This is a genomic window from Planomonospora parontospora (assembly GCA_014647935.1).
Lineage (GTDB): Bacteria > Actinomycetota > Actinomycetes > Streptosporangiales > Streptosporangiaceae > Planomonospora > Planomonospora parontospora.
Map to the genome: position 1 here is coordinate 1 of BMQD01000033.1, position 44095 is coordinate 44095.

Consider the following 44095-nt stretch of genomic DNA (forward strand, 5'->3'; position numbering starts at 1 on the left):
GGCGATGCGTTCGGAGACCCGGGACAGGTGTGCGGAGGAGTCGGCCAGCGCGTCGCTGTGGGCGACGACGGTGGAGACGGTGGTGCGCAGGGACTCGGTGGTGTCGTCCAGCGCGCGGCCGAGGCGGCCGAGCTCGTCGCGGCGGGTCATGCCCAGGCGGACGGTCAGGTCGCCGCGGGCCACCCGGGCCAGGGCGTCCATCACGACGGTCAGCGGGCGCACCACCGAGCGGGTCACCCGGACGCTGAGCACCGCGGCCAGCAGCAGCGCGGCCGCCAGCGTGCCCCACAGCACCTTCTGACTGGTGCCGTCGATCTGCGCGGCCTCCTTCTCCAGCGCGGCGATGCGGTCGCTGAGCGACTTCTGCAGGGTCTGGGTGATCTCGAGGCCGGTGGCCCACGCGTCGCTGGCGGGACCGCCGTTGATGTTCTCCATGGCGGCGGTGCGGCTCTCGACCGTGTCCTGGGCGAGCAGCGCCATGACCTTGTCGTCCTCGACGAAGAACTGGTCCCAGGCGGGCTCCAGCTTGTCGAACTGCGCCCGCTCGGCCGGGGTCAGGTACTCGACCCGGGTGTTCTCCAGGGTCTCGTACAGGGACTTCTTGGCGTAGAGCTCCCCCTCGCGGTTCATCGAGTCGGCCGCGGTGGCGGCCTTGCCGCCCATGGCGGTGCCGGCGTCGGCGGCCACGAGGCCCTGCCAGCCGGTGAGGTCGGCGACGTGGTAGGCGAAGGTCTGGATGTCGTCCTCGACCTGCTCCAGCCGGTCCATCCGCACGGTGAGGTCGGCCTGGCGGTGCAGCGCCCACTGGCCGACGCCGACGGAGAGGGCGATGAGCAGCGAGACCAGGGTGAACGACAGGCCGAGTCGCCTGCCGACCCCCAGATTGTCCACACGCGACATGGCGGGTTCTTCCTCACGATCGAATGGATGCCGCGCTCCGGCGGCGATGGGATGACCGGCGGGTTCCGGCGGGCTCCGGAAGTCCGCCGCGGGTCCGCCACCCGGCTGGGCTCAGCCGTCCTGGGGCAGTTCGAACCAGACCACGCGCCCCGGGCCGCCGTCGCCGGACTGGCCCCAGCGGGTGGCGCACAGCTCCACGATGGCCAGGCCGCGCCCGCCGGGGAGCTGCTCGGCCTCGGGGTCGAGCGGGCGCACCCGGGGAGGCAGCGCGCTCCCGCCGTCGGCGACCTCCACCCGCAGGAAGGCGCCGCGCAGGTAGACGCTGACCTCGAAGAAGCCGTCGGCGCCGCTGCGGGTGTGCTGGACGGCGTTGGTGGCGAGCTCGGAGGTCATCAGGACGGCCTGCTCCGTGGCGGCGCGGCCGGCGGCCGCCAGCGCCACGAACCGGCGGGCCTGCCGTATCTGGTCGGGCAGGCCCGCGAAGCGGCGGCGCATCAGGAGCGTCATGGCGCAGGAGCCGTCCGGGCGGGGGTCCGCGACGGCGGTGGGGGCGGTGTCGCCGGGCGGCCGCGCGGCCCGGGCGGAATCGTTGTTCTCAGGCATGGTCGTCACGCGGTCAGATGAGCGCGATGTCCTGTTCCACGGAGGTCGCCGTCAGATACAGCTCGAACCACGTCTCGTCGTCCACCGAGGCGGGGATCCACGAGGAGCGCACCTGGTGGCGCTCCTCCTCGTACTGCAGCGCGAACACGCGCAGCTCGCGTATCCAGCGAGGATCGACCTTCTGGACGATCACATCGAAGTCCGGCATCGCCGTGTCTCCTCAATCCGTTGAGAAATCTCTTCGCCAATCCCTTGGCGCCGGCTCTCCCGCCTCCCGTACGGGATGGGTCACCACTCCGACATTCGGCAGGAGACGAAGCGACTGAAGTTGCCGGTCGGGTGCTTTTCGGGAGCGATCTCCACCGGGCCGCCCATCACCACGTAATGAATTCGGTTGGTAACATTCCGACATGAGGTGTCCGGACAGGGGGGTCCGGTTCGCACCTCGTGCCGGGCGGCCGCGTGCGACCGCCCGGACAGGGGGCAGAGATCGGGTGGTGGACGCTGGTGCAGCCTCGCGTGCTTGTGATCGAGGACGAGGAGGACGTCCGCGATCTCCTGCAACGTCACCTCAACGGCCTGGGGTGCCAGGTCCGGACCGCCGAGAGCGGTGAGATCGGCCTGCTCCTGGCCGTCAGCGATCCTCCGGATCTGGTCGTCCTCGACATCCGCCTTCCCGGAGTCGACGGCAGGGAGGTGGCCCGGACCCTGCAGAGCGACCCGCGCACCCGCGACTGCAGGATCGTCGTCACGTCGGTCCTCGACGCCGAGGACCTCCTCGACATCAACGCCGACGCCGTACTCCCCAAGCCGTTCCGGCGCGCAGACGTCAAGAAAGCCGTGGACTCACTATGGGAGGTGAACTGACGCGATGGCCACCATTCTCATCGCCGAGGACGACGCCGACATCCGCGACCTCGTCGTTTTCAAGCTGGAGCAGAGCGGCCACACCGTCATCCCGGTGGGTGACGGCCGGTCCGCGCTGCGGATGGCCCACGAGCAGGACCCCGACATCGTCCTGCTGGACGTCATGATGCCCGGCATGTCGGGCATCGACGTCTGCCGCGAACTGCGCAGGGACGCGCAGACGGCGGAGCTGCCGATCATCCTCCTGACCGCCCGCGCCCAGGAGAGCGACGTGGAGAACGGGCTGACCGCCGGCGCCGACGACTACATCGTCAAACCGTTCAGCCCGCGCGTGCTGGCCGAGCGGGTCCAGTCCGTCCTGACCAGGACGCGGGCTTGAGCACGGCCGACCTGGTCTCCGTCACACTGGCGCTGCTGCTGTACGCGGTGAGCATGCTCGGGGCGGTGATCGTCACCGGCCGGATCGTGCGCCGCCGCCGGGACCGGCGCGACGCGCGGCTGGCCGCCGAGGCCCGCCCGCACCTGCTGGAGCTCACCGGCGGCGACGCCGACATCGACGAGCCGCTGCGGCGGCTGGCCGCGCTGGACCGGCGCCGCTGGAAGGCGGTCCAGCCCAGCGCGACCTCGCTGCTCGGCAAGGTCAGCGGCCACGCCCACGCGGCGCTGGTGCGCCTGTTCGAGGAGCGCGGCATCGCCCGCGACGCCCTGCGCGACCTGACCCGGCGCGGCGCGGTACGGCGGGCCGCCGCCGCGCACGTGCTGGGCCTCATGCACCACGCCGAGGCCGTCCCCGCCCTGGTCCGCCTGCTGTCGGACCGCAACCCCGAGGTGCGGGCCGTCGCCGCACGGGCCCTGGGGCAGGTCGGCGCGCCCGAGGCGGCGGGGCCGCTCCTGGAGTGCCTGTCCGGCGGCGGCCGGGTCCCCTTCGACCTGGTCGCCCAGTCGCTGATCCGGATCGGGCCGGCCGCCCGGCCGGCGCTGGACCGGGCGCTCTCGCACTCCGATCCGGCGGTCCGCGCCATCGCCGCGGAGGTGCTCGGCCTCATCGGCTCCGTCGGCTCGGTCGCGGCGCTGGTCCGCGTCCTGTCCGTGGACCCGTCCGTCGACGTGCGGACGCGGGCCGCGCGCTCGCTCGGCCGGCTGGGCACCCCGGCGTGCCTGGCCGCCCTCACCGACGCCACCGGGCTGGCCCACCCGCAGGCGGTACGGGCGGAGGCGGCGGGCGCGCTGGGCGACATCGGCGCCGCCGGCGCGGTGCCGGCGCTGCGCGCGCTGCTGCCCGACTACCACTACCGGGTCGCGCACAACGCCGCCATGTCCCTGACCCGCCTCGGCCCGCCGGCCGAGGCGGCGCTGCGCGAGGTCGCCGACGGGACGCTGGGCGTGCGGGCCGCCGGCCACGCCCGGGAGGCCCTGGCCGTACTCGCCCTCGCCGAGGGGCGCCTGCCGAGGCCGGCTCCGGCGACATGAGCGCGGCTGCGCTCGCCGCCTCGGGCGCAGCGGACGTGCCCGCCGTCCTGGACGCGCTCGCGGGCGGCGTGCGGTGGCTGCTGGCCGCCTGCAGCGGCGCGGTGATGGTCTACTTCGTCTGCGTCAACACCAGCTACCTGGTGCTCATCGCGCTGGCGGCCTGGGACTCCGTCCACTACCACCGGCGCCTCGCCTTCACCGGCTACGACGACATCTACGCCAACCCGCTCAACCCGGCCATCACCGTGATCATGCCCGCGTACAACGAGGAGGCGGGCATCGTGGAGGCCGTGCGCGCGATGCTCTCGCTGCGCTACCCGAACTTCGAGATCGTCGTGGTCGACGACGGCTCCCGCGACGGCACGTTCGAGCGGCTGCGCGAGGAGTACGACCTGGTCGAGGTGGAGCGGGTGCTGCCCGACGACATCCCGACGCGCGGCCGGGTGCTGTCCACCCACGTCCCCGCCACCGGCTCGACGTCCCTGCTGGTGGTCCGCAAGGCCAACAGCGGCCGGGCCGACGCGCTCAACGTGGGCATCAACTTCGCCCAGCACCCGCTGGTCTGCATGGTCGACGCCGACTCCCTGCTGGATCCCGGGTCCCTGCTCTCGGTGGCCAAGCCCTTCGCCGACGACCCGCTGCGCGTCGTCGCCACCGGCGGGGTGATCCGGATCGCCAACGGCTGCGAGGTGGTCGCCGGGCGGGTCACCAAGGTGCGCATGCCGCGCTCCTGGCTGGTCCGCATCCAGGTGATCGAGTACCTGCGGGCCTTCCTGCTGGGCCGCACCGGCTGGTCGCGGCTCGGCGGCCTGCTGATCATCTCCGGGGCGTTCGGCCTGTTCCGGCGCGACGTCGTCGTCGAGATCGGCGGGCTGGACCCCGACTCGATCGGCGAGGACGCCGAGCTCGTCACGCGGCTGCACCGGTACATGAGGGACCGCGGCCGCGACTACCGGATCGTGTTCGTCTCCGAGCCGGTCTCCTGGACCGAGGCGCCGTCCTCGCTCGCGGTGCTGGCCCGGCAGCGGCGCCGCTGGTCGCGCGGGCTGGCCGAGCTGGCGTGGAAGCACCGGAGGATGTTCGGCAACCCCCGCTACGGCCGGATCGGGCTGCTGGCCCTGCCGTACTACGTGGTCTTCGAGCTCTGCGCGCCGCTGGTGAGCCTGAGCGGCCTGGTCCTGGTCCCGCTCGGCGTGCTGGTCGGCGCCGTGGACATCCCCTTCGCCGTCGTCGTCATGCTCGCCTCGTACGGCTACTCGCTGCTGGTCGCCTTCGTGGCGCTGGCCGTGGAGGAGTACGCCTTCCACCGCTACACCCGCTGGCGGGACCTGGGCGCCGCCGCGCTGGCCGCGCTGGCCGAGAACCTCGGATACCGCCAGTTCAACGCCTGGTGGGGGGTGCAGGGGATCTTTGCGGCGCTGCGCCGTACACAGCAGGTGTGGGGGGTAATGACGCGGGAGGGGTTCTCCGCCCAGGGCGGGCCCGCGGGAGGAAGAAAGCGATGAAGTGGCTGAACCGCAGTGTGGGGACCGCCCTGCGCCACACCTTCGCGGTGCTCGTCTCCCTGGTCCTGCTGTCCGGGATCGTCGCGGCGGTCGAGTCGCAGCGGCACGGCGCCGCCCTGGACCGGCTCGTCGAGTACAACGTCCCGCTCCGGCTGAACAACTTCAAGCTCCGCTCGACCATGGGCGACGCCACCCGGGGGCTGCGCAACTACCTGCTCTTCGAGCAGCCCAAGACCACCTACCTGCAGGCCAGGAATTCCTACCAGCCGTTCCTGGACGCCCTGGTCACGCAGGCCGACCAGTCCGAGGAGCGCAGGCTGGTCGGCGACCTGGAGCGCAAGGTCGTCGACTGGTTCTCCTACGCGTCCCAGGCCGAGCGGCTGCGGCCGGGCGATCCGGAGGTCCCGGAGTACGCCGAGGGCAGCCGGGTGCGCTACGAGGCGATCCTGAGGGCCGGCGACGCGCTGGAGACCCACCTGGGGCGCCGGACCGAGGCCCTGTACGAGGAGAGCATGCGCGAGCGCCTCTGGGGCCTGGCCGGGGTGGTCGTCTTCGCGCTCGCCGCCGTGGTGCTGGCCCTGCTCGTCGCCGTGCGCACCTACCGGGCGCTGGTGCCGCCGCTGGGCGCCATGGGCGAGACCCTCCGGCGGCTGACCGCCGGGGAGCACGAGACCCGGGTGCCCGACGTGGGGGGGCCGACCGAGATCCGCCAGCTGGGCTCGGCCATCAACCTGCTCGCCGAGGAGAGCGACCGGCTGCGCCGCGCGGAGCGGGAGCGCGCCCGCCTGGCCGAGGTGGCCTACGAGACCGCCGCCCGCATCCGCCAGACCCTCGACGCCGACGCGGTGGTCCGCGAGGCGGCGTCGCTGCTGGGCGCCCGGCTCCCCGCCGACCAGGTGTTCATCCAGCTCGTCCGGGACGGCACGATCGGCCCCGCCGAGCTGGAGTGGGCGGGCGGCCGGCTCGTCGACCAGGGCACCGCGCTGCTGCCCGTCCCCTCCGAGCAGGCCGAGCGGCTCTACCTGCAGGGCGCGGCCTCCAGCGGGTCCACCCTGGACCCGCCCTCCTACGTGCCCGAGACGGCCGTCCGGGCGCTGCGGCTGCTCGGCGACCGGCAGTACCTCTTCGTGCCCTTCGGCGCGGGCGGTCAGCTGCTCGGCACGATCCTGCTCACCCGGGACAACTCCCGCGGGCCGTGGCAGACCGAGGAGATCGAGGCGGTCAAGAGCGTCGGGACCGACCTGGGGCGCGGCCTGGACCAGGCCCGTCTGTACGGCCGCGAGCGGGAGCTGGTGGAGGAGCTGCGCGCGCTGGACGCGGCCAAGACCGACTTCATGTCCACCGTCTCGCACGAGCTGCGCTCGCCGCTGACCAGCATCGCCGGCTACCTGGAGATCCTGCGAGACGAGGACGCCGGGGACATCAACCCCGCCCAGGACCGCATGCTCGACGCCATCGAGCGCAACACCACCCGGCTGCGGCTGCTCATCGAGGACCTGCTGACCCTGTCGCGCATCGAGTCGGGCGCCTTCCGCACCGTCAAGCAGCGCACGGACCTGTGCGCCGTCGTGGAGGGCGCGGTCACCTCCATGCGGCCCGCCGCGGCCAAGGCCGCGGTCGAGCTGGAAATGGACTGCCCCACCGGCTCGCTCATGATCGACGGGGACCCGAACCAGCTCGACCGCGCCATGGTCAACCTGCTGTCCAACGCCGTCAAGTTCACCCGGGCGGGCGGGCGGGTGGAGGTGCTGGTCACCCTGGAGGACGGCTACGGGGTGGTGCGGGTCTCCGACACCGGCATCGGCATCCCGGCGGACGAGATGCAGCGGCTGTCCACCCGCTTCTTCCGCGCCTCCAACGCCACCGAGCTGTCGATCCCCGGCACGGGGCTGGGGCTGTCCATCGTGCGCAGCATCGTCGCCAACCACTCGGGCACCTTCGACCTGCAGTCGCGGGAGGGGGAGGGCACCACGGTGACGATGCGGATCCAGACGTGCACCGCCAAACTCGCCGCCGAGGGCGACGGGAGCGGCGACGGGAGCGGCGGGGCCGGGGCCGGGGCCGGTGGGGCCTCCGGTGAGCCCGCCGAGGCGGGCGAGGGGGCCTGACAGCCTTCCCGCGTACGGCGGGCTGGCCGTCCTGCGCGGACACCGGCGCACCGCCTCGCGTGTACGGCGGGCGGCCTGCCGTACGGGCGGTCAGCGCACGCCGTACAGCCTGCGCATGGCTCGGTGGTCGCCCGCGCCCAGGGTCCGCACCGAGGAGCACGCGGGGATCGTCGAGGCCATGACCTGGGTGCCGTGCTTCGACGGCGACACGTGGGTGAGCCCGAACGCGTGGCCCCACTCGTGGGTCAGCACCGAGGCCAGGTCGAAGGAGGAGGTGCAGCGGCTCGGCCGGCTGGTGTGCCATCGGTACCTGGTGTTGATCACGATGTCGGAGGAGACGACCTGGCCGGAACGCGTCCACGTGCAGGTGACCGCGAGCGCGGTGGAGCCGAGCCGCTTCCAGGCGACGACGCTGTGGCCGTCCTCCGTCCCGCATGACGTGCGCGAGGAGGTGGAGACGGCGGCCGTCCGCTTCGTGGCGCCGAGGTACTTCTGGCCCGCCTTGAACGGGGCGGGCAGGCCGCACTGGTTGCTCGCGCCGACCAGGGAGCGGGCCGCCGAGGCGATCGCCGACAGGGCCGTGCGGGAGACCGCGGAGGGCGCGCCGGAGGAGTTGTAGTACCAGCCGGCGGTCCCCTTGACGCGCCATCCGGCCAGGGCGTACGCGGTGTCGCGGCACTGGGCGCGGGAAGTGGAGGCGGCGGCCCGCGACGCCTTGGCCGCGCTCGGGACGCCGCCGCCCGGGACCGCCTCGTCGGCCGTCTCCGCGGTAGACCCGCCGGTCGCCTCGGCGGCCGGTCGCCCGGCGTACAGCACGTCCATGGTCACCTGGAGCCCGTCGAGCCCGTCGAGCCCGTCCGGCTCGTCGCCGGGCGCGTCCTCCGGCGCGGTCCCGGCGGCCGGAGCCTCCGTCGCCGCCGGCCCGGTTCCGGGCGCGGGCGCCGCCGCGCGGGGGCGCAACTCGGCCACGGTGGACAGCACCGACACCACGAGCACGACGAAGGCTGTGGCCAGGGCGAACACCGCCGGCATCACCTGGCCGGGGCGACCTCTCACCTGGGGACTCCTGACGCGTTCGGCCCGCCGCGCGGGGGAAGGCCGCCGGTCGGGACGGGAACGGCCGGTACGGCGCTCCTCGCCGAACGATCGACAGGAAGAGGTCAAATATGAGCAGAACGCACGATTTTTGGGTTTCCGACCCCTGTCTGCGACCGGGTGGGACGGACGTCAACGACTGAAATGCCATTGATCGCCATAATGTGGCAACCTGGTTACCTTGAACATGGCAAGGCGGTTGCCTAGAGTGGTGAAGCGCAATGACCTCCTCAACCGAATGGCGCGCCTGGCGAAGAAGTTCGGCTTCGAGTTCTCCAAGACGCCTGATGTGAACGGCGCCGCCCACGACAAGTGGTATGTCGGAGGTGAGGCGGTCATCGTGCCGCGGCATAACGAGATCAACGAGCTGACCGCCAGGAGCGTCCTCCGCTCCTGGGAGGAGATGCTCGATGAGGCGGCGAAGCCGGAGGGGGAGGGCGAGTGAACGCATACCGCGTTACCGCGCAGAGGTCCGGCGGCTGGTGGGCGCTGACCGTCGAGGGGCCCGGCCTCCACCGTCCGGCTTACACCCAGGCCCGCCGCCTGGACAGGGCTGAACACATGGTCCGCGACCTGCTGGCTCTGCACTTGGACGTGGAGGCCGGAGATGTGGGCGATATCGAGATAACTCCCGACGACGAGTCGCTGGCCGACGAGCTGATCAGCACGCGTCAGGTCCGCCGTGACGCCGACCGCCTGCGGGACGAGGCGACCGTGCGCACCCGTTCCACGGCCCGGCGTCTCAGAGAGCGCGGATACGCCCACAGGGAGATCGGCGCCCTGCTCGGAGTGAGTCACCAGGCGGTGGGGAAGCTGCTCGACGAGCGCCCGAAGCGGCACGTCGATGCCTGACGAGCCGGTCCGCCGCTGACCTCATTCGTCCCGCCACGGTCCGTCCCGGCGTGTCCGGGCCCGCCCGGCCCGGACACGGTCGGGTCAGCGGCGGACCGAGAGGGTGTCCTTGCCGTTCTGGTGCTGAGCCGGGGGGCGGTAGCGGTAGCCGACGCCGCGGACCGCCTCGATGGACGAGTTGGAGGTGTCGGGGTTGAGGCGGCGGCGCAGGCGCAGGATGGCGAACTTCACCCGCTCCGGGCTGAGCCCCGTGGGGTCGTCCCAGACCAGGGAGAGCAGCTGGGAGGAGCTCAGCACGTTGCCGGCGTGCCGTACGAGGGTGTTGAGCAGGCGGAACTCGGTCGGGGTCAGGTGGATCTCCTGGTTCTCGACGAAGACCGTCCGGGTCGCCGGCTCCACCCGGATGACCCCGTCGTCGTAGACGTCCTCGGCCCAGGAGGCCGTGCCGGCGCGGCGCAGCAGCGCCTCGACGCGGGCGGTGAGCTCGGCCCGGGAGAACGGCTTGACCAGGTAGTCGTCGGCCCCGGCGCGCAGGCCCCGCACCTTCTCCCGCTCCTGGCCGCGGCCGGTGAGGATCAGGATCGGCAGGTCGCTGATGTCCCGGACCCGCTCCAGGACCTGCCAGCCGTCCATGATGGGCAGGCCGATGTCGAGGATCAGGGCGTCCGGCTTGTGCTGGTGCAGCAGGCGCAGGCCGCTGCGGCCGTCCGTCGCGGGGATCACCTCGTGCCCGCCGTGGCCCAGGAGCACCTGGATGGCGGTGAGCGTGTCGGCGTCGTCCTCGACGACCAGGAGGCGGCTCATCGTTCCTCCCGCCGGTCGCGGACGGGCTCCCATGGAAGTTCCACTCTCACCTCTGACCGTCTCGTCCCGTTCTCGATGAGCTGCAGCGTGCCGCCGTGCATGCCGGCGATCGCGCGGGCCATGCCGAGCCTCGGCCACGCCTTCTCCCCCGCCGGGTCCTCGCCCCGGCCGGCCTGGTCGGTGAGGCTCGCCTCCCCGTCCGCGGCGACGCAGCCGATCTCGACCCGCCATCCGTCGACCGTGGGCCGGAGCTCGACCTCGACCGCGTCCCCGGGGCCCGCCCGGGTGATCGCCGCCGTCAGCAGGATGTCGAGCATGCGGCGGACGCGGACGGTGTTGCAGCTCAGCGCCGGGCCCGGCCGGGCGTGGTAGCGCAGGGAGACGCCGGCGTGCAGGGCGCCGGGGCGGAACTGGGCGACGATGTCGCGGACCATCTCCATCGGGTCGATCCGCTCGGGCCGCAGCTCCGGCTCGGTCGTGGCGGGGTCGGCCAGCAGCGGCAGGTCGTTGAGGAGCTCCGACAGCCGCATGGCGTTGCGTTCGATGACCTTCACGAACTCGCTCTGGTCGCCGGTGAGCGGCCCGGTCTCGGGGTCGGCGAGCAGGCCCGCGTAGGCGAGGATCGGCGTGATCGGGGTGGCCAGGTCGTGGACGACGGTGGAGATGAACTCCGTCTTCGCGGCGGCGAGCGTCGCCGCGTCGGAGGGGCCGCCGGAGCGGGTCTCGGCGTCCCGGCGCCAGGAGGCGTCCAGCGTGGCGGCCAGGCAGGAGAGCGCCTCGGGGACGCCGTGGTCCTCGAACCCCGCCGCCAGCGTCACGGCGAGCATCCGGCCGGGCCCCGCGGGCCACAGGCGCTCCCCGTCCGCCGGCGGGGTGGCGTCGGCCGGCCGCAGCTCGGCGCTCAGCACACCGGGCACGCTCCGGATCCCGGCGAGCAGCGTGGCGTCCGCGTTCGCCCCGCCGGCGTCGTCGGAACCGCGCAGCCGCTCGTCGAGGAGACCGAGGATCGCCCGGGTGGTGTCCACGGCGGCCACGTCGTCCACGTCGTCCACGTCGTCCACGGTGCCGGACGCGTCGTCCGCCGGGTGCGAAGCCGCGTGATCGAGACGACCACCGCTGTTCAGCATGCTGCCCCCCACGTGTCCCCCCTCGGCAGTCGGGCCCTCCCCAAGAGCCCAGGGATTCGTCACTAATAGCAATTCATCCCAAACAGAACGTTATCAACCCTGCTCGGCTGGTCGCGACGGAGGTTTGATCCGGACGGGGCGGGCGGTCCGGCACCGTCGGCAACGGACCTGCACCCGGCGCGCACCCGAAGGCGCATCCCGCGTCTCCGACCGTCGGTCCTATGTTGGAGCCGACCTCGCGACGCAGGCTGAGCCGAGCGCTCATCACCGGTGCCGCAGCACTGTCATGCCTGGTCACGGGTGTCGGGCCGCTCAGCGGCACGGCTCACGCCGCCCCCTCCGGGTTGCCGCCGGCCCCCGTCAGGCCCGCCGTGACCGAGATCGGCTTCCTCTCCGCCGAGACCGCCCCGGCCGCCGCCACCCCCGCGCCCGCCGCGACGCCGACCGGGTCCGCCGCTCCCGCCGGCACCCTCATGGTCGAGGCGCGCACCGGCGGCCCCGCGCTCGCCGTACGGAGCGAACCCTCCGCCGCCGCCTCCTCGCTGCGCGGCATCGCCGACGGCGCCCGCTTCCCCGTCGAGTGCCGCGTCCCCGGGGAGTGGACCCGCGGCACGGTCAGGACCACCGGCTCGTGGCTGCGCGTGGACGGGGGCGGCTACGTCCCCGACGCCCACGTCGTGCGCCCCGCGCCCGTCGGCCGGTGCGCGCCGGCGCTCCCGGCCGCCGGGGTCCCCGTACCGGCCCCGGTCCCCGCCGCGGCCCCCGCCCAGGCCGCGGTCCCTGCGCCCTCCCCCGCCATGGCCCCCTCCCCGTCCCCCGCTCCGGTCCCCTCCCCGTCCCCCGCTCCCGCCCCGGTCGCGGCGGCTCCCGCCGCCGGCGCCGCCCCCGCTCCGGCCGTCGTCCCCGGCACCCCGGCGGAGTTCATCCGCCAGGTCGGTCCCGCCGCCCGGCAGAGCATGCGGGCGACCGGCGTGCCCGCCTCGGTGACCCTGGCCCAGGCGATCCTGGAGTCGGGCTGGGGCCGCAGCAAGCTGTCCACCAGGGACCGCAACTACTTCGGCATCAAGTGCTTCGGCGGCCCCGCCGGCCGCGCGGAGGGCTGCCGCGACTACCCGACCACCGAGTGCGGATCCGGCGGCTGCGGGAAGACCACGGCGTCCTTCCGGACGTACCGCACGGCGGCGGACTCGTTCGCCGACCACGGCGACTTCCTCGCCTCCAACAGCCGCTACCGGGCCGCGTTCGCCCACTCGCGGAACCCCGACCGGTTCGCCCAGGAGATCGCGAAGGCCGGTTACGCCACCGACCCGGCCTACCCCGGCAAGCTGATCGGCCTCATGGGCGCCCACGACCTGTACCGCTACGACCGCTGACCGGTCTCGCGCGCGCCTACGACCTGTACCGCTACGACCGCTGACCGGCCTCGTGCGCGCCCCCGGCCCGCACCGCCACGATCGCCGGCCGGCCGGCCGGTCCACCGCCCCGCGACCGGACCGCACCGCCGCAGCCGCCCGCCGCCCCGCCCCAGGAGAAGACGATGCAGCCAGACGCCTCCCCCACGAGGCACGTCACCCGCGGCCGGAGGACGGCCCGGCCGCCCCTGTGGCTGCTCTTCCTCGTGGGAGGCCTCCTGGTGAGCGCGGTGAGCGTTCTGCTGCCCGGTGAGGCCGACGACGTGGCCGTCCGGTCGGTCGTCTCGGCCGCCGCGGTGATCGCGATGGTCGCCGGGACGCGCCTGCGCCGCCCGGCCGCTCCGGCGGCGTGGCGGCTGCTGGCCGCGGGACTGGCCGCCTGGGTGGGCGCGGACCTGCTGTGGACCGGCTGGTTCCTGACGATCGGCGGCGTCGGCCACCTGGCCCCGATCTGGCTGGAGGTGGCCTACCTCCTGTCGTATCCGCTGTTCTTCGCCGGGCTGGGCAGGCTGCCGGGTAACGCGATCCGCTCCAGGGACGGCGGCGTGACGCTCGACGCCATGGTGATCCTGCTGGGGCTGGCCTTCGTGTACTGGACGGTGGCCTTCAACCCCTACGGGGGCATCCACGACCCGTCGGACCGGAACATCCTCATGGCGGCCACCTACCCGGCCGCCGACCTGTTCGTGCAGTTCATGGTCATGCGGCTCTGGTTCACCCACGGCCTGCGCAACCGGTCCTACGCGATGCTCGCCCTGGGCTTCGCCGGGATGTTCGCCAACGACGTGCTGTACGCCCTCGACCTGCAGGCCGGCCAGGGCTGGGACTACGACCTCCTGGGGAACGGGGGGTGGCTGCTCTGGTTCGTCCTCATGGGCACGGCGGCGCTGCACCCGTCCGCGGCCGACGGGCGCCGGACCGCCTCCGACGGCCACCTGACGGTCGCACGGGGCGTCGCCTTCCTGGTGATGGCCTGCGCGGGGCCCTTCTCCCTCGTCGTCACCGTCCCGGCCGGCGCGCCGATGGACCCCCTCGACTTCGCGGCGCCGCTGGTCATCTTCGCCGCCCTGATGGGATTCCTGATCATCCGGCTGATCACCAACGCGCGCGCGGCGCAGCGGCGCGCGATCCTGCTGGACAAGCAGGCCGCGGAGCTGTCGCGCGCGCTGGAGGAGCAGAACGCGCTGCAGGAGCTGATCAGCCACCGGGCGATGCACGACCCGTTGACCGGGCTGGCCAACCGGGCGCTGTTCAACGACCGGCTGGAGCAGGCCACCGCGCGCCGCGCCCCGTCGGCCCGGCACGCCCTGCTGCTGCTGGACCTGGACGGGTTCAAGCACGTCAACGACGGTTACGGTCACCCGGTCGGCGACCAGTTGCTCGTCCAGGCCGGGCGCCGCCTGCGGGAGACCCTCCGGGAGGCCGACACGCTCGCCCGGCTGGGCGGCGACGAGTTCGCCGTCCTGCTGGAGGACGTCACCGCGGCCGAGGCCGGGGAGATCGCCGAGCGCGTCGTCGACGTCGTCGCGGAGGCCTACCGGGTGGGCGAATACGCCCTGCACGTGACCACCAGCGTCGGCCTGTACATGATCGCAGAGTCGGTCCCGGCCGCCGACGTGCTGCGCGACGCCGACCTGGCGCTGTACGCCGCCAAGGCGGCCGGCAAGAACCAGATCAGCGTGTTCCACCCGGGCCTGCGCGTGGAGCGGCTCGACCGGGCCCGCATCGCCGAGGGGCTGCGCCGGGCGCTCGAGCAGGACGCCTTCTCCGTCGACTACCAGCCGGTGGTGAACCTCGAGACCGGCGGCGTCCACGCCGTGGAGGCGCTGCTGCGCTGGCGGACCCCCGAGGGGGTCGTGCCGCCGGACGCGTTCATCCCGACCGCCGAGGAGACCGGCCTGATCGTGCCGATCGGGGTGCAGGTGCTCCGCCGCGCCTGCTTCGACGCCCGCCGCTGGCACGAGCGGTACGGCATCGCCGTCAACGTCAACGTCTCGGCGGTCCAGCTGCGCCGGCCTGACTTCGTCGCCACGGTGCTGGACGCCCTGGCCGACAGCGGGCTGCCCGGCGAGGCGCTCATCCTGGAGATCACCGAGACGGCGCTGCTGGACACCGGGATGCAGCGGAGCGACCAGGCCGTCGAGTACCTGTTCCAGCTGCGCGGCCACGGCGTGCGGGTCGCCATCGACGACTTCGGCACCGGCTACTCCTCCCTGGCCTACCTGCACCGCCTCCCGGTCGACGTGGTCAAGATCGACGGCGCCTTCACCACGCTCACCTCCGGCACCGACGCCGCCTCCCGCCAGCGGCACGCCTTCACCCGGGCGATCCTGGGCCTGTGCGAGAGCCTGGACCTGCCCGCCGTGGCGGAGAAGGTGGAGACCGCCGAGCAGGAGGAGTTCCTGCGCGACATGCGCTGCCCGCTGGGCCAGGGCTACCTGTTCAGCAAGCCCGTGCCGGCGGCCACGCTGGACCGGTTCCTGGCCGGCGGCACCGGGGCCGACACCGAGGGCTCCGGAAGCTCCGAGGGCGCCGGGAGCGCCGCGGACCCGGTCGGCGGCGGGCGCCTCGCCGGCTGACCGCCCGCCGTACGCCTTACACCGCCTGCCGTACGGCGGGCGTAAGACGATCCCCTCGAGGAGCTCAGATCACCCGCGCGCGTACCGATGGGGGAAGGGCCTCTCTCCGGAACGCCCCGCCCGGCACCCCCGGCTCCGCCCGTCCCACCGTCGCACGCCAGGAGAAGACGATGCAGCCAGACGCCTCCTCCCCGAGGCGCGTCACGCGCCACCGGCGGGGACGGGGACTCCTCCGTCCCCCCTCCTGGCTGCTCTTCGCCCTGCTCGGCTGCCTGGCGGTCGCGGTCGTGGTCGTCACGCCGGGCTGGGTGGGCGAGCTGCTGTGGGAGGCCGTCCCGCTCGCCGCGGTCGCGGCGATGGTCGCCGGGATCCGGCGGCACCGCCCGCCCGCGGCCCCGGCCTGGTGGCTGATGACGGCGGGGGTGGGGGTCTGGGCGGCGGCCGACCTGCTGTGGACCGGCTGGTACGTGGCCGCCGGCGACGCCGGCGCGGTCCCCCGCTGGGTCGACCTGCTCTACGTGCCGATGTACCCGCTGATCGCGCTCGGCCTGGGCCGGTTGCAGCGCGGCCCGGTCCGGGCCGGGAACGGCGGGGTGACGCTGGACGCGGTGGTCATCGTGGTGGGGATCGCGTTCCTGTACTGGACGCTGATCTTCAATCCGTACCTCGGTGTCGGGAGCCTGCGCGAGGCCGACCACCTGACGGCCCTGCTCTACCTGGGCCTGGACATGGTCGTCGTCTTCATGGGGGCCCGGCTCTGGTTCCGCTACGGCAACCAGAGCGTCTCCTACGTGCTGCTCAGCCAGGGGTTCACCGCCCTGCTCGTCGCCGACGCGGTGTACACCACGACGCTGGTGGGCGACGGGAACCCCGGCATCTCGCTCCTGGACGGCTCCGGCGCCGAGGTCGTGGGGAGCGCGGCCTGGCTGCTCTGGCTCGTCCTCATGGGCACGGCCGCGCTGCACCCGTCGATGACCGGCGCCCAGGACGCCCTGCCCAGCAACGCCCTCACCGTCATGCGGGGCGGCGTCTTCCTGAGCATCGCCTGCGCGGGACCGGTCTCCTTCCTCATCGGCCTCGGGCCCGGCCCGGTGACGCTGACCCGCGCCGACATCGCGGTCCCGCTGGCGCTGCTGACCTGCCTGTCCGCCTTCCTGATCATCCGGCTGGTCGTGGGCACCAGCGCAGCGCAGCGGCGCGCGATCCTGCTGGACGAGCAGGCCGCGGAGCTGTCGCGCGCGGCGGCGGAGCAGAGCGCGCTGCAGGAGCTGATCAGCCACCGGGCGATGCACGACCCGCTGACCGGGCTGGCCAACCGGGCGCTGTTCAACGACCGGCTGGAGCAGGCCACCGCCCGGCGCTCGGCGTCGGCCCGGCACGCCCTGCTGCTGCTGGACCTGGACGGGTTCCAGCACGTCAACGACGGTTACGGTCACCCGGTCGGCGACCAGTTGCTCGTCCAGGCCGGGCGCCGGCTCCGGGAGATCGTGCGGGAGGCCGACACGCTCGCCCGGCTGGGCGGCGACGAGTTCGCCGTCCTGCTGGAGGACGTCACCGCGGCCGAGGCCGGGGAGATCGCCGAGCGCGTGGTGGAGGCGGTCGCCGAGGTCTTCACCGTGGGCGGGTACGCCCTGCACGTGACCACCAGCGTCGGCCTGTACATGATCGCCGAGTCCGCCGACGCGCAGGAGGCCCTGCGTGACGCCGACCTGGCGCTGTACGCCGCCAAGGCGGCCGGCAAGAACCAGATCAGCGTGTTCCACCCGGGCCTGCGCGTGGAGCGGCTCGACCGGGCCCGCATCGCCGAGGGGCTGCGCCGGGCCCTGGAGGAGGACGAGTTCGTCCTGAACTACCAGCCGGTCGTGGATCTGCGGACCGGTGAGGTGCACGCCGTGGAGGCGCTGCTGCGCTGGCACTCCCCCGAGGGGGTCGTGCCGCCGGACGCGTTCATCCCGACCGCCGAGGAGACCGGCCTGATCGTGCCGATCGGGGTGCAGGTGCTCCGCCGCGCCTGCTTCGACGCCCGCCGCTGGCACGAGCGGTACGGCATCGCCGTCAACGTCAACGTCTCCGGGCACCAGCTGCACCGCCCCGGGTTCGTCGCCACGGTGCTGGACGCCCTGGCCGACAGCGGGCTGCCCGGCGAGGCGCTCATCCTGGAGATCACCGAGACGGCGCTGCTGGCCACCGGCCAGCAGGAGACCGCCCGGGTGATCGAATTCCTGTCGGAGCTGCGCACCTACGGCGTGCGGGTCGCCATCGACGACTTCGGCACCGGCTACTCCTCCCTGGCCTACCTGCAGCACCTCCCGGTCGACGTGGTCAAGATCGACGGTGCCTTCACCGGGTACGAGGCCGGCACCGACACCGCCTCCCGCCAGCGGCACGCCCTGACCCGGGCGATCATCGGCCTGTGCGAGAGCCTGGACCTGCCCGCCGTGGCGGAGAAGGTGGAGACCGCCGAGCAGGAGGAGTTCCTGCGCGACATGCGCTGCCCGCTGGGCCAGGGCTACCTGTTCAGCAAGCCCCTGCCGGCGCACGACCTGGACCGCCTCCTGGCCGGCGGCACCGGCCTCGACCGGCCCGGCCGCGTCGGCGGCCTGCTGGCCGGTTGAGGAGCCGCACGACCGACCGGCCGACGGGGCGCGCGCCCGGCCGGTCGAGGAGCCGCGTACCCGGCCGGCTGACGCGCCGTATCCCGGTCGGCTGACGGGCCGCGTCCCCGCCGGGACGCGGCCCGTCAATGGTTGACGCCGCAACCTTTCAGCTACTCAGGGTCCGTCCCCGCCTGCCGATCGGCTCTGCGGAGGACGGACCGCTCCGGATCCGGGGCGCGGTGCCGTACGGCACCGCGCCACCGCGCCCAGGGCCGCCCCGCCCCATCACGGCGGGGCGCGTGCGACGAGCCCTCTCTCCGCGAGGATCCGACCGAGGAAGCGTCACCGTGCCCCGAACCCCAGAAATGCTGCGTGCCCTGCGGCACCGGAACTACCGCCTGTGGGCGGGTGCGGACTTCCTGTCGGTCGCCGGGACCTGGATGCAGGTGCTGGGCGTCAACTGGCTGCTGCTGTCCATCACGGGTTCGGCCACCAGCCTGGGGTTCGGCCTCTTCCTGCAGTCGCTGCCCACCGTGCTGCTCGCCTTCGCCGGAGGCTCCCTGGCCGACCGCCTGCCCGCGCGGCCGCTGCTGCTGACCACCCAGGCCCTGCACGGGCTGCTCGCCGCGGTGCTGGCCGGGATCGCCCTCGGCGGCGCGGACGGCGTGTGGCCCGTCTACGCGGTCGCGCTCCTCGGGGGCGTGGTCTCCGCCCTGGACGGCCCCGCCCTGGGGCGCTTCGGCGCGGAGGTGGTCGGCCCCGACGACCTGCCCAACGCCCTGGCCCTGGGCTCGGTGATCAGCTCCGGCGGGCGCATCCTCGGCATGGGCGCCGCCGGCGTCCTCATCCCCGTCGTCGGCACCGGCGCCCTCTTCGCGCTCAACGCGCTGAGCTTCGCGGTGGTGATGGCGGCGATCGCCGCCATGCGCCGCGGTGAGCTGCACCCCCTGCCGCGCGCCGAGGCGCAGGAGGCCGGGATCGCAGCCGGGCTGCGCTACATCGGGGGCACCCGGTGGCTGCTCGTCCTGCTCGGCATGGCCTTCGTGCTGGGCGCCCTGGGCCGCAACTACCAGGTCACCATGGCCGCGATGAGCAACGGCCCGCTGGGCGCGGGCGCCGCCGGGTACGGGATCCTGTCGGTGGTCTTCGCCGCCGGCGCCGTCGTCGGCGGCCTGTACGCGGCGTCGCGGCCGCGGCTGACGTTCCCGATCCTGTTCGCCGCCGCGGGCCTCACCAGCGTGGGGCAGGCGTTCAGCGGCGTCATGCCGGGCCTGCTCTCCTTCGCGGTCGTGCTGCTGCCGATCGCGGCCGGCGCGGTGGTCCTCGACACCACGGTCAGCACCCGCGCGCAGCTCGGCACCGCCGCGCAGATGCGGGGCCGCGTGCTGGCCGCGCAGTCGATGGTCGGGGCGGCCTCCGGCGCGGTCGGCGGCCCGCTGCTGGGGATGCTCAGCGACACCGCGGGCCCGCGGGCGGCCCTCGTCCTGGCGGGCGTGGTCACCTCGGTGGTGACGGTCCTCGCCGCCGTGGCGCTGGCCCGTGCGCTCGGCCACCGGGGGATCCCGGCGGCGGCCCGTGCGCTCGGTCGCCGGGGGATCCCGGCGGCGCCGGCCCGCGTGCTCGAGGGCCGGGGGGCGGCGGAGGCGCCGGCTCCCGGACGCCGGGGAGCACCGCGGCCGCCGCAGGACCTTCAGGGCGGGCCGCCCGAGGGCAGGACGACGGTGAAGCACGCGCCCTCCCCCGTGTCGGTGTAGCGCACGTCCCCGCCGTGCGCGCGGGCCAGCTCGCGGGTGATCCACAGGCCGAGACCGACCGACTGCGGGTCGTCGCCGGTGGCGCCGAACCGGGAGAACAGCGCGTCCCGCCGCTGCGGGGGAACCCCGGAGCCGTGGTCGCGCACGTGGACGAGGACCGTTCCCCCGGCCCGCTCGGCGCTCACCACCACCGGCGGTGCGCCGTGGCGGACCGCGTTGGCGAGCAGGTTGAGCAGGACCTGCTCCAGCCGCTGCGGGTCGGCCGGCACGGTCAGGTCCTCGCCGACGTCCACCTCGACCGGCCTGCCGAGGTCGTCCACGACCTCCTGGACCGTCTCGCGCAGCGGGATCCGCCGCAGGTCGAGCCGGAGGCCCCCCTCGGAGTCGACCCGGTCGGCGTCCAGCAGCCCGTCGGCCAGCCGCCGGATCCTGGCCGCCTGCCGCAGCGCCACGGCGACGAGCGCCCGCCGTTCCTCCGGCGGCAGATCGCCGGTCTCGTCGCGGACGGACTCCAGGGCGAACCGCACCGAGGTCAGCGGGGAGCGGACGTCGTGGGCCAGGGTCGAGGTCAGGGCGGCGCGCCACTGCTCGGCCCGCCGCAACCGGTCGTTGGCCCGGCGCTGGTGCGCGGCCTGCCGGGAGATGATCGCGCCCACCGCCACGACCGCCGGGATGAGCAGCACGGTGCTGTAGACCGCCGCGGGCCCGCTGTCGGCGGCGAGCAGCGGCATCAGGTAGGACAGGGTCGCCGGGACCGCCAGCGCCAGCACGGCCCGGACCGGCAGGTGCAGCCCCGCCCAGGCGAACAGCAGCATCAGGAAGGGCCCCGTCCCGGCGACGAACCCGGCGAACGTCCAGGTGGCCCAGGCCTGGATCACCAGCGCGGGCACGCAGAGCACGGACGGCGAGCGGGGCCCGAACCGGGCCCAGGGCAGGAACCAGGCGAGCGCCGCGCAGACCAGGTCGGCGGCGGCGATCGTGAGCAGCGTGGTCGCCCTGGAGGAGGTGCCGGTCCGGGCGAACAGCCCCGTCACGGCCAGCACCAGGACCAGGGTCCCGGCCAGCGCGTACAGCAGGGCGGCCTGGCGCGCGGCGACCTCGGGCCCCTCGCCCCACAGGGACCCCCACAGGGACCTCGCCCGCATCGCAACGCCCCCGCCTCGCGCCCCGGCCACCTCGGATGATAACTATTCGTAGTATCTCGCTACCAGAACGTCACCGAAGAGGAGGTGGCCCCGGAGCGGCCGTATCCGGTGCCGAGGAAGCACGGTGAATCCTCAGCCCATTGCCCCGCCTGTCGATAGGAGACCCGACGGGCGGGCGGTGAGACGTGTCCCGCTTCTTACACAGGAGGCCTCGCGTGGTATCGGTTCTCGTGGTCGACGACTCGGTCGTCGTCCGGCGCCTGATCGTCGACGCGCTGAGCGCGGATCCCGGCATCCAGGTGGTGGGCACCGCACCCAACGGCAAGGTCGCCCTCTCCAAGATCGACATGTTGAAGCCGGACATCGTCACGCTCGACATCGAGATGCCGGTCATGGACGGACTGACCACGATCAAGGAGATCCGGAAGGTCCACCCCCGGCTCCCGGTCATCATGTTCAGCACGCTGACCTCGGTCGGGGCGTCGGCCACCCTGGAGGCCCTGGCATCGGGCGCCAGCGACTACGTGACGAAGCCGGCCAACGTCGGCAGCGTCTCGGAGTCCATCAAGAGCGTGCGCGAGCAGATCATTCCGCGCATCCACGCCCTCTGCAGGACGGGCACGCCGCGCGGAGCGGTCAGACCGGCTCCGCGCCTCGCGCCGCCGCCTCCCCGCACCGCGGCCGGCGCCGGTGCCGGCACGCCCGACATCGTCGCCGTGGGCTGCTCCACCGGCGGGCCCGACGCCCTGGCGAAGGTGGTCAACGCGCTTCCCGCGACGTTCCCCGTGCCGGTCGTCGTGGTGCAGCACATGCCGCAGGTCTTCACCAAGATGTTCGCCGAGCGGCTCGACCGCTCCTCCCCGCTGAAGGTCGTCGAGGCCCAAGGCGAGATGACGCTCACGCCGGGGACGGTCTACATCGCCCCGGGCGACTACCACCTCGAGGTGGCGCGGCGCGGCGCCGGGGTCGTCACCCACCTGCAGCAGGGGCCACCGGAGAACTTCTGCCGCCCGGCCGTGGACGTCCTGTTCCGCTCCGTCGCCAAGGCGTACGGAGGCTCGACCCTGGGCCTGATCCTGACGGGCATGGGCCAGGACGGCAAGCGCGGCAGCGAGGCCCTGGTCTCCAAGGGCGCGGAGATCGTCGCCCAGGACGAGGCGACCTCGGTCGTCTGGGGGATGCCCGGCGCGGTGGCCGGAGCAGGCCTGGCCCATTCGATCCTTCCCCTGCACGAGATTTCCCAGCATCTAATCAGTCGTGTGGCCGGCGGCCGCATGGCCAGGTCCCGAGGATGACCCGATGGCTCTGACCCAACATGAGTTCGCCTTCGTGAGCGGGCTCGTCCGGCGCGAGGCGGCGATCGTCCTCGAATCGGGCAAGGAATACCTGGTGGAGGCGCGGCTGCTGCCGCTCGCCAGGCGGACGGGCACCGTCTCGGTGTCGGAGTTCGTCGCGCGGGCGCAGCGCGAGCGCGTGCTCGCCGACCAGATCGTCGACGCCCTGACCACCAACGAGACCTCGTGGCTGCGCGACCGCGAGCCGTTCACCGCGTTCACCGACAGCGTGGTCCCGGACCTGGCGGAGCGGCGCGGTCCCCAGCACAAGCTGCGGATCTGGTCGGCCGCCTGCTCCAGCGGGCAGGAGCCGTACAGCCTGGCCATGCTGCTGGAGGAGTCCGTACGGGCCGGCAAGTACGAGATCATCGCGACGGACATCTCCACGGAGATGATCGAGCGGGCCAAGGCCGGCCGCTACAGCCAGCTGGAGGTCAACCGCGGGCTGCCCGTGCCCATGCTGGTGCGGTACTTCGACCGGGTCGGCACGGAGTGGCAGGTGGCCGAGGCGCTGCGCCGCAACATCTCCTTCCAGAAGGTGAACCTGGCGGCGCCGCTGCCGCAGATGGCCCCCTTCGACGTGGTGTTCCTGCGCAACGTCCTGATCTACTTCGACCTCGAGACCAAGCGCTCGGTGCTGCGGCGGATCCGCAGCCTGATGCGCCCGGACGGCTGGCTGTTCCTCGGCGCCGCCGAAACCACCATCGGCATCGACGACGGGTTCGAACGCGTCGTCGCCGGACGCGCGTCGGCCTACCGGCCGCGCGCCGCCACGACTGCGCCGGTCGGCGCGACAAGGAAGGGGTGATCATCGTGCCCACGGCAATGATCATCGATGACAGCCGGGCGATGAGGCTCATTCTGCGTCGCATCGTCACGCAGCTGGGCTTCGAGGTACACGAGGCCGGAAACGGAAAGGAAGCACTTGATCTGCTGGAGACGGTGGATCCGATGCCGCAGGTGGCGCTCATCGACTGGAACATGCCGGTGATGAACGGACTGGAGTTCGTCACGGCGGTCCGCTCGCAGGAGCGGTACCGGCAGATGACGCTGATGATGGTGACCACGGAGAGCGAGCACGGGCAGATCGTCCGGGCGCTCGCGGCCGGGGCGCACGAGTACGTCATCAAGCCGTTCACGCCTGAGGCCATCGCCGAGAAGCTGGCCCTGCTGGGCCTCGTACCGAGTGGAATCGTGTAATGAGCGCTCCGACCACCGACGACCTGCACGCCATCACCGAGCAGGTCTGGCTGTCCTATCTCGACCCCGAGGGGGTCAATCCCTTCCTCCCGTCGCCCGACGCCCCGCCGTCACCCCACGTGATCGCGGCCGTCTCGGTGACGGGCGCCTGGGAGGGGCACGTCGTCATGACCTTCTCCGAGCGGGCCGCCGAGCTGTCCAGCGCGGCCCTGCTCGGCATGGGGGACGACGAGGTCACTCCGGACGACATCGCCGACGCCGTCGGCGAGCTGGTCAACGTCATCGGGGGGAACGTCAAGAGCCTGCTGCCCGACGGGTCCCTGCTCTCCCTGCCGCACGTGGTGACGGGGGAGTCCGCGGGCAACACCCGCTGGCCCGCGGCGGTGGAGGTCTGCCGCCTGCAGGGCAGCTGGCAGGACGAGAAGATCGCGATCAGCGTGTGGACCAGCAAGTCCGCCGGGGAAGGAGCCTAGGCACCATGAAGATCCTCATCGCCGATGACAGCCGCGTGATGCGTCAGATCGTCACGCGCACCCTCCGCCAGGCGGGCTTCAGCGGCCACGACCTCGTGGAGGCGGCCGACGGGCGCCAGGCCCACGACCTGACGATCTCCGAGAAGCCCGACCTGGTCCTGTCGGACTGGAACATGCCCGAGATGACGGGCATCGAGGTGCTGCGCGCGCTGCGCGCGGGCGGCGTGAACGTGCCGTTCGGCTTCGTCACCTCGGAGGGCACCGACGAGATGAAGCAGATGGCCGAGCAGGCAGGGGCGCTGTTCCTCATCACCAAGCCGTTCACCGCGGAGACGTTCGCCGACGTACTCGGCCCGATCCTGGGGTAGAGGCCCTTCATGTCGACACTTCCGGCGCCAAAAGCCATAAAGGACCTGTTCGAGGACATGCTCGGTCGCGGCGTCACGGTGGGCATCACCGACCCTGCTGTCGCCGAGAGCCTGCGCAAGGCGGTCGTGGCCCTGTACGTCGACAACTCGCGGAAGCTGACGGCGGTGGTCGGTTTCGACCTCCATCTGGCCTCCTTCGCCGGGGCGGCCATCGGTCTCATCCCGGTGGGCGGCGCCGAGGCGTCCATCGAGGACGGTGAGCTGACCCCGATGCTGTCCGACAACGTCCGGGAGATCTGCAACATCCTGACGGGCCTGCTCAACCAGCAGGACCTGCCGCACCTGAAGCTGTACGAGGCGTACATGCCCGGTGAGGCGGCCCCCGCGGACGCCACCAGCCGCCTGCTGGCCCTCGGGGCCCGGCTGGATCTGAAGGTCGACATCGCCGGATACGGCTCGGGCAGGTTCTGGCTCTCCCTGGCCGGGTGAGCGCCGGGGCGGTCCGTTCCCCCGGGAGTCCGCGGGAGTCCGCGGGAAGCGCCGGCGGCGGGAGGTCGCGGAAGACGCCAAGAGGCCCCGTCCGGCAGTGCCGGACGGGGCCTCACCCATGTTTACAGAGAGTGATCCACTATCCGGGTCAGTCGGCGGCGCTGACCACGTTGTTGCTGGCGGCGCCCTGCGGGCCGGCCACCGACTGGTTGGCCTTGTAGAAGGAGCCGCCGCCGTAGCCGCCGCCACCGCACGGGTTGTAGCCGCAGCCGCCGTACCCGCCGCCGTAGCCGTAGCCGCCGCGGCCGGTGCCGCTGGCGATGTTGGCGTTCGAGGCGCCGTACGGCCCGGCCACCGAACGGCTGTTCTTGTAGAAGGTGTCGCCGCCACCACCGCAGCCGGTGCCGCAGCCGTAGCCGCCGCCGCCACCCGCCAGGGCCGCGGACGAGGCGGAGAGCACGAGCGCGGCCGCCGCGGCTCCCGTGAACACGATGCGAGACAGTGTCTTGCTCATGAAAGTGGGTTCCTTTCTCGGTCCGGCCCTCTTCTGGACCGGATCTCACGTCGGATCCCGCGTCACCCGGCCGTCCGGCGGCCGGCTGTCGTTGGACCCAAACGGCCCATACCCGCCACTCTCTTCTCAAACACGGAGAGTAATGTAGTAGATACTAAAAGCGACGTAAGATCGCGAGCGCGGCGTAATCGCTCATTGCTGCGCAGGTGTCGTCAGGTGGGCTGTGACCAGCTGAAATCAGTCGGGCTAGGGGATGGACGCTGCCCTGTCGCCCCTGCCGGGCCGTCCTGGCTGGACGTTCTGTCCCGGTATGGCAATTACTCCCAGGTAACGCACCGGGCGACGTTTGTCCATCTTGCTCATATGGTCACTTGCTGTGCACACATGGACACTGATAGACACATCTGATGTGAGATGGTCGCTGCGGGACAGTACCGTGCTCACATCGGGAAGGGCGTCTCCGGCCGTCGGGGCACGATGACCGGAGACGCCCGCCCGCCGCCGGGCCGCGCCGTGGAAGCCCGGGGAGCCCGTCCCGGAACTCCGGTGCGATCGGTATGCAGATCGTATGCTTGCCGTATGAACCGAATCAGCGTGGCGATGCCCGAAGACCTTGAGGCGCACGTGCGCGAGCTGGCCGCCGGCAACCTCTCGGCCTACGTCCTGGAGGCCGTGCGCGCCCGGGTGGACAAGGACCTGAGGATGCGTGCCTACTACGCCAGCATCGGCGGCAGGCCGCAGCTCGACGAGAGCGAGGAGGACCGGGCGGCCATGGCGCGCATCCGCTCGTTCCTGCAGCTGCCCGGATCCGCGTGAGCGTTCTGGGTCCCGGGCTGGTCCTCGACGCCAGCACCGTCCGGCTGCACCTGTCCGGCGACGTCTACACCGCGGCCATGATCGGTACGGCGCTGGAGGCCGAACGTCCGATCGTGATCCCGTCCCTGGTCCTGGCGCAGGCTTACCGGGAGGCCGTGCCGGGTCCGGCCCGCGACCGCCTTATCGGCCTGGTCTCCGTGCTCGGCGAGCCCGAGATGTTCGACGAGGTCGGCCGGGTCACCGCCCGCGACATCGGCACGGTCTGCCAGCTGGCGGGAGTGGACGACCTGTCGGTCGGTCACGCCCTGTGGGCCGCCGTCGAACGCCGCAACCAGCCCGACCCGCTGTACGACTGGACGATCATCACCGAGCACCCGGAGGTCTACCGCAAAGCGGCCCCGGGCGTGCCCACCGGCTGGCGCTGACCGCGAAAGCGACAGATGCCCCGCCGCGGTCCGGACGGAGGACACCGCCGGCGGCTCACGGGCGGGAGCGGGCCGGTGGGGACGGAGCGGCGGCGGACTGGTGGGCGGCGGCCAGGCGGGCGGTCCGGGCCAGCAGGGCGTGGACCGGATGGCCGGCGGGGACCGCGGCGGCGGCTCCGGTTGCTGCGGTGGCTCCGGTGGCTCCGGTGGCTCCGGTGGCGGCGAGGTCGGCCAGGAGCAGGCGGAGGCGGGCGGCCAGGTGCCGGGTCCGGGTGACGTACCGCGCGGCGTGGCGGGGGTCCCGGGGATCGGCGGGCACGCGGGAGAGGGACTCGGCGAGCTCGTCGAAGGCCTCCGCGATCTCGGCGCCGGCCTCGGAAGCGGCTTCGGCCCCGGGGGCGGCTTCGGAAACGGCCCCGGCGCTTGTCCCGAAGGCGGGGCCCCCGGCCGCGGCGGCGCCGGCCAGCAGGTCGCGGTGGGCGAGGAGCCGTCCGGCGCAGGAGAGCAGGTCGCTTCCGTGGCGGTCCAGCCAGGCCCGCTCGCGGGTCTCGGCGCGGCGGGCGGCCCGCTCGGCGACCTCGCTGCGGGACGCTCCGCGCTCGGCGGCCGCGTGCCGGAGCAGGCGGTGCTGCACGGCCTGGCGCGAGCGCAGGCCCAGGGGGACCGCCAGCTCCCCCAGGCTCAGCCCGGCCTCGATCCCGAGGGTCAGGACCCGGTGCTCGAGCCGGTCCAGGCGGCCGGGCAGGACCGGCACCGCGCGCCGGGCGTACTCCAGCAGGACCAGAGCGTCCAGCGCGTCGCACCGGAGCGCCTCGGCGGGCACGCGCTGGTGGGCGACGAGGTAGGCGACCAGCTCCACCGGCTCGTCGCAGAGCTTCTCCCGGTCGGGGTCGCCGCACCGGACCCGGCGCTCGATGATCTCCTCGACGCGGCGGGCCGCCTCGGCCTCCGGCACCGTCCGGACCGTTCTGGTGGGCACCGTCAATACTGTATTGACGGGGGCGGGCGGGCGCCACCCGGGGCTCCCGCCTCGGCGGCTGCGGCTTTTGCGGGCCCGATGCCCTGTCCCAGACGACCCGGCGCGTCTCACAGGGCCGGCGTGTTCCGCTGATTCGTCCTCCGCGGTCTCATCCGAGTCGGCGTGTCGGAGGTCGACGCGTCGGTTCCACGCCGGACCCGTCGAGACGGGACACCTGACCCGGCGTCGCAGGGCGGCCGTGCTCCGCGCGGCGCGGAGTCGCGCTGCCGCCGTGGGGGCGACACCTGACCGGACGCTTTCCCGGGAAATATACCCCGAGGGGTATGTGTTGAGAAGGTGAGGGCCCCACCCGGCGGCCCTGCCCCTAGGTGGGGGCGCATGGGCCCCTCTGCGGCCCTGGTGTGCACATCGGGCAGGAAGGCGAAGCAGGTGGAGATGGACGCGACGGTCCTGGCGGACGCGCTCACCCGGCTCAAGCGGGCCCACGGCCAGCTGGGCGGAGTGATCGCGATGATCGAGAACGCCGAGGACTGCGAGCGGGTGCTGACCCAGCTGGCGGCGGTGTCCAAGGCGCTGGACCGGGCCGGATTCAAGATCATCTCAACTGGTCTGCAGCAGTGCCAGCTGGCGCGCGAGACCGGCCAGGAGCCGCCGATCACCCCCGAGCGGCTGGAGAAGCTGTTCCTGGCCCTGTCCTGAGACGTCCCGAGACGTCTTGGAGGCGGACTGGAGGGCCCCGCACCGTCCCGGGCTCGCACCGGGGCGGCCCGGCCCGCGCATCCGGCGCGGAACGCCTTCCGCCCGCCGGGTGGGCCGGCGGGAGGCGCCTCCGAACCAGGGAATCCATTTGTCCAAAAGATACCCCCCCGGGTATATTCGCTGAGGAGTCACATGATGACGATCCGTGAGACAACCATCGCCGAGCTGCGGCGCAGCGACCTGACCGGCACCGTCCTGCTGGACGTGCGCACCCGCCCAGAGTTCGCCTCCGGCCACCTGGCGGGCGCGGTGAACGTCCCGCTGGACGAGCTGGGCCCGCACCTGGCCGGCTACGCGGGCAAGGACGTGGTGACGGTCTGCCTGTCCGGGGGCCGCAGCGCGGTCGCCGCCCAGGCCCTGCAGAACGCCGGAGCGCGGGTGCGCTCCCTGGCCGGCGGCACCAACGCCTGGCAGCGGGCCGGCCTGCCGCTGGAGAAGGGCCGCTGACGGCCCGGAACCGCCCACCCGGAACCGATGATCCGATCCCGACAGCGATGACGACGACACACGAAGGCGGCGAGACGATGACCACGATCCACGTCGAGGTGGTGGAGACCTCCTCCCTGGGCGACCGCAGCTACCTGGCCCACGACGGCCGCGTCGCGCTGGTGGTCGACCCGCAGCGCGACATCGACCGGATCCTGGCCCTGGCCGGCCGGCTCGGCGTGCGCATCACGCACGTGGCCGAGACCCACCTGCACAACGACTACGTCTCCGGCGGTCTGGCCCTGGCCCGCCTGACCGGCGCGGCCTACCTGGTCGCCGGCGCCGACACCGTCGGCTTCGAGCGGCTGCCGGTCGCCGACGGCGACGAGATCACCCTGTCGGACACGATGCGCGTGCAGGCGGTGGCCACCCCGGGCCACACCTTCCACCACCTGTCGTACATCCTGACCGGCCCGGACGGCCCCGAGGGCGTCTTCACCGGCGGCTCGCTGCTGTTCGGCACCACCGGCCGCACCGACCTGCTCGGCGCCGAGCACGCCCACACCCTGGCCCACCATCAGCACGCCTCGGCGCGCCGCCTGGCCGACCTGCTGCCCGACGGCGCGCACATCTGGCCCACCCACGGCTTCGGCAGCTTCTGCTCGGCCACCCAGTCCGACGCCCCGGCCTCCACCATCGGCCGGGAGAGGCAGGCCAACGCCGCGCTGCGCCTGGAGGCCGACGACTTCGTCTCCCAGACGCTGGCGGGGCTGGACGCCTACCCCGCCTACTACGCCCACATGGGCGCGCGCAACGGCGGCGGCGCCGACCTGATCGACCTGACCCCGGTGCGGGCGGCCGACGCCGCGCAGTTGCGGGAGCGCATCGAGGCCGGCGAGTGGGTGGTGGACCTGCGTTCGCGCAAGGCGTTCGCCACCCGGCACCTGGCCGGCACCCTGAGCTTCGGCCTGGACGGGCCGATGTCGACCTGGCTGGGCTGGATGGCCCCGTGGGGGGCGCCCATCACGCTGCTGGGCGAGTCGGCAGAACAGGTCGTCGCCGCCCAGCGCGAGCTGGCGCGCATCGGCATCGACCGCCCGGCCGCCGCCGCGACCGGCACCCCCGAGCAGTGGGCCGGCGGCGAGCAGGCCCGGCTGGCCGAGCTGACGGTGGCCGCCTTCACCGACCTGGCCGCCGCCCGCGCCGGCCGTACCGTCCGCGACCTGCCCGCGCCGGACGTCGTGCTGGACGTGCGCATGACGAACGAATGGCGGGCCGGGCACCTCGACGGCGCCGTCCACATCCCGCTGCCCGACCTGCCGCACCGCCTGGCCGACGTGCCGGACGGCACGGTGTGGGTGCACTGCGGCTCCGGCTACCGGGCCGCCGCCGCCACCAGCCTGCTGCAGCGGGCCGGCCGGACGGTGGTGCACATCGACGACGCCTACGCCGATGCCGCCGGCGCGGGCCTGACCATCACCGCCCCCGAGAACTGACCGGCCGGAACAACCGCCCCCGGGAGACGGCCGTCTCCCGGAACCGGCCGACCACCCTCACCCCTCGACAAGGAGACCGCATGACCGCCGCCGACACCCCGAAGGCCCCCGCCGCCCTGGACGCCGCCGCCCTGAGAGGGCTCCTGGAGTCCGGCGAGGCGCCCCGGCTGATCGACGTGCGCACCCCCGGCGAGTTCGAGACCGCCCACATCCCCGGTTCCTACAACGTGCCGCTGGACCTGCTGCGCGAGCACCGCGCCGAACTCCGCGCCCACCTCGACGAGCAGGTCGTGCTCATCTGCCGCTCCGGGCAGCGCGCCGCATCGGCCGAGCAGGCCCTCACGGCCGCGGGCCTGCCCAACCTGCGCGTCCTGTCCGGCGGGATCACCGCCTGGCAGGCGGCCGGAGCCCCGGTGGCCACCGGCAGGCCCCGCTGGGAGCTGGAGCGCCAGGTTCGCCTGGTCGCCGGCTCCATCGTGCTGGGCTCGGTGCTGACCAGCACGGTGCTGCCCCGGGCCAAGTGGATCGCCGCGGCCATCGGCGGCGGGCTGACCTTCGCCGCCCTGTCCAACACCTGCGCCATGGGCATGGCCCTGGCCAGGCTCCCCTACAACCGCGGCCCGCGCACCGACATCGCCACCGTGCTGGGCGCCCTGGCCGACGAGCGCAAATGAGCCGGGGCGGCGCGTCCGCCCGGCCTGACCGGCGGACGCGCCGCCCTGACGGAGCGAGCGACCCAAGCGACCGATCCAAGCGGCCGGACGAAGCGATCGAACCGACTGAACGAACCGACTGAACGGAGACGGAGATGCTGACCGCACTCGGCCTCGGCGCCGTGATCGGCGTCCTGCTCGGGCTGCTGGGCGGCGGCGGCTCCATCCTGGCCGTGCCCGCCCTCGTCTACGGCGCGGGCCTGCCGCTGGCCTCGGCCGTGCCGGCCTCCCTGCTGGTGGTGGGCATCTCCTCGGCCACCGCCGTGCTGCCCCGCATCCGCGCGGGCCAGGTGCGCTGGCGCATCGCCGCCGTCTTCGGCGGCGCCGGCGCGGCGGCCGCCTTCGCCGGCGCCGCCCTCAACCGGCTGCTGCCGCCGCAGGCGGTCCTGATCGGGTTCGCCGCCCTCATGGTGGTGGCCGGCTGGCGGATGCTGGCCGAACGGACCACCGTGGGCGGGGCGTGCGCGCTGCCCGGCGGCGGGGTCAACTGGCGCAGCTGCCTGCCCAAGAGCGTCGTCGCGGGCGCGGCCGTGGGCGTGCTGACCGGCCTGTTCGGCGTCGGCGGCGGGTTCTTGATCATCCCGGCCCTGGTGCTCGGACTGGGGCTGCCGATGACGGCCGCGGTCGGCACCTCGCTGCTGATCGTCGTCGTCAACGCGGTCGCCGGGTTCGCCGCCCACGCCGGGGACGCGGTGCTGGACTACGGCGTCATCGCCTCCTTCACCGCCGCGGCGGTGGCCGGGTCGCTGGCCGCCGCCCGGCTGGGCCGCCGCCTGGACCCGGTACGGCTGCGCCGCTGGTTCGCCTACCTCGTCTTCGCCGTGGCGGTCTTCGTCGCCGTCCAGGCGCTGGTGAACCCGGCCGCCCTGAGCGGCTGAACCGGCCCCGGCAGGCAGAGCGCCCCGCGACCGGCCGAATCCGCCCCCAGCGCCGACGGGACCGCGGGTCGGGTCCGGCATCGGCCCAGCGGATCCGGCAAAACACGTAAAGAGCCAAATAGCATGACGACCAATGATTTATGCAATTGAATCGTCATCTTTTCTTCGGATGGTCGGGCCGGGGACCGCCTCCGGGGAAGGAGTCCGGTCAGGCTCCGGCCCGGGGTCCGGCCCCAGACCGGCGCCGCCTGCCCGGCCGGGGGGTCGGGCAGGCGCGGATCCCCGTACGCCTCGGCAGGGCTCCACGGGCCTCCGCCACCGACCGGTCGAGTGGCCGGTCGACCGGGTGACCGAGCCGGCGGCCGACCCGGGCGCCCGGTCGGCCGGCCCGGCGGGTCAGCCGATGCCGGCGGCCGAGCAGGCGTCGGCGTAGGCGCCGGCGCACAGCGCGCCCGGCGTGACGTAGCCGTCCTTGACCACGGTCTCCTTGATGGTCTCCTTGGTGACGGCGACCGGGTCGAGCAGGACGGACGGCACCGCTCCGGCGCCGTTGTCCACCGTGGCGCCGGCCTCCGGCTTCTCGCCGCGCAGCAGCGCGAACGCCAGCTCGGCGGTCTTCTCCGCCTGCATCCGCACCGCCTTGTAGACGGTCATGTGCTGCCGTCCGACGAGGATGCGCTGGAGCGCGGCGATCTCGGCGTCCTGCCCGGTGACCGGTACGGCCGGCAGCCCGGCCGCCTTCATCGCCGCGATGGCGCCGCCCGCCGTGCCGTCGTTGGCCGCGTAGACGCCGACCAGGTCGCGGCCGCGCAGGGACGGCAGCGTGCGGGCGGTCCAGGCCTTGGCGTTGTCCGGGTTCCACTCGGGGGTGTCGAACTCCGCCGCGATGCGGACCTTGCCGTCGAGCGTCGCGTGCGCGCCCTGCTTGAACAGGGTGGCGTTGTTGTCGGTCGGGGAGCCGTTGATCCACAGGATCTCGCCGCTGCCCGCCTTGCCGCCGAGCGCCGACAGCAGCGACTCCGCCTGCAGCCGGCCGACCTTCGCGTTGTCGAAGGAGACGTAGTAGTCGACGGCGGTGCCGAGCACCAGGCGGTCGTAGGAGATGACCGGCACGTCGCGGTCGTGCGCCCTCTCCACGATCTTCGCGGCCGCGGCGCTGTCGACTGGCGTGAGCACCAGCACCTCGGCGCCCTCCTCCAGGGCCTCCTCGGCCTGGGCCAGCTGCTCGTCGGCGTCCTGCTCGGCGTTGCGGTAGTCGATCTCGCAGCCGGGGCAGAGCTGCTTGAGCCGCTGCGAGAAGTACGGCGCGTCCGCCGCGTCGTAGCGGCTCGCGGCGCGTTCGGGCAGCAGCAGGGCCACCCGTCCGGCCGCCTTCGCCGCGGCGGCGGGCTCGTCGCCGCCGGATCCCGGCAGGACGCCGCAGCCGGTCAGGATCGTCCCGGCCAGGGCCGCGGCCGCCGCGGCCGTCACACGTCGGTACTTGCGCATTGTCTGTCGTCTCCGTTCGAGGCCTGGGGAACCGCTCGCCGGCCGGATCAGTAGGTGAAGCGCGACACGAGCGTGCGCATCCGGGCGGCCATGCCCGCCAGCTCGCTGACGGCCTCGGTGGTGCTGGCCACGCCCTGGCTGGCCATGTCGGTGGCGTCGGCGACGCCGTCGATGTTCGCGGCGATGCCGCTGGACCCGGCCGCCGCGTCGGCGACGCTGCGGCTCATCGTCCGGGTCGTCGCGGCCTGCTCCTCGATGGCGGCGGCCACGGTCTCCTGGTACTCGCTGACCTGGGCGATGACGTCGGTGATCTCGCTGATGGCGGAGACCGCCGCGCCGGTGTCGGCCTGGATGGTCTGCACCCGGCGGCCGATGTCCTCGGTGGCCTTCGCGGTCTCCTGGGCGAGGTCCTTGACCTCCTGCGCCACGACGGCGAAGCCCTTGCCGAACTCGCCGGCGCGGGCGGCCTCGATGGTGGCGTTGAGCGCGAGCAGGTTGGTCTGCTGGGCGATCGAGGTGATGGTCTTGACGACGTCGCCGATCTCCGCGCTGGACGCGCCGAGCTTGGCGATCGTGTCGTTCGCCGACCTGGCGATGTTCACCGCGCGGGTGGCCACGTGGGCGGCCTCGGCGGTGTTGCGGGAGATCTCCTGGATCGACGCGCCCATCTCCTCGGCGCCGGCGGCGACCGCCGCCACGTGCGCGCTGACCTGGTTGGCGGCGTCGGCGACGCCCTCGGCGCGGCCGGAGGCCTGACCGGCGCTGGCGCCCATTTGCGAGCTGATCGCCGCGAGCTCCTCGGCGGCGGCGGCCAGCGCCTCGGAGTTCTCGCCGAGCGCGCGGACCGCGTCGCGGGTGCTGGCGGTCGCGACCGCCAGGGCCTGCGCCATCTCGCCCACCTCGTCGCGCTGCGCGGTCTCGACCTGGGCGGTGAGGTCGCCTCCGGCCAGCGCCTGGAGCACCTTGTGCATCCGCCGGAGCGGCTTGACGATCAGGCCGGCGATGTAGCGGCTGAGCGCGAGCGCGACGAGCAGGCCGGCCACGAGGGCGGCGAGCATGAGGTTGCGCGCGGTGTCGTGCGCGGAGTGGGCCGCGGCCGCCGCGGCGGCGCCGCTGGTCTGCTCGTACTGCAGCAGCTCCTCCAGGGCCGCCATCGCGTTGGCGCTGGTGGTCTGCCCGTCGCCGAGGAAGGCCTGCTGGAAGTCGGCCTCGGCGCCGGATTCGGCGAGCGGGAGCAGGCGGTTCTCCAGGATGGTGCGGTAGGCCGTCCACCAGATGTCGAACCGGTCGACCAGCTCGCGCTGGGCGTCCTCGCTGACCGACGTGCGGTAGGTCTCCAGCGCCTCGGTGAGCTGTCCGTCGGCCTGCTCGATCCCGTCGAGGAAGGACTTGCGGGCCACCGGCCCGTCGGACAGGGCGAGGTTGGCGATGTTGTTCTGGACCTGCAGCGCCGCGGAGTTGATCTTCGAGAGCTGCGCGGACGGCTCCAGGTTGCCGCGGTAGATCTCCTCGACCCGCTGGTCGACGCTGCCGAGCCCGGACAGGCCGACCGCGACGACGACCGCCGCGACCGAGCAGCCCAGCGCCACGAGCAGCAGCAGCTTGCGTGAGATCGGCATGTTGGCCACGGTGCGCAGGACGGCCCTGCGCCGCGGCGTGTTCGCGGACGGCGCGGCCTCCTGCCGCGCCCGTCCGCCTGACGCGTGGTTCATCGGCGCCATGTCCCTTCAAGAAGATCCCGGCCGCCGGCCATGCCGGTGGCAGTCGGCCCATCGGGCACGGAACGCGTGAGCTGAGCCTTTCTCATGTATGACCGGTTGCGGATCGGCAACGATCCGCGCCCCTCCGCGGGCCCGCGGTGATCGGGAGCGCTCCGCCGCGGGCACGCCCGGACGGCCGGGTGTTCAGGGGATCGGGTGCTCAGGGGACCCGGTGTTCAGGGGATCGGGTGCTCAGGCGGCCGGGTGCTCAGGCGGCCGGGTGTTCAGGCGGCGGCGGCGGACGGGTCCGGTTCCGCCGCGGCGAGCTTCACCTGGTTGCGGCCGGCCCGCTTGGCCTCGTACAGGGCCTCGTCGGCGGCGTGCAGCAGTTCCTCGGGGCTCTGCTTGCCGGTCAGCGTCGCGACCCCCGAGCTGAACGTCACCGTCAGCGTCCGGCCCGCCGCCGGCATCCGCCCGGCCGCCACCCACGCGCGCAGCGCGTCCACCCGCTCCAGGGCCTGCTCGCCGGTGGCCCCGGGCAGCACGATGACGAACTCCTCGCCGCCGTAGCGGGCCACCACGTCGTCGGCCCGGATCCGCCCGCTCACCAGCTTGGCGAACCGGGCCAGCACCTGGTCGCCCGCCCCGTGCCCGTAGCGGTCGTTGATCTGCTTGAAGTGGTCGATGTCCAGCAGCGCCACGCTCAGCGGAGAACCCTCGGCCGCCGCCAGCCGCATCTGCCGCTGCAGCGACTCCATCAGGAACCGGCGGTTGTGCAGTCCGGTCAGCGTGTCGCGCACCGCCTGCTCGGCCAGGTTCGCCCGGAGCGCCTCGATCGTGGCCACCTGCTCGTGCAGGCGGTCGTTGGTCTCCTGCAGCTCGCGCCGCTGGTCGTTGAGCGCGGTCACGTCCCGGGCCACGACCGCCCAGCCCACCGGCTCGCCCCGGCTGTCGTTCAGCGCGCTGACCCGCATGTCCAGGTCCACCGTGCGGTCCTCGGCGTCGGTGACGGCCAGGCTGACCTCCAGCCCGTCCTCCAGGCGGTCCGCGACCGGCATGCCGCCCAGGACCGCCGTGATCGGGAGCCCCACCAGCCGGTCGGGCAGGCCCGGCGCCAGCCGGCGCGCCAGCCGGTCGGCCGCCGGGTTGACGTCCAGGACGCGGCCGGAGCCGTCGGCCGTGACGACCACGTCGCTGATCATGTCGAAGAGGTGGGTGCGCGTCACCGGCACCAGCTCGTGCAGCGACAGCCGCGCCAGGGCCCAGTAGGTCAGGGCCGCGCTGGCGCAGAACCCGAGCGGGGCCACCACCTGGGGGGCCGCCCCGACCGTCCCGGTCACCCCCAGCAGGCTGGCGACACCGCCCAGCGCGGAGGGGACGTTCCCCAGCAGCACGAACCCGTACAGCCGGCGCTGGGAGCGCGGGCCGTGCAGCCAGGCGCGGGTCAGCCGCGTGGTGGCCGCGACGACCAGGGCGGCGCCGTAGGCGGTGTGCGCCCAGAACAGCGGGCCGAACCGGACCACGATGTCGCCCGCGCCGTCCAGTCCGGCGGAGGAGATGACGAGCCGGTGCCAGGAGTCGGTCAGGAGCACGACCGCGAAGAGCGCGGGTTCGGCCGAGAGCCACAGCGCCGTCCGGCGCGAGAGCCGCCAGCCGCGGTCGGCCACGGCCAGGGACTGGCACAGGTACGCCGAGGTCATGACGGACACCGCGATCATGGCGGCGGCACCCGTCAGCGCGACCAGCTCCGGGACCGGGACCAGGCGGCCGAACACGGCCGTGCCGGACCAGACCGCGGTGCTCGCCGAGACGACCGCCACCGTGCCGACCGCGGGTGCCGAGCGCCGACGGCGCCAGGCGACGACCGCCACGGCGCAGGCCACCATCGTGGACAGCGAGAAGAGCAGGACGTAGACGACTCCCTCCATTCCCCTCAATTCCTCCGATTTCCTGGTATCCCGGCGCGTGACAGACGTGCATCCCCCATCGGCGCGGCCACGGACGGATCTGAGGGTTCCGGCTAAGCCCGGCGCGTTCCCGGCCGATCGGAGGCGTGGGATCCCCGTGGCCGCCACCCGCGCGGCCAGGGGTCTCCGCGATACGTCACCGAAGGTCAGGAGTCTCCCGCCGATGCCCGCGACCCACCTCCCCCGCCGAGGGGACCGCATCCGTGCGGCACTCGTCCTCGGAACCCGGCCGGAGGCCATCAAACTCGCCCCGGTGCTGCGCGCGATGAGCGCGTCCCCCCTGTTCGAACCCATGGTGATCTCCACCGGCCAGCACCGCGAGATGCTCGACCAGATGCTGCAGCGCCTGCGCATGGACAGCAGCCGCGACCTGGCCGTCATGCGCGACCGGCAGAGGCTGTCGGGCCTGACGGCCCGGCTGATCAGCGGCCTGGGCGAGGCCGTACGCGACGACAGGCCCGACGTGGTGGTCGTCCAGGGCGACACGACGACGGCGATGACCGGCGCCCTGGCCGCCTTCTACGAGGGCGTGCCCGTCGCGCACGTGGAGGCGGGACTGCGCACCGGCGTCATCGGCAACCCCTTCCCGGAGGAGCTCAACCGCCGCCTGGTGGCGCCCATGGTGCGCTGGCACTTCGCGCCCACCGAGGGCTCGGCCGCGAACCTGCGGGCCGAGGGCGTGCCCGCGGGCGACATCCAGGTCACCGGCAACACCGTCATCGACAACCTGCTGTGGGTGCTGGAGCGCGGCGAGGGCCGGTCGGCGTTCGTCACCTCCCGCCGGCGGGTCCTGGTGACCCTGCACCGCCGGGAGAACCAGGGCGGCACCATGCACGGCATCGCCGAGGCCCTGGGGGAACTGGCCGGACGGCCCGACGTGGAGATCGTGCTCCCGCTGCACAAGAGCCCCGCCGTACGGGAGGCGCTGCTGCCCGTCCTGGACGGCCTGCCGCACGTCAAGCTGGTCGAGCCGCTGGACTACTTCGACTTCGCCGCCACCCTCGCCGCCTGCGACCTGGTCCTGACCGACTCCGGCGGCGTCCAGGAGGAGGCGCCGACGCTGGGCAAGCCGGTGCTGGTGCTGCGCACCACGACCGAGCGGCCCGAGGCGGTGGACGCCGGCGTCGCGCTGCTGGTGGGCACCGAGCCGGCCGACGTCATCGGCGCCGCCCACCGCCTGCTCGACGACCGCGCCGCGTACGAGCGGATGGCGACCGCCGTCAACCCGTTCGGGGACGGGCGGGCGGCCGAGCGCGTCGTGAACCGCCTCGCCCTCGACCTGGCCGGCGCCGGGCGGTCCACCGAGTCCGGTGAGGGCGACCTGGCCGTCGCCTGACCCTCTCCCCGGCCCAGCCGCGGCGCGCCCACCGGCGTCGCGGCTGTTCGGGCTTCCCTTTTTCCGCACGCCGCACGGGCGGAAATCCTCAGGACCGTACGGCGGGGGCCGATGGGGGAATTCGCCAGGACGGCGTGCGCGGCCACGGAGCAGACCGGCCGGACGTTCCATGCGAGCAGCGGAGGGGGCACCGCATTGCCCAGGGGAATCAGCCAGATGGCTGTTCCGATCGGCGTGGTTCTGATCGTCGTGATGATGGTCATCCCGTTGCCGACGGTCCTGCTCGACCTCCTCATCGCCGCGAACATCACCATCGCGCTGATCGTGGTCGTGGTGAGCATGAACGTGAAGCGGCCGCTGGAGTTCTCCTCCTTCCCCGCGCTGCTGCTCGTCCTGACGCTGTTCCGGCTGGCCCTGAACATCAGCGCGACCCGCCTGGTCCTGCTCGACGGGTTCGCCGGCAACGTCATCGAGGCGTTCGGCCACTTCGTCGTCGGCGGCTCCCTCATCGTCGGCGTCGTGATCTTCACGATCCTGGTCATCATCCAGTTCATCGTCATCACCAAGGGCGCCGAGCGCGTCGCCGAGGTCGGCGCGCGCTTCACCCTCGACGCCATGCCCGGCAAGCAGATGGCCATCGACGCCGACCTCAACGCCGGCCTGATCGACGAGGCGGAGGCGCGCAAGCGCCGCCACGAGGTCACCGCCGAGGCCGACTTCTACGGCTCGATGGACGGTGGCTCGAAGTTCGTCAAGGGCGACGCCATCGCCGCCATCATCATCACCTTCATCAACCTCGTCGGCGGCTTCGCCGTGGGCGTGGTGCAGAAGGGCATGCCGGCCGGCGAGGCCATCGAGACCTACAGCCTGCTCAGCATCGGCGACGGTCTGGTCTCCCAGATCCCGGCCCTGCTGCTCTCGGTCGCCACCGGCCTCATGGTCGCCCGCGCCAGCGGCGAGGGCGACATGGGCAGCACGGTGATCGGCCAGCTCGGCGCGCAGAAGCGGGCCCTGCAGATCGGCGGCGGCGCCGCTCTGGCGCTGGCCCTGATCCCCGGCCTGCCCAAGCTGCCCTTCCTCCTCATCGGCGGCACCGTGCTGTTCCTCGCCCAGCGGGTGCCCGTCGCGCCGGCCGCGAAGGACGACGAGGAGGACGCCGCCGCGCTCGCCGGACCGGCGCCCGACTCCCCCGAGTCGCTCATGGGGGAGATCCGGGTCGACCCGCTCGAGCTGGCCCTGGCCCCCGACCTCATCGACCTGGTCGACGCCGCCGGTGGCGACCTGCTCGACCGGGTCCGCGCGCTGCGCCGCAAGATCGCCCTGGAGACCGGCGTCATCATGCCGCCCGTGCACACCCGCGACGACCTGGACCTGTCCCTGTCGACGTACGTGGTCCGCGTCAACGGCGTGGAGGTCGCCCGCGGCCAGGCCCCGCCCGGCACCGTGCTGGCCATCGGCGACGGGCTGGACGCCCTGCCCGGCCGGGCCGGTCAGGAGCCGGTGTTCGGCCTGGAGGGCAAGTGGGTCCCCGCCGAGCTGCGCCACCAGGCGGAGCTCACCGGCGCCACCGTGGTCGACCGCGCCTCCGTCATCATCACCCACCTGTCGGAGATCGTCCGCGCCAACGCCAGCCGCCTGCTGGGCCGCGAGGACGTCCGCGCCCTGGTCGAGGTCGTACGGCGCACGCACCCGATCGTGGTGGAGGAGCTCACCCCGGCGCTGCTCAGCCTGGGCCAGATCCAGACGGTCCTGCAGTCGCTGCTCGACGAGGGCGTCTCCATCCGCGACCTGGTCCGCATCTTCGAGGCCCTGTCCCTGGCGGGCAAGAACACCTCCGACGCCGACGCGCTCTACGAGGCCGCCCGCTCCGCGCTGGGGCCGGCCATCGCCGCCCGGCACGCCGCCGACGGCGGGCTGCCGGTGCTCACGCTCGACCCGCGGCTGGAGCACGCGCTTCTGGAGTCGCTGCGGCCCACCGAGAGCGGCGTGCAGCTGATCCTCGACACCGCCCGCGCCGAGGCCGTGATCGGCCACGCCGCCCAGCTCTCCGAGGCCGCCGAGCAGCAGGGCATCAGCCCGGTGCTGGTCTGCTCGCCCCAGCTCCGGATGCCCCTGCGCCGCCTGCTGAAGTTCGGCGCGCCCCGCCTGCCCCTCCTGTCCTATGCCGAGATCGCGGAATGCCCGTTCCGCGTGGAAACCCTGGGAGTCGTGACCGATGCCGAAGCGCTTGCTGCTTGAGGGATCCGACATCGAGGAGCTGCTGTCCCAGGTCCGCGATGAGCACGGGCCGGGCGTCTCCATCGTGTCGGCCGACCGCGTCCGCACCGGCGGGTTCGCCGGGTTCTTCGCCCGCCAGCGCTACGAGCTGACGGTCGAGGTGCCCGACCCGGCCGAGCGTCCCGCCGCTCCGGCGTCCGCGCCCCAGGCGGCGCCCGCCGCCCCGGCCGCGCCCGCGGACCCGATGACGGTGCTGCTGGCCCGCGCGGAGGAGCAGGAGCGGAGGCTGAGCCTCACCGGCTCCCGTGCCGCCCCGCCGGCGGCCGCGGCCGCGCCGCAGCGCCCCGCCGCGGCGGCGCCGAGCGTCTCCCTCAACCTGGCGCAGGCCGTACCCGCCCAGGCGAACGTCCCGACGCACGCCGCCGCCCCGGCCGCGCCCACGGTGCAGACCCTGCCGGCGGCGCCGGCCGTGCCGCTCGTGCCGGAGGACTTCGTCGTCGAGACGGGCACCGAGAACCGGGCCTTCGCCGACATGCTCGCCTCCCTGCAGCGCGACGGCGACACCGGCGCGACCGGCGCCCTGCCGGCCCGCGCCTACCAGGCGCCGGCGGCCGGGCCGGAGCGGTCCGGCGCGGTCGTGCCCCGGGCCTTCCAGCCGCCCGTCGTCGAGCAGGAGCGGCCGTTCGAGCGGGCGCTCACCGAGCTGGGCCTGCCCGCGCGCATGGCGCGTCAGGCCGTCGGCCCCGACATGTACACCGCGGTGAAGCGCGCCCTGGCCGACCTGCCCGAGGCGCCCCCGGCGCCGCGCGGCCCCGGCGACGTGCTCGTCATCGTCGGCGAGACGCACGCCGCCCTGCACGTGGCCGAGAAGGCCGCCCGCCTGCTGAACGTGGGCCCCGCCCAGGTCCTGCTGGCGGCCCGTTCCACCGCCGGGACCGGCATCCACAACACGCGCCTGCTGAACGGCCCGAGGTCCGCCCAGCAGCGGGCGCGGAAGATCCACCGCGACGACGTGCCGTACGTCGTCGTCGTGGACTCCACCCCGGAGCAGGGCAACGGCGAGTGGGCGCGCGCGATCGCCGACGGCCTCGGCGCGACCGCCGTGTGGGCGGTCGTCGACGCGACCCGCAAGACCGCCGACACCGCGCGCCACCTGCGCACGCTCGGCAAGGTGGACGCCATCGCGGTGAACGCCGTGGCCGCCACGGGCGACCCGGCGAGCGTCCTGGACCTGGACATCCCCGTTTCCCATCTCGCGGACCGGCCCGGCACCGCGCAGGCGTGGGCCGCCCTGCTGTGCGAGCGGCTGGAGGAGAAGCAGTCGTGACATCCGTTAGCTTGCCCGACGTCAACTCCCTCGTGGAGATCGCCCTGCAGGACGGCAGGGTCTACCCCACGCGGGTGGAGGACACCGACGGGCTGATCCTCATGGTGGCCGCGCCGCGCGGCGCCGGGGACATCGACGTGCCGGAACCCGGCGAGGAGGTGTTCGTGCGCTGGACCGGCCCCCGCGGCCTGTACACCGCGCCCGGCACGTTCACCGCGTCCGTGCGCGACCGGGTCGCCCTCTGGGCCATCGAGGCCGAGGGCACCGTGGACTACTTCAGCCGGCGCAACGCCGTACGGGTGGCCGGAGGAGAGCCGGTCCGGCTGCTCGACCTGGCCAGCGGCCGGGAGGTGTTCCACGGCCGGTTCGTCGACATCTCCGAGCGCGGAGCGCGCTGCCAGGGGACCTCGGCCGGGCTCTCCGCCGAGCAGGACGTGATGGTCAAGATGGTGCTGGACGACAACCTCGTGGCGCTGGCGGGCAACGTGCTGACCATCTCGGAGGCCGGGGGCGACGCCGTCGTGGCGGTCGTCATCTACGACCCGCCGGAGGCGCAGGCGCAGATCATCCGCCGGTACGTGATGAACATGCAGATCCGCGCGCGCAGGACGGCGGCCGCCAATGCCGGTGACTAGCCTGCCGACGCTGCTGCTGGCCCTGGTGTTCGACGCGCCGGCGCTGTGGCACGCCTTCGTGCTGCAGGACCTGGACGTCGCCACGGCCCTGACGCGCTACCTGATCGCGGTGGCGGTCAGCGCCCTCATGATCGGCGCCCTGCGCCGGATCACCGCCTCCTACGGGGCCGAGGACCCGTCCGAGGCCGGCGAGAAGGGCGGTGAGAAGGGCGGCGTCATGAGCGTGTCGGTCGACCGGGTGCACCCGCCCGGCCGCCGCGCCGCCGACAGGACGGAGCCGCCGCCGGCGGTCCCGGTCCCCGCGGGCGAACTCCCGCCCGCGCCGGTCGCGGCGCTGACCGCGGGAGACGGCCGGGGCTGACGCCCCGACCCCTCATCTCACCGGTCCGGCCGCCGATGGGAGACCGAGATGGCTGTCTGACGGCAACCCCGGCAGCTCTCGGTCTCGCACTGGAAAGGACCTGAACGTGACCGGCACGTCCGTAGACAACGCGCGCCCCGTCGTGAGCGCGAACCGCAACCGCCTGCTGGGGTGGTTCGCCGACCGCCGCATCAGCACCAAGATCCTCGCCTCCGTGGGCATCGTCGCCGTCATGGGCGCCGGGGTCAGCACGGTGGCGCTGAGCCGGCTGAGCGGCCTCAACGACGACCTGAAGTCGATGAAGCAGGTCAACGTCCACCGGGTGCTCCACCTCACCGAGCTGCGCGGCCAGATGGCCAACATGTACGACGCCACCACGGGCTTCGTCGCCATCCCCGACCCCGCGACCAAGGCGAAGGCGATGGACCTGATGAAGGAGTACACCGCGAACGTCGACGAGGCGTTCGCGGACTACAAGAAGGACGCCCCCGCCTCCGCGGCCTGGCAGAAGACCCTGACCGGCTACGAGGAGGCGTGGGAGAGGTACCAGACCCTCCGCAACGTCGCCTTCATGGGGGAGAAGCCTCCGGCCGGGTTCGCCATGCCCACCGACAGCGCCCAGGTGGTGACCGAGTTCGTCGCGGCCTCCACGCAGATGAACACCGCGATGGAGGAGCTGGCGGAGTTCGAGGAGGCCGACGCCGAGGCGGTGACCGCCGCGGCCGAGGACGGCTACGGCAGCGCCCGCACCCTGATCCTCGCGTTGCTGGCCGGCGGCCTGCTGCTCGCGCTGGGACTGGCGCTCGTGGTGTCGCGGCTGATCGTCCGCCCGCTGGGCGCGGTCTCCCGCGTCCTGGACGCGGTGGCGAGGGGCGACCTGACCGAGCGGGCCGAGGTGTCCTCCCGCGACGAGGTCGGCGAGATGGCGGTGGCGGTCAACCAGGCCGGGGACTCCCTCCGCCAGACCATCGAGGAGCTGGCCACCAGCGCCGACACGCTGGCCGCCAGCTCGACCGAGCTGTCGGGCGTCAGCGACCGCATCGCCGCCAGCGCGGACGAGGCCTCCACCCAGGCCGGCAACGTCGCCGCCGCGGCCGGCCAGGTCTCGCACAACGTGCAGACCGTCTCGGCCGGCACCGAGGAGATGGGCGCGTCGATCCGGGAGATCGCGCACAACGCCAACGAGGGCGCCACCGTGGCCTCCCAGGCGGTGACCGTGGCCACCTCCACCAACGAGACCGTCGCCAAGCTCGGCGCCTCGTCGGCGGAGATCGGCTCGGTCATCAAGACGATCACCTCGATCGCCGAGCAGACCAACCTGCTGGCCCTGAACGCCACCATCGAGGCGGCGCGGGCCGGGGACGCCGGCAAGGGCT

At 73.4% G+C, this 44095-nt stretch carries 42 protein-coding genes; 30 read left to right on the forward strand and 12 right to left on the reverse strand.

The features are described from left to right. From IEZ07_RS31420 to IEZ07_RS31430, 3 genes are all read right to left on the reverse strand, one after another. Positions 1-900, reverse strand: a 900-nt coding sequence (locus IEZ07_RS31420) for a HAMP domain-containing protein (RefSeq protein ID WP_191898128.1), incomplete at its 3' end; no start/stop codon positions are given. 111 nt (positions 901-1011) lie between these two features. Next, positions 1012-1503 carry an ATP-binding protein gene (locus tag IEZ07_RS31425; RefSeq protein WP_239321308.1) on the reverse strand — a complete coding sequence of 164 codons (492 nt, stop codon included), beginning with the start codon at positions 1501-1503 and terminating at the stop codon, positions 1012-1014. 13 nt (positions 1504-1516) lie between these two features. Then, on the reverse strand, positions 1517-1711 hold the full coding sequence (locus tag IEZ07_RS31430; protein WP_191898129.1) for a hypothetical protein: 195 nt from the start codon (positions 1709-1711) through the stop codon (positions 1517-1519). Positions 1712-2010: 299 nt separating this feature from the next. On the opposite strand from IEZ07_RS31430, the gene IEZ07_RS31435 reads away from it, so the two are divergent. From IEZ07_RS31435 to IEZ07_RS31455, 5 genes are read left to right on the forward strand one after another with little or no spacing between them, the layout of a single operon-like run. Next, a complete protein-coding gene (locus tag IEZ07_RS31435; RefSeq protein ID WP_191898130.1) occupies positions 2011-2370 on the forward strand; it encodes a response regulator in 360 nt (119 codons plus the stop codon). A gap of 4 nt (positions 2371-2374) precedes the next feature. Continuing rightward, the gene (locus IEZ07_RS31440) at positions 2375-2749 is read left to right on the forward strand and encodes a response regulator transcription factor (RefSeq protein ID WP_068903944.1); all 375 of its coding nucleotides are present in this window, start codon (positions 2375-2377) and stop codon (positions 2747-2749) included. Beyond that, positions 2746-3840: a HEAT repeat domain-containing protein gene (locus IEZ07_RS31445; RefSeq protein WP_191898131.1), complete on the forward strand. Its 1095-nt coding sequence runs from the start codon at positions 2746-2748 to the stop codon at positions 3838-3840. Before IEZ07_RS31440 ends, IEZ07_RS31445 begins: the two co-directional genes overlap by 4 nt. Further along, complete coding sequence (locus IEZ07_RS31450) at positions 3837-5345, forward strand: glycosyltransferase family 2 protein (protein ID WP_204054791.1); 1509 nt, start codon at positions 3837-3839, stop codon at positions 5343-5345. Before IEZ07_RS31445 ends, IEZ07_RS31450 begins: the two co-directional genes overlap by 4 nt. Continuing rightward, the gene (locus IEZ07_RS31455) at positions 5342-7453 is read left to right on the forward strand and encodes an ATP-binding protein (protein WP_191898132.1); all 2112 of its coding nucleotides are present in this window, start codon (positions 5342-5344) and stop codon (positions 7451-7453) included. The genes IEZ07_RS31450 and IEZ07_RS31455 overlap by 4 nt, the downstream gene beginning before the upstream one ends. 90 nt (positions 7454-7543) lie before the next feature. On the opposite strand, the gene IEZ07_RS31460 is transcribed toward IEZ07_RS31455, so the two are convergent. Further along, positions 7544-8509, reverse strand: a complete 966-nt coding sequence (locus IEZ07_RS31460; protein WP_191898133.1) for a matrixin family metalloprotease — start codon at positions 8507-8509, stop codon at positions 7544-7546. A 250-nt stretch (positions 8510-8759) separates the two neighbouring features. On the opposite strand from IEZ07_RS31460, the gene IEZ07_RS31465 reads away from it, so the two are divergent. Beyond that, complete coding sequence (locus IEZ07_RS31465; protein WP_191898134.1) at positions 8760-8993, forward strand: hypothetical protein; 234 nt, start codon at positions 8760-8762, stop codon at positions 8991-8993. Further along, entirely contained in the window at positions 8990-9400 is a 411-nt protein-coding gene (locus IEZ07_RS31470; protein ID WP_191898135.1) for a transcriptional regulator, read from the forward strand. The genes IEZ07_RS31465 and IEZ07_RS31470 overlap by 4 nt, the downstream gene beginning before the upstream one ends. Positions 9401-9484: 84 nt before the next feature. Here IEZ07_RS31470 and IEZ07_RS31475 read toward each other — a convergent pair whose 3' ends face one another. Both IEZ07_RS31475 and IEZ07_RS31480 read right to left on the reverse strand, forming a co-directional pair. Beyond that, positions 9485-10204 (reverse strand): response regulator transcription factor, encoded by a 720-nt coding sequence (locus tag IEZ07_RS31475; RefSeq protein WP_068903954.1) that lies wholly within the window; start codon positions 10202-10204, stop codon positions 9485-9487. Then, positions 10201-11343: a sensor histidine kinase gene (locus tag IEZ07_RS31480; RefSeq protein ID WP_191898136.1), complete on the reverse strand. Its 1143-nt coding sequence runs from the start codon at positions 11341-11343 to the stop codon at positions 10201-10203. The genes IEZ07_RS31475 and IEZ07_RS31480 overlap by 4 nt, the downstream gene beginning before the upstream one ends. Positions 11344-11552: 209 nt before the next feature. Here IEZ07_RS31480 and gsmA point away from each other — a divergent pair, with 209 nt between their 5' ends. The 4 genes from gsmA (at position 11553) to IEZ07_RS31500 (ending at position 19673) form a co-directional block, all read left to right on the forward strand. Next, on the forward strand, positions 11553-12704 hold the full coding sequence (gene gsmA, locus IEZ07_RS31485) for a sporangiospore maturation cell wall hydrolase GsmA (RefSeq protein WP_191898137.1): 1152 nt from the start codon (positions 11553-11555) through the stop codon (positions 12702-12704). 164 nt (positions 12705-12868) lie between these two features. After that, the gene (locus tag IEZ07_RS31490; protein WP_191898138.1) at positions 12869-15322 is read left to right on the forward strand and encodes a putative bifunctional diguanylate cyclase/phosphodiesterase; all 2454 of its coding nucleotides are present in this window, start codon (positions 12869-12871) and stop codon (positions 15320-15322) included. A gap of 170 nt (positions 15323-15492) precedes the next feature. Continuing rightward, positions 15493-17937 (forward strand): putative bifunctional diguanylate cyclase/phosphodiesterase, encoded by a 2445-nt coding sequence (locus tag IEZ07_RS31495; RefSeq protein WP_191898139.1) that lies wholly within the window; start codon positions 15493-15495, stop codon positions 17935-17937. A 329-nt stretch (positions 17938-18266) separates the two neighbouring features. Next, positions 18267-19673 carry an MFS transporter gene (locus IEZ07_RS31500; protein ID WP_204054766.1) on the forward strand — a complete coding sequence of 469 codons (1407 nt, stop codon included), beginning with the start codon at positions 18267-18269 and terminating at the stop codon, positions 19671-19673. Here IEZ07_RS31500 and IEZ07_RS31505 read toward each other — a convergent pair. Then, on the reverse strand, positions 19610-20818 hold the full coding sequence (locus tag IEZ07_RS31505; RefSeq protein WP_191898140.1) for a sensor histidine kinase: 1209 nt from the start codon (positions 20816-20818) through the stop codon (positions 19610-19612). The genes IEZ07_RS31500 and IEZ07_RS31505 overlap by 64 nt on opposite strands. Before the next feature lie 215 nt (positions 20819-21033). On the opposite strand from IEZ07_RS31505, the gene IEZ07_RS31510 reads away from it, so the two are divergent. Genes IEZ07_RS31510 through IEZ07_RS31535 form a run of 6 tightly spaced genes read left to right on the forward strand, consistent with a single transcriptional unit; the run spans position 21034 to position 24682 of the window. Then, positions 21034-22113, forward strand: coding sequence for a protein-glutamate methylesterase/protein-glutamine glutaminase (locus tag IEZ07_RS31510; protein WP_191898141.1), 1080 nt, complete (start codon positions 21034-21036; stop codon positions 22111-22113). Between the two features lie 4 nt (positions 22114-22117). Then, complete coding sequence (locus IEZ07_RS31515; protein ID WP_191898142.1) at positions 22118-22960, forward strand: CheR family methyltransferase; 843 nt, start codon at positions 22118-22120, stop codon at positions 22958-22960. Continuing rightward, positions 22957-23352, forward strand: coding sequence for a response regulator (locus IEZ07_RS31520; RefSeq protein WP_196470351.1), 396 nt, complete (start codon positions 22957-22959; stop codon positions 23350-23352). Before IEZ07_RS31515 ends, IEZ07_RS31520 begins: the two co-directional genes overlap by 4 nt. After that, the gene (locus IEZ07_RS31525) at positions 23352-23825 is read left to right on the forward strand and encodes a chemotaxis protein CheX (protein ID WP_068903972.1); all 474 of its coding nucleotides are present in this window, start codon (positions 23352-23354) and stop codon (positions 23823-23825) included. Before IEZ07_RS31520 ends, IEZ07_RS31525 begins: the two co-directional genes overlap by 1 nt. Positions 23826-23830: 5 nt before the next feature. Next, positions 23831-24193, forward strand: coding sequence for a response regulator (locus tag IEZ07_RS31530; RefSeq protein WP_068903974.1), 363 nt, complete (start codon positions 23831-23833; stop codon positions 24191-24193). A 9-nt stretch (positions 24194-24202) separates the two neighbouring features. Then, complete coding sequence (locus tag IEZ07_RS31535) at positions 24203-24682, forward strand: hypothetical protein (protein ID WP_068903976.1); 480 nt, start codon at positions 24203-24205, stop codon at positions 24680-24682. Positions 24683-24830: 148 nt separating this feature from the next. On the opposite strand, the gene IEZ07_RS31540 is transcribed toward IEZ07_RS31535, so the two are convergent. Continuing rightward, complete coding sequence (locus tag IEZ07_RS31540) at positions 24831-25196, reverse strand: hypothetical protein (RefSeq protein ID WP_068903977.1); 366 nt, start codon at positions 25194-25196, stop codon at positions 24831-24833. A 579-nt stretch (positions 25197-25775) separates the two neighbouring features. On the opposite strand from IEZ07_RS31540, the gene IEZ07_RS31545 reads away from it, so the two are divergent. Then, the gene (locus IEZ07_RS31545) at positions 25776-26012 is read left to right on the forward strand and encodes a hypothetical protein (protein ID WP_191898143.1); all 237 of its coding nucleotides are present in this window, start codon (positions 25776-25778) and stop codon (positions 26010-26012) included. Continuing rightward, on the forward strand, positions 26009-26437 hold the full coding sequence (locus IEZ07_RS31550) for a hypothetical protein (RefSeq protein WP_191898144.1): 429 nt from the start codon (positions 26009-26011) through the stop codon (positions 26435-26437). Before IEZ07_RS31545 ends, IEZ07_RS31550 begins: the two co-directional genes overlap by 4 nt. A 55-nt stretch (positions 26438-26492) precedes the next feature. On the opposite strand, the gene IEZ07_RS31555 is transcribed toward IEZ07_RS31550, so the two are convergent. Next, positions 26493-27416, reverse strand: coding sequence for a hypothetical protein (locus tag IEZ07_RS31555; RefSeq protein WP_191898145.1), 924 nt, complete (start codon positions 27414-27416; stop codon positions 26493-26495). A 435-nt stretch (positions 27417-27851) separates the two neighbouring features. On the opposite strand from IEZ07_RS31555, the gene IEZ07_RS31560 reads away from it, so the two are divergent. The 5 genes from IEZ07_RS31560 (at position 27852) to IEZ07_RS31580 (ending at position 31688) form a co-directional block, all read left to right on the forward strand. Beyond that, the gene (locus tag IEZ07_RS31560; RefSeq protein ID WP_373868897.1) at positions 27852-28115 is read left to right on the forward strand and encodes a metal-sensitive transcriptional regulator; all 264 of its coding nucleotides are present in this window, start codon (positions 27852-27854) and stop codon (positions 28113-28115) included. Positions 28116-28307: 192 nt separating this feature from the next. Then, the gene (locus tag IEZ07_RS31565; RefSeq protein ID WP_301549365.1) at positions 28308-28622 is read left to right on the forward strand and encodes a rhodanese-like domain-containing protein; all 315 of its coding nucleotides are present in this window, start codon (positions 28308-28310) and stop codon (positions 28620-28622) included. A 47-nt stretch (positions 28623-28669) separates the two neighbouring features. Continuing rightward, entirely contained in the window at positions 28670-30097 is a 1428-nt protein-coding gene (locus IEZ07_RS31570; RefSeq protein WP_239321244.1) for an MBL fold metallo-hydrolase, read from the forward strand. Positions 30098-30177: 80 nt separating this feature from the next. Further along, positions 30178-30771 carry a rhodanese-like domain-containing protein gene (locus tag IEZ07_RS31575; protein WP_191898146.1) on the forward strand — a complete coding sequence of 198 codons (594 nt, stop codon included), beginning with the start codon at positions 30178-30180 and terminating at the stop codon, positions 30769-30771. Between the two features lie 134 nt (positions 30772-30905). Beyond that, on the forward strand, positions 30906-31688 hold the full coding sequence (locus IEZ07_RS31580) for a sulfite exporter TauE/SafE family protein (RefSeq protein ID WP_191898147.1): 783 nt from the start codon (positions 30906-30908) through the stop codon (positions 31686-31688). 396 nt (positions 31689-32084) lie between these two features. On the opposite strand, the gene IEZ07_RS31585 is transcribed toward IEZ07_RS31580, so the two are convergent. The 3 genes from IEZ07_RS31585 to IEZ07_RS31595 all read right to left on the reverse strand — a co-directional run bounded on the left by IEZ07_RS31585 (position 32085) and on the right by IEZ07_RS31595 (position 36804). Further along, entirely contained in the window at positions 32085-33176 is a 1092-nt protein-coding gene (locus IEZ07_RS31585) for a sugar ABC transporter substrate-binding protein (RefSeq protein WP_191898148.1), read from the reverse strand. Between the two features lie 47 nt (positions 33177-33223). Beyond that, positions 33224-34888 carry a methyl-accepting chemotaxis protein gene (locus IEZ07_RS31590; RefSeq protein ID WP_191898149.1) on the reverse strand — a complete coding sequence of 555 codons (1665 nt, stop codon included), beginning with the start codon at positions 34886-34888 and terminating at the stop codon, positions 33224-33226. Positions 34889-35160: 272 nt separating this feature from the next. Beyond that, complete coding sequence (locus IEZ07_RS31595; RefSeq protein ID WP_191898150.1) at positions 35161-36804, reverse strand: histidine kinase N-terminal 7TM domain-containing diguanylate cyclase; 1644 nt, start codon at positions 36802-36804, stop codon at positions 35161-35163. Between the two features lie 202 nt (positions 36805-37006). Between IEZ07_RS31595 and wecB the strand changes: the two genes are divergently transcribed. The 6 genes from wecB to IEZ07_RS31625 all read left to right on the forward strand — a co-directional run. Continuing rightward, positions 37007-38179 (forward strand): non-hydrolyzing UDP-N-acetylglucosamine 2-epimerase, encoded by a 1173-nt coding sequence (gene wecB, locus IEZ07_RS31600; protein WP_191898151.1) that lies wholly within the window; start codon positions 37007-37009, stop codon positions 38177-38179. A 216-nt stretch (positions 38180-38395) separates the two neighbouring features. Beyond that, positions 38396-40417, forward strand: a complete 2022-nt coding sequence (flhA, locus tag IEZ07_RS31605) for a flagellar biosynthesis protein FlhA (protein ID WP_204054765.1) — start codon at positions 38396-38398, stop codon at positions 40415-40417. Beyond that, positions 40395-41723 carry a hypothetical protein gene (locus tag IEZ07_RS31610; RefSeq protein ID WP_191898153.1) on the forward strand — a complete coding sequence of 443 codons (1329 nt, stop codon included), beginning with the start codon at positions 40395-40397 and terminating at the stop codon, positions 41721-41723. The genes flhA and IEZ07_RS31610 overlap by 23 nt, the downstream gene beginning before the upstream one ends. Next, positions 41720-42358: a PilZ domain-containing protein gene (locus IEZ07_RS31615; RefSeq protein WP_191898154.1), complete on the forward strand. Its 639-nt coding sequence runs from the start codon at positions 41720-41722 to the stop codon at positions 42356-42358. The genes IEZ07_RS31610 and IEZ07_RS31615 overlap by 4 nt, the downstream gene beginning before the upstream one ends. Then, positions 42345-42719 (forward strand): hypothetical protein, encoded by a 375-nt coding sequence (locus IEZ07_RS31620; protein WP_191898155.1) that lies wholly within the window; start codon positions 42345-42347, stop codon positions 42717-42719. The genes IEZ07_RS31615 and IEZ07_RS31620 overlap by 14 nt, the downstream gene beginning before the upstream one ends. A 106-nt stretch (positions 42720-42825) precedes the next feature. Beyond that, the coding region (locus IEZ07_RS31625) for a methyl-accepting chemotaxis protein (protein WP_191898156.1) at positions 42826-44095 on the forward strand (1270 nt) is incomplete at its 3' end.

Excerpts from the sequence above, each read along its gene's own strand:
- IEZ07_RS31610 (WP_191898153.1), top strand. The coding sequence starts at position 40,395 with ATGCCGAAGCGCTTGCTGCTTGAGGGATCCGACATCGAGGAGCTGCTG.
- IEZ07_RS31565 (WP_301549365.1), top strand. The coding sequence starts at position 28,308 with ATGATGACGATCCGTGAGACAACCATCGCCGAGCTGCGGCGCAGCGAC.
- IEZ07_RS31590 (WP_191898149.1), bottom strand. The coding sequence starts at position 34,888 with ATGAACCACGCGTCAGGCGGACGGGCGCGGCAGGAGGCCGCGCCGTCC.
- IEZ07_RS31540 (WP_068903977.1), bottom strand. The coding sequence starts at position 25,196 with ATGAGCAAGACACTGTCTCGCATCGTGTTCACGGGAGCCGCGGCGGCC.
- IEZ07_RS31515 (WP_191898142.1), top strand. The coding sequence starts at position 22,118 with ATGGCTCTGACCCAACATGAGTTCGCCTTCGTGAGCGGGCTCGTCCGG.
- IEZ07_RS31455 (WP_191898132.1), top strand. The coding sequence starts at position 5,342 with ATGAAGTGGCTGAACCGCAGTGTGGGGACCGCCCTGCGCCACACCTTC.
- IEZ07_RS31440 (WP_068903944.1), top strand. The coding sequence starts at position 2,375 with ATGGCCACCATTCTCATCGCCGAGGACGACGCCGACATCCGCGACCTC.
- gsmA (WP_191898137.1), top strand. The coding sequence starts at position 11,553 with ATGTTGGAGCCGACCTCGCGACGCAGGCTGAGCCGAGCGCTCATCACC.
- IEZ07_RS31430 (WP_191898129.1), bottom strand. The coding sequence starts at position 1,711 with ATGCCGGACTTCGATGTGATCGTCCAGAAGGTCGATCCTCGCTGGATA.
- IEZ07_RS31580 (WP_191898147.1), top strand. The coding sequence starts at position 30,906 with ATGCTGACCGCACTCGGCCTCGGCGCCGTGATCGGCGTCCTGCTCGGG.
- IEZ07_RS31475 (WP_068903954.1), bottom strand. The coding sequence starts at position 10,204 with ATGAGCCGCCTCCTGGTCGTCGAGGACGACGCCGACACGCTCACCGCC.
- IEZ07_RS31570 (WP_239321244.1), top strand. The coding sequence starts at position 28,670 with ATGACGACGACACACGAAGGCGGCGAGACGATGACCACGATCCACGTC.
- IEZ07_RS31525 (WP_068903972.1), top strand. The coding sequence starts at position 23,352 with ATGAGCGCTCCGACCACCGACGACCTGCACGCCATCACCGAGCAGGTC.
- IEZ07_RS31535 (WP_068903976.1), top strand. The coding sequence starts at position 24,203 with ATGTCGACACTTCCGGCGCCAAAAGCCATAAAGGACCTGTTCGAGGAC.
- IEZ07_RS31490 (WP_191898138.1), top strand. The coding sequence starts at position 12,869 with ATGCAGCCAGACGCCTCCCCCACGAGGCACGTCACCCGCGGCCGGAGG.
- IEZ07_RS31595 (WP_191898150.1), bottom strand. The coding sequence starts at position 36,804 with ATGGAGGGAGTCGTCTACGTCCTGCTCTTCTCGCTGTCCACGATGGTG.
- IEZ07_RS31505 (WP_191898140.1), bottom strand. The coding sequence starts at position 20,818 with ATGCGGGCGAGGTCCCTGTGGGGGTCCCTGTGGGGCGAGGGGCCCGAG.
- IEZ07_RS31585 (WP_191898148.1), bottom strand. The coding sequence starts at position 33,176 with ATGCGCAAGTACCGACGTGTGACGGCCGCGGCGGCCGCGGCCCTGGCC.
- IEZ07_RS31495 (WP_191898139.1), top strand. The coding sequence starts at position 15,493 with ATGCAGCCAGACGCCTCCTCCCCGAGGCGCGTCACGCGCCACCGGCGG.
- IEZ07_RS31620 (WP_191898155.1), top strand. The coding sequence starts at position 42,345 with ATGCCGGTGACTAGCCTGCCGACGCTGCTGCTGGCCCTGGTGTTCGAC.
- IEZ07_RS31545 (WP_191898143.1), top strand. The coding sequence starts at position 25,776 with ATGAACCGAATCAGCGTGGCGATGCCCGAAGACCTTGAGGCGCACGTG.
- IEZ07_RS31425 (WP_239321308.1), bottom strand. The coding sequence starts at position 1,503 with ATGCCTGAGAACAACGATTCCGCCCGGGCCGCGCGGCCGCCCGGCGAC.
- wecB (WP_191898151.1), top strand. The coding sequence starts at position 37,007 with ATGCCCGCGACCCACCTCCCCCGCCGAGGGGACCGCATCCGTGCGGCA.
- IEZ07_RS31450 (WP_204054791.1), top strand. The coding sequence starts at position 3,837 with ATGAGCGCGGCTGCGCTCGCCGCCTCGGGCGCAGCGGACGTGCCCGCC.
- IEZ07_RS31560 (WP_373868897.1), top strand. The coding sequence starts at position 27,852 with ATGGACGCGACGGTCCTGGCGGACGCGCTCACCCGGCTCAAGCGGGCC.
- IEZ07_RS31530 (WP_068903974.1), top strand. The coding sequence starts at position 23,831 with ATGAAGATCCTCATCGCCGATGACAGCCGCGTGATGCGTCAGATCGTC.
- flhA (WP_204054765.1), top strand. The coding sequence starts at position 38,396 with ATGGCTGTTCCGATCGGCGTGGTTCTGATCGTCGTGATGATGGTCATC.
- IEZ07_RS31575 (WP_191898146.1), top strand. The coding sequence starts at position 30,178 with ATGACCGCCGCCGACACCCCGAAGGCCCCCGCCGCCCTGGACGCCGCC.